Origin of the sequence: Nocardia vermiculata NBRC 100427 (assembly GCF_001613265.1) — a bacterium.
Taxonomy (GTDB): domain Bacteria; phylum Actinomycetota; class Actinomycetes; order Mycobacteriales; family Mycobacteriaceae; genus Nocardia; species Nocardia vermiculata.
This window is the reverse complement of sequence record NZ_BDCA01000013.1, coordinates 112,534-170,204: the sequence shown is the minus strand read 5'-3', so window position 1 is coordinate 170,204 and position 57,671 is coordinate 112,534. Positions and strand designations below refer to the sequence as shown.

General features: G+C 67.9%; 55 protein-coding genes (2 of these 55 only partly in view). 32 read left to right on the top strand and 23 right to left on the bottom strand.

Annotated elements, in window-relative coordinates; all coding sequences use genetic code 11:
• From NV2_RS15455 to NV2_RS15425, 6 genes are all read right to left on the bottom strand, one after another.
• Positions 1-820, bottom strand: partial view of an alpha/beta hydrolase gene (locus NV2_RS15455; RefSeq protein ID WP_067873872.1) — the 5' portion only. Its footprint begins 101 nt before the window's first position; 820 of the gene's 921 nt are visible here — the first part of the coding sequence; the start codon lies at positions 818-820; its stop codon lies beyond the left edge, outside the window.
• Positions 821-1,223: 403 nt separating this feature from the next.
• Positions 1,224-1,607, bottom strand: a complete 384-nt coding sequence (locus NV2_RS15445) for a hypothetical protein (protein WP_067873867.1) — start codon at positions 1,605-1,607, stop codon at positions 1,224-1,226.
• Position 1,608: 1 nt separating this feature from the next.
• Complete coding sequence (locus NV2_RS15440; protein WP_067873864.1) at positions 1,609-2,769, bottom strand: thiolase C-terminal domain-containing protein; 1,161 nt, start codon at positions 2,767-2,769, stop codon at positions 1,609-1,611.
• Positions 2,766-3,953 (bottom strand): OB-fold domain-containing protein, encoded by a 1,188-nt coding sequence (locus tag NV2_RS15435; protein WP_067873861.1) that lies wholly within the window; start codon positions 3,951-3,953, stop codon positions 2,766-2,768. The genes NV2_RS15440 and NV2_RS15435 overlap by 4 nt, the downstream gene beginning before the upstream one ends.
• 25 nt (positions 3,954-3,978) lie before the next feature.
• Positions 3,979-5,190, bottom strand: coding sequence for a CaiB/BaiF CoA transferase family protein (locus tag NV2_RS15430; RefSeq protein WP_067873859.1), 1,212 nt, complete (start codon positions 5,188-5,190; stop codon positions 3,979-3,981).
• On the bottom strand, positions 5,190-6,671 hold the full coding sequence (locus tag NV2_RS15425) for an aldehyde dehydrogenase family protein (RefSeq protein WP_067873856.1): 1,482 nt from the start codon (positions 6,669-6,671) through the stop codon (positions 5,190-5,192). Before NV2_RS15425 ends, NV2_RS15430 begins: the two co-directional genes overlap by 1 nt.
• 200 nt (positions 6,672-6,871) lie before the next feature.
• On the opposite strand from NV2_RS15425, the gene NV2_RS15420 reads away from it, so the two are divergent.
• The 11 genes from NV2_RS15420 (at position 6,872) to NV2_RS15365 (ending at position 16,766) form a co-directional block, all read left to right on the top strand.
• Entirely contained in the window at positions 6,872-7,678 is an 807-nt protein-coding gene (locus NV2_RS15420) for a TauD/TfdA dioxygenase family protein (RefSeq protein ID WP_067873853.1), read from the top strand.
• Complete coding sequence (locus NV2_RS15415; protein ID WP_067874050.1) at positions 7,675-8,379, top strand: SDR family NAD(P)-dependent oxidoreductase; 705 nt, start codon at positions 7,675-7,677, stop codon at positions 8,377-8,379. The genes NV2_RS15420 and NV2_RS15415 overlap by 4 nt, the downstream gene beginning before the upstream one ends.
• 52 nt (positions 8,380-8,431) lie before the next feature.
• Positions 8,432-9,292: a mycofactocin-coupled SDR family oxidoreductase gene (locus tag NV2_RS15410; protein WP_067873851.1), complete on the top strand. Its 861-nt coding sequence runs from the start codon at positions 8,432-8,434 to the stop codon at positions 9,290-9,292.
• Between the two features lie 11 nt (positions 9,293-9,303).
• Complete coding sequence (locus NV2_RS15405) at positions 9,304-9,495, top strand: ferredoxin (RefSeq protein ID WP_067873848.1); 192 nt, start codon at positions 9,304-9,306, stop codon at positions 9,493-9,495.
• 10 nt (positions 9,496-9,505) lie between these two features.
• Entirely contained in the window at positions 9,506-10,882 is a 1,377-nt protein-coding gene (locus tag NV2_RS15400) for a cytochrome P450 (protein ID WP_067873845.1), read from the top strand.
• An 85-nt stretch (positions 10,883-10,967) separates the two neighbouring features.
• Entirely contained in the window at positions 10,968-12,632 is a 1,665-nt protein-coding gene (locus tag NV2_RS15395) for a thiolase C-terminal domain-containing protein (protein WP_067874048.1), read from the top strand.
• Entirely contained in the window at positions 12,629-13,600 is a 972-nt protein-coding gene (locus NV2_RS15390) for an alpha/beta hydrolase (RefSeq protein ID WP_067873842.1), read from the top strand. The genes NV2_RS15395 and NV2_RS15390 overlap by 4 nt, the downstream gene beginning before the upstream one ends.
• A 7-nt stretch (positions 13,601-13,607) precedes the next feature.
• Positions 13,608-14,123 carry a DoxX family protein gene (locus NV2_RS15385; protein ID WP_067873839.1) on the top strand — a complete coding sequence of 172 codons (516 nt, stop codon included), beginning with the start codon at positions 13,608-13,610 and terminating at the stop codon, positions 14,121-14,123.
• A 29-nt stretch (positions 14,124-14,152) separates the two neighbouring features.
• Positions 14,153-14,971, top strand: a complete 819-nt coding sequence (locus NV2_RS15380) for an NAD(P)-dependent oxidoreductase (RefSeq protein WP_067874044.1) — start codon at positions 14,153-14,155, stop codon at positions 14,969-14,971.
• Positions 14,972-14,976: 5 nt separating this feature from the next.
• Positions 14,977-15,777 (top strand): NAD(P)-dependent oxidoreductase, encoded by an 801-nt coding sequence (locus NV2_RS15375; RefSeq protein WP_067874041.1) that lies wholly within the window; start codon positions 14,977-14,979, stop codon positions 15,775-15,777.
• A 230-nt stretch (positions 15,778-16,007) separates the two neighbouring features.
• A complete protein-coding gene (locus NV2_RS15365; protein WP_210749190.1) occupies positions 16,008-16,766 on the top strand; it encodes an SDR family NAD(P)-dependent oxidoreductase in 759 nt (252 codons plus the stop codon).
• A gap of 29 nt (positions 16,767-16,795) precedes the next feature.
• On the opposite strand, the gene NV2_RS15360 is transcribed toward NV2_RS15365, so the two are convergent.
• Positions 16,796-18,235 (bottom strand): MFS transporter, encoded by a 1,440-nt coding sequence (locus NV2_RS15360; protein ID WP_067873832.1) that lies wholly within the window; start codon positions 18,233-18,235, stop codon positions 16,796-16,798.
• 153 nt (positions 18,236-18,388) lie between these two features.
• Here NV2_RS15360 and NV2_RS15355 point away from each other — a divergent pair, with 153 nt between their 5' ends.
• Positions 18,389-18,913: a MarR family winged helix-turn-helix transcriptional regulator gene (locus NV2_RS15355; RefSeq protein WP_084474760.1), complete on the top strand. Its 525-nt coding sequence runs from the start codon at positions 18,389-18,391 to the stop codon at positions 18,911-18,913.
• A gap of 45 nt (positions 18,914-18,958) precedes the next feature.
• On the opposite strand, the gene NV2_RS15350 is transcribed toward NV2_RS15355, so the two are convergent.
• Positions 18,959-20,518, bottom strand: a complete 1,560-nt coding sequence (locus NV2_RS15350) for an acyl-CoA synthetase (protein ID WP_084474757.1) — start codon at positions 20,516-20,518, stop codon at positions 18,959-18,961.
• Between the two features lie 72 nt (positions 20,519-20,590).
• Here NV2_RS15350 and NV2_RS15345 point away from each other — a divergent pair, with 72 nt between their 5' ends.
• The gene (locus NV2_RS15345; RefSeq protein ID WP_218018988.1) at positions 20,591-21,496 is read left to right on the top strand and encodes an LLM class F420-dependent oxidoreductase; all 906 of its coding nucleotides are present in this window, start codon (positions 20,591-20,593) and stop codon (positions 21,494-21,496) included.
• The gene (locus NV2_RS15340; protein WP_067873829.1) at positions 21,493-22,389 is read left to right on the top strand and encodes an SDR family NAD(P)-dependent oxidoreductase; all 897 of its coding nucleotides are present in this window, start codon (positions 21,493-21,495) and stop codon (positions 22,387-22,389) included. Before NV2_RS15345 ends, NV2_RS15340 begins: the two co-directional genes overlap by 4 nt.
• A 36-nt stretch (positions 22,390-22,425) precedes the next feature.
• Here the strand turns inward: NV2_RS15340 and NV2_RS30855 are convergent, their stop codons facing one another.
• On the bottom strand, positions 22,426-22,584 hold the full coding sequence (locus NV2_RS30855; protein WP_373863568.1) for a DUF1059 domain-containing protein: 159 nt from the start codon (positions 22,582-22,584) through the stop codon (positions 22,426-22,428).
• A gap of 328 nt (positions 22,585-22,912) precedes the next feature.
• Between NV2_RS30855 and NV2_RS15335 the strand changes: the two genes are divergently transcribed.
• A complete protein-coding gene (locus tag NV2_RS15335; protein WP_067873825.1) occupies positions 22,913-23,710 on the top strand; it encodes an acyl-CoA thioesterase domain-containing protein in 798 nt (265 codons plus the stop codon).
• Positions 23,711-23,839: 129 nt separating this feature from the next.
• On the opposite strand, the gene NV2_RS15330 is transcribed toward NV2_RS15335, so the two are convergent.
• Positions 23,840-24,526, bottom strand: coding sequence for a TetR/AcrR family transcriptional regulator (locus NV2_RS15330; RefSeq protein WP_067873822.1), 687 nt, complete (start codon positions 24,524-24,526; stop codon positions 23,840-23,842).
• Positions 24,523-24,990, bottom strand: coding sequence for a VOC family protein (locus tag NV2_RS15325; RefSeq protein ID WP_067873820.1), 468 nt, complete (start codon positions 24,988-24,990; stop codon positions 24,523-24,525). Before NV2_RS15325 ends, NV2_RS15330 begins: the two co-directional genes overlap by 4 nt.
• 91 nt (positions 24,991-25,081) lie before the next feature.
• Between NV2_RS15325 and NV2_RS15320 the strand changes: the two genes are divergently transcribed.
• Genes NV2_RS15320 through NV2_RS15305 form a run of 4 tightly spaced genes read left to right on the top strand, consistent with a single transcriptional unit; the run spans position 25,082 to position 29,269 of the window.
• Positions 25,082-26,383 (top strand): acyl-CoA dehydrogenase family protein, encoded by a 1,302-nt coding sequence (locus NV2_RS15320; protein WP_067873817.1) that lies wholly within the window; start codon positions 25,082-25,084, stop codon positions 26,381-26,383.
• Between the two features lie 26 nt (positions 26,384-26,409).
• Positions 26,410-27,399 carry a phosphotransferase family protein gene (locus NV2_RS15315; protein ID WP_067874031.1) on the top strand — a complete coding sequence of 330 codons (990 nt, stop codon included), beginning with the start codon at positions 26,410-26,412 and terminating at the stop codon, positions 27,397-27,399.
• The gene (locus NV2_RS15310; RefSeq protein WP_067873814.1) at positions 27,396-28,208 is read left to right on the top strand and encodes an enoyl-CoA hydratase-related protein; all 813 of its coding nucleotides are present in this window, start codon (positions 27,396-27,398) and stop codon (positions 28,206-28,208) included. The genes NV2_RS15315 and NV2_RS15310 overlap by 4 nt, the downstream gene beginning before the upstream one ends.
• 32 nt (positions 28,209-28,240) lie before the next feature.
• The gene (locus tag NV2_RS15305) at positions 28,241-29,269 is read left to right on the top strand and encodes an NADPH:quinone oxidoreductase family protein (RefSeq protein ID WP_067874027.1); all 1,029 of its coding nucleotides are present in this window, start codon (positions 28,241-28,243) and stop codon (positions 29,267-29,269) included.
• 114 nt (positions 29,270-29,383) lie between these two features.
• Here the strand turns inward: NV2_RS15305 and NV2_RS15300 are convergent, their stop codons facing one another.
• Entirely contained in the window at positions 29,384-30,973 is a 1,590-nt protein-coding gene (locus tag NV2_RS15300; RefSeq protein WP_218018986.1) for an FAD-dependent monooxygenase, read from the bottom strand.
• Between the two features lie 50 nt (positions 30,974-31,023).
• Between NV2_RS15300 and NV2_RS15295 the strand changes: the two genes are divergently transcribed.
• Positions 31,024-31,563 carry a PadR family transcriptional regulator gene (locus NV2_RS15295; RefSeq protein WP_067873809.1) on the top strand — a complete coding sequence of 180 codons (540 nt, stop codon included), beginning with the start codon at positions 31,024-31,026 and terminating at the stop codon, positions 31,561-31,563.
• A 396-nt stretch (positions 31,564-31,959) separates the two neighbouring features.
• On the opposite strand, the gene NV2_RS15290 is transcribed toward NV2_RS15295, so the two are convergent.
• From NV2_RS15290 to NV2_RS15270, 5 genes are all read right to left on the bottom strand, one after another.
• The gene (locus NV2_RS15290; RefSeq protein WP_307613564.1) at positions 31,960-32,448 is read right to left on the bottom strand and encodes a hypothetical protein; all 489 of its coding nucleotides are present in this window, start codon (positions 32,446-32,448) and stop codon (positions 31,960-31,962) included.
• Positions 32,449-32,462: 14 nt separating this feature from the next.
• On the bottom strand, positions 32,463-33,086 hold the full coding sequence (locus NV2_RS15285; protein ID WP_067873803.1) for a TetR/AcrR family transcriptional regulator: 624 nt from the start codon (positions 33,084-33,086) through the stop codon (positions 32,463-32,465).
• A 142-nt stretch (positions 33,087-33,228) separates the two neighbouring features.
• A complete protein-coding gene (locus tag NV2_RS15280; RefSeq protein WP_067873801.1) occupies positions 33,229-34,014 on the bottom strand; it encodes an enoyl-CoA hydratase-related protein in 786 nt (261 codons plus the stop codon).
• Entirely contained in the window at positions 34,014-35,285 is a 1,272-nt protein-coding gene (locus NV2_RS15275) for an acetyl-CoA hydrolase/transferase family protein (RefSeq protein WP_067873797.1), read from the bottom strand. The genes NV2_RS15280 and NV2_RS15275 overlap by 1 nt, the downstream gene beginning before the upstream one ends.
• Positions 35,282-36,439 (bottom strand): CaiB/BaiF CoA transferase family protein, encoded by a 1,158-nt coding sequence (locus tag NV2_RS15270; RefSeq protein ID WP_067874024.1) that lies wholly within the window; start codon positions 36,437-36,439, stop codon positions 35,282-35,284. The genes NV2_RS15275 and NV2_RS15270 overlap by 4 nt, the downstream gene beginning before the upstream one ends.
• A 210-nt stretch (positions 36,440-36,649) precedes the next feature.
• On the opposite strand from NV2_RS15270, the gene NV2_RS15265 reads away from it, so the two are divergent.
• Both NV2_RS15265 and NV2_RS15260 read left to right on the top strand, forming a co-directional pair.
• Complete coding sequence (locus tag NV2_RS15265; protein WP_218018984.1) at positions 36,650-38,236, top strand: class I adenylate-forming enzyme family protein; 1,587 nt, start codon at positions 36,650-36,652, stop codon at positions 38,234-38,236.
• A gap of 32 nt (positions 38,237-38,268) precedes the next feature.
• Entirely contained in the window at positions 38,269-39,066 is a 798-nt protein-coding gene (locus NV2_RS15260; RefSeq protein WP_067874021.1) for an SDR family NAD(P)-dependent oxidoreductase, read from the top strand.
• Between the two features lie 63 nt (positions 39,067-39,129).
• Here the strand turns inward: NV2_RS15260 and NV2_RS15255 are convergent, their stop codons facing one another.
• From NV2_RS15255 to NV2_RS15230, 6 genes are all read right to left on the bottom strand, one after another.
• The gene (locus NV2_RS15255; protein ID WP_067874019.1) at positions 39,130-39,879 is read right to left on the bottom strand and encodes an aminoglycoside 3'-phosphotransferase; all 750 of its coding nucleotides are present in this window, start codon (positions 39,877-39,879) and stop codon (positions 39,130-39,132) included.
• A gap of 119 nt (positions 39,880-39,998) precedes the next feature.
• Positions 39,999-41,144, bottom strand: coding sequence for an acyl-CoA dehydrogenase family protein (locus NV2_RS15250; RefSeq protein WP_067873794.1), 1,146 nt, complete (start codon positions 41,142-41,144; stop codon positions 39,999-40,001).
• Entirely contained in the window at positions 41,141-42,331 is a 1,191-nt protein-coding gene (locus NV2_RS15245; RefSeq protein WP_067873791.1) for an acyl-CoA dehydrogenase family protein, read from the bottom strand. Before NV2_RS15245 ends, NV2_RS15250 begins: the two co-directional genes overlap by 4 nt.
• 3 nt (positions 42,332-42,334) lie before the next feature.
• Positions 42,335-43,153: an enoyl-CoA hydratase/isomerase family protein gene (locus NV2_RS15240; RefSeq protein WP_067873788.1), complete on the bottom strand. Its 819-nt coding sequence runs from the start codon at positions 43,151-43,153 to the stop codon at positions 42,335-42,337.
• 34 nt (positions 43,154-43,187) lie between these two features.
• Positions 43,188-44,150, bottom strand: a complete 963-nt coding sequence (locus tag NV2_RS15235) for an acyl-CoA dehydrogenase family protein (RefSeq protein ID WP_067873785.1) — start codon at positions 44,148-44,150, stop codon at positions 43,188-43,190.
• Complete coding sequence (locus tag NV2_RS15230) at positions 44,147-45,307, bottom strand: acyl-CoA dehydrogenase family protein (RefSeq protein WP_067873784.1); 1,161 nt, start codon at positions 45,305-45,307, stop codon at positions 44,147-44,149. The genes NV2_RS15235 and NV2_RS15230 overlap by 4 nt, the downstream gene beginning before the upstream one ends.
• Before the next feature lie 115 nt (positions 45,308-45,422).
• On the opposite strand from NV2_RS15230, the gene NV2_RS15225 reads away from it, so the two are divergent.
• The 10 genes from NV2_RS15225 to NV2_RS15180 form a co-directional block, all read left to right on the top strand.
• The gene (locus NV2_RS15225) at positions 45,423-46,232 is read left to right on the top strand and encodes a FadR/GntR family transcriptional regulator (RefSeq protein WP_067873782.1); all 810 of its coding nucleotides are present in this window, start codon (positions 45,423-45,425) and stop codon (positions 46,230-46,232) included.
• A 144-nt stretch (positions 46,233-46,376) separates the two neighbouring features.
• Positions 46,377-47,063 (top strand): DUF4389 domain-containing protein, encoded by a 687-nt coding sequence (locus NV2_RS15220; RefSeq protein ID WP_067873779.1) that lies wholly within the window; start codon positions 46,377-46,379, stop codon positions 47,061-47,063.
• Between the two features lie 571 nt (positions 47,064-47,634).
• Positions 47,635-49,230: an SMP-30/gluconolactonase/LRE family protein gene (locus tag NV2_RS15215; protein WP_067874017.1), complete on the top strand. Its 1,596-nt coding sequence runs from the start codon at positions 47,635-47,637 to the stop codon at positions 49,228-49,230.
• Positions 49,231-49,235: 5 nt separating this feature from the next.
• A complete protein-coding gene (locus NV2_RS15210) occupies positions 49,236-50,096 on the top strand; it encodes an SDR family NAD(P)-dependent oxidoreductase (protein WP_067874014.1) in 861 nt (286 codons plus the stop codon).
• A 19-nt stretch (positions 50,097-50,115) separates the two neighbouring features.
• Positions 50,116-51,489: an aromatic ring-hydroxylating oxygenase subunit alpha gene (locus tag NV2_RS15205; protein ID WP_067873777.1), complete on the top strand. Its 1,374-nt coding sequence runs from the start codon at positions 50,116-50,118 to the stop codon at positions 51,487-51,489.
• 27 nt (positions 51,490-51,516) lie between these two features.
• Positions 51,517-53,340, top strand: coding sequence for a flavin-containing monooxygenase (locus NV2_RS15200; protein ID WP_067873774.1), 1,824 nt, complete (start codon positions 51,517-51,519; stop codon positions 53,338-53,340).
• A 44-nt stretch (positions 53,341-53,384) separates the two neighbouring features.
• On the top strand, positions 53,385-54,311 hold the full coding sequence (locus NV2_RS15195; RefSeq protein ID WP_067874011.1) for an SDR family NAD(P)-dependent oxidoreductase: 927 nt from the start codon (positions 53,385-53,387) through the stop codon (positions 54,309-54,311).
• Positions 54,312-54,314: 3 nt separating this feature from the next.
• Positions 54,315-56,015, top strand: coding sequence for a thiamine pyrophosphate-binding protein (locus tag NV2_RS15190; RefSeq protein WP_067873771.1), 1,701 nt, complete (start codon positions 54,315-54,317; stop codon positions 56,013-56,015).
• Positions 56,016-56,070: 55 nt separating this feature from the next.
• On the top strand, positions 56,071-57,507 hold the full coding sequence (locus tag NV2_RS15185; RefSeq protein WP_067873768.1) for an aldehyde dehydrogenase family protein: 1,437 nt from the start codon (positions 56,071-56,073) through the stop codon (positions 57,505-57,507).
• Between the two features lie 17 nt (positions 57,508-57,524).
• Positions 57,525-57,671, top strand: partial view of a TauD/TfdA dioxygenase family protein gene (locus NV2_RS15180; RefSeq protein WP_067873765.1) — the 5' portion only. Its footprint extends 681 nt past the window's final position; the window shows 147 of its 828 coding nt (coding positions 1-147); the start codon lies at positions 57,525-57,527; its stop codon lies off the right edge, out of view.

Sequence of the window (57,671 nt, the reverse complement as noted above, 5' to 3'; positions counted from 1 at the left end):
CCGGCACCACATCCACCTCGACCTCCACCCCGGCGGCACGCAACCGGTCCGCATACGCGAGATCCTCGGCGTGGAACAGGTCGATCTCCCCCACCCCGATCCAGGTCGGTGGCTGACCGGTGAGATCGTCACGCCGGGCGGCCACCGCGAACTCGGGCGCCGGTGACGTGCCCGGTTCCGCACCGAGGTAGCTGCGCCAGCCGTGCCGGTTCTGCCGGTTGCTCCAGGCGAAATGCTTCACGCCGTCCAGATCGCTGCGGACCACCGTGCGATCGTCGAGCATCGGCGCACTCAACCACAGCGCCGACGGACGCGACCCACCGGAGGCCACCAGCCGTTGACTCAGGCAGGCCGCGAGTCCGCCGCCCGCGCTCTGACCGCCGAGCACCACCCGCGCCGGATCGGTGCCGAATCGAGCCGCGTTGCGCTGCAACCACATCCAGGCGATCCAGCAGTCGTCCAGCGGGATCGGGAACGGATGTTCGGGAGCGAGGCGATAATCGACCGAAACGACCGTGAGACCCAGCTTTCGCGCGGTGACGGCGCACAGCGTCTCGTCCTGGGCGGGACTGCCGAGCACATAACCACCACCATGGATCCACAGCAGCGCCGCATCGGTCGCCCCCGCGGTGGGACGATAGACGCGCAACGGGACCCGCCCGGCCGTGAGGCTTTCGATGCGCACCCCGTCCACGTCACGGGCCGGACGATGCGCGGCCCCCCATCTCAACAGCCGCAGCGCCCACCGGTGGCCGATCGGCAGGGGCGGCACCCAACGCAACGGTCCGCGCAGTTCCGGTGCCACGAGCGATATATCCATGACCGAACTCCTCTTCGTTCCGGTACCGCACACGCACCGATACCGAGTGCCCGCACGGTACCGTGCGGGCGCGTCGGGGACGGTCGGAATTGATCTTCCGTGCGCAGGCTGTCGTCACCTCATCGCCCGGTACGGACCGCCGCGACCGACGGCAGAACATCGATCAGTTCCCGGGTCCGATCCGGTGGTGCGGCCGACGTCCGCCAGGCGATATAGCCGTTGGGGGCGGATCGGTGTGGCCCCCGTGGGGCCGACACCGTAGACCTGACGGAATACGGTGGGGTCCTCGAAGGAGATACCGGCTCCCACATGCGCGAAACCCGCCGCACTCCGGGCAGTATTCGACCTGCTCGAACACGGTGTGCACGGCATCCGCTGAGCACGCCGCGCCTGTTCCTGCCTCTCAGTCCGGGCTGACGATGCGCACCGTCTGGGGCCGCAACCAGTGTGACCGGGCCGGGACGACCGCCAGCAGGCTCTTGCGCCGAGCCAGTGCCACCGCATGGCCGCCGGCGCCGAACGGGACGTGTTGCCAGGTCCAGTTGCAGCCGTGCGGGGCGAGCAGCATCGCGGTCTGGGCGAAGTCGGCGTGTTCGACCTGTTCGGCGTCGATGAAGATGCCGACCATGATCGAACTCACCATGGCCGGTGCCAAGGTGCCGTCACACACCACGTGGACGGTCCCGTCGCGGCCGACGTAGCGGGCGGCCCAATCCAGGACGGTGCGGCGCCGGGACGGGCGACCGGTGACCAGCGCGACGACCTCGGTATCCGATCGCGATGACATCTCAGGTGCCGGGCCCCTCCAGAATCGTCACCGCCGATACCGCCGTGGGTCCGCCGAGATTGTGCGCCAATCCGATTCGCGCTCGCTCGACCTGGTTGGCAGCGGTGCCGCGCAGCTGGGAGAACAATTCCACACACTGTGCCACACCGGTCGCGCCGGGCGGGTGTCCTTTGGATTTCAATCCGCCGCTCGGATTCACCGGTAGTGTCCCGCCGATCCCGGTCGTGCCCGCTTCCAGCAGCTTGTGTGCCTCGAAGCGGTCGGCGAAGCCGAGGTCCTCGTAGCTGATCAGTTCGATTCCGGTGAAGAAGTCGTGCACCTCGGCGACGTCGACGTCGGCCGGAGTCAGTCCGGCCATCCCGAAGGCACGCGCGGCTGCCCGGACCGTGGCCGGGAAGCTCGTCATATCCCGCTTGTGCTGGTGCATCACCGAATCCAGGCCCAGGCCCACACCCCGGATCCACACCGGACGATCGGTGTAGCGATCCACCACATCCTCGGCGGCCAGGATCAGGGCCGCGGCGCCGTCGCTCTGCGGTGCGCAATCGTAGACGCCGAACGGGTCGGCGACGATCGGCGCGTTCAGTGCCTGTTCGAGGGTGATCTCGAAACGCAGGCGTGCCTTCGGATTGGCGACACCGTGCCGATGGTTCTTGACGGCGATCATGGCCAGATGTTCCCGCCCGGCCGAGGATTCGTGCAGATAGCGGGCTACGTGCAGAGCGAATCCGGCGGGTGCGATCAGGCCCAGCGGGTAGTCCCAGGCCATATCACGCGCCATCGCCTCCCACTCCCAGACCATGTCCTTGGACGCGGATTCGCGCACCTTGTCCGCACCGATCACCAGCGCCACATCGCACGCACCCGAGGCGATCCCGTAGAGCGCGTTACGCACCGCGTCGTTTCCGGTGGCGCACGAGTTCTCGATCCGGGTCACGGGCAGATCGGGCAGGCCGAGCACATCGGCGAAGATGCCGGAGGGAAAACCGTCGGGGGTCCCCATGGCGCCGAACCAAGCCGCCTGCAGATCGGCCGTGGCGACTCCTTTGTCGACCGAACCGGCGCATTCGGCGAACGCCATCGGCAGCAGATCTTTGATGCCGAGGGCGAAATGCTCGGCGAACGGCGTCATCCCGGCGCCGACGACCGCGACTCTTCTCATGCTGTCTCCTGCTCGGGTTCGAACGCATACCCGTAGTCGGGCACCCCGGAGCGCATCGCCACCCGGCGCAACACCATGCGCCCGCGGTCGCCGATGCGGACGGTGCCCGGATCGGTCCCGGTGACCTTGACCAGCGCGCGAACCTCGACGCCGTCCAGTTCGACGATCGCCAGCGAGTAGGGCGTACGCAGGCCGGGCACCGGGACGTGCACGGTCACCTGCGTGTAGACGGTTCCGGTGCGCGGCAACGGGACCAGGGTGTAGTCGGTGGTGAGCCGGCCTGCCTCGTCCAAGCGGTAGCGCGGCGGAAAATCCAATTCCTCGCTACCCGGATGTACCCCCGCCTCCCAGCGCACCTTCGCTTCGAAGGCCCGTTCGTAAGCAGCCAGCGAAATCGGGATGTCCGCGCCCGGTACAGCGACACCGTCCGGTTCGGCCCGCACCTCCGGTTCCCGCCGGTACACCCGGACCGGACCGGCGGATACCGTCACCCCGGACAGGCTGGCCTGCTCGACCCCGACGAGCAGGCCGGTCTGCCCCCATTCGGCCAGTGCCGCAAGGGCGAACAGGCTCGACCCGGCACCGGTGGTCGGCAGTCGCGGTGGGTCGCCGAGACACAGGTGCGCGGCCTCACGATGATCGACCCCCGCCACCATCGCAGGGGTATCCACCCAGGCCACCGCCAGTGACGCCACCAGACCGCGTTCGTGCAGCAGCCGTGGGTCGCCGTAGTCGTGCACAGCACCGGTGGTGTTGCGGGTACGCACCGGCAGACTGCGCGCGACCCGGGCTGCGGTGCGCACCGCCAGCCCACGCTCGGCGACCAGGGCCGCCGCCGCACCGGCGGGATCCAGGTCGACACCGATGATCAGCGTGCGCGGACGCGCGGAACTCAATGCATCCAGTGTCGCCGGCGCACCGCCGAGACGTTCGATCACCTCGAGCTCGGGGTCCAGGCCGAGCCCCGCCAGCAGTACCGCGGCGTTACTGCTCTCCAGCAGCGGCAGATCCCGGCTCACCACCACGACACGTTCCACATAGGCGGTCGCCCGCGGGGCGCCCGACAAGGCGGCGCGACCGGCCTCCACGGCGAGAGTCACCGCATCCTCGTCGTCCCCGGGCAGTCTGCCGTCCGGGCCGCCCCAGCACGGCAGATAGGTTCCGATCGACGCCACGCTCGGCATGCCGGCGCCCTCCTCTCCGAGTACGTCAGGTGATAGCGCCGGCCGTTTTCAGCGCGATGATGCGATCCCAGTCCAGCCCGAGTTCGAGCAGCACCTCCTCGGTGTGCGCGGCGAATTCCGGGCCGGGCCGGGTGTCGGGGGCGGTCACATCGAACTGCACCGGATTGGCGACCATTTCCAGCTCACCGGCCTGCACCAGGTATTCGTTGGCACGGATCTGCGGATCCGACCCCACCTGCAGACTATCCTGCACCGGCGCCCACGGACCGGACAGCGTCGCCAGTTTCTCCGTCCATTCGGCGAGGCTGCGCTTACCGATGGCTTCGCGCAGGATCTGCACGCCCGCTTCGGTATTGGCCGCGATCGATTCCGTGGTGGCGAAGCGCGGATCGTCGGCCAGTTCCGGGCGGTCGATATGGCGCATCACGTCACCCCAGAACTTGGTGGGCTGCAACATCACCAGGGACAGATACCGGTCGTCGGAGGTCTTGTAGAGGCCCGACAGCGGATTCGTCAGCGCACCGTGTGACCCCGGCGCGGGCGCCAGCAGCGGCTCGTTCACATGTCCCGACAGCGCGATCGTGTGGCCCATCGACCACAGGCCGCTGCCCAGCAACGACACGTCGACCACCGAGGGGGTGCCGGTGCGTTCGCGTTTGAGCAGTGCCGCGGCGATACCGCCGGCCAGATTGGTACCGGAGATGGTGTCCCCGAAGGCCGGGCCCGGTGGGGAGATGAGGCCGTCCATCCCCTCGGGGGTGATGGTGGCCGCCACCGAACCACGGCACCAGAACGCGGTCATATCGAACCCGCCCTTGGTGGCCTCTTCGCCGCGCGGGCCCAGGGCACTACCGCGCGCGTAGACGATATCCGGATTCACTGCCCGGATGTCGTCGACGTCGATTCCGAATTTGGTGCGCGCCTGGGGCAGGAAACTGGTCAGGAAGACGTCGGCGGTCTTGGCCAGTTCGTGGATCACCTCGCGTCCCTGCTCGGTCGACATGTCCAGTCCGATACTGCGTTTGCCGCGGTTGGCATGCTCGATGTTGGGGTTGGGATCGCCTTCGACCTTGATGGGGCCGATCTGGCGCAGCCCGCGCTGCGGATCACCGGTGCGGGCATGCTCCACCTTCACCACGTCCGCCCCCCATTCGGCCAGCACCGCGCCGGCCGACGGCACGAAACCGTACATGGCGACCTCGAGTACCCGGATCCCGTCCAGGGGTTTGCTGCTCATCACGCCACCACCGCGCCGAAGGACTTCTGCTCGAGGAACTCCTCGATACCGGCCGTACCCATCTCGCGGCCGATGCCGGACTGCTTGTAGCCGCCGAAGGGCACGTCGGGGTGAAAGTAGTTGCCGCCGTTGATACTCATGGTGCCGGTGCGGATCCGCCGTGCCACCGCCAGCGCCCGGTCCTCGTCGGCGGAGAACACGCCGCCGGACAGCCCGTAGATGGAGTTGTTGGCGATCCGCACGGCGTCCTCGTCGTCGTCGAACGGGATCACCGCGAGCACGGGGCCGAAGACCTCCTCCTGCGCGATCTCGCTGTCGGGATCGACGCCGGCGAGCAGGGTCGGGGTGTAGAAGTACCCCGGATCGACCTTCTCGCCGCCGCACACCAGTTTCGCGCCCGCGTCCACGGCGCGCTGCACCAGGCCGTGCACCTTGTCACGCTGGCGCTGCGAGATCAGCGGGCCCATATAGTTCGCGGGATCTCCCGGGTCCCCGTAGCTGACCTTGCCCATGAAGCCGGCCACCTTCTCCACGATCTCGTCGTGACGGGCGCGCGGCACCAGCATGCGGGTGGTGATGGCGCAGCCCTGCCCGGCGTGGCTGCAGATGCTGAAGGCACCGAACATGGCGGCGGTGTCGACATCTCCGTCGTCGAGCACGACGGCCGCGGACTTGCCACCGAGTTCCAGGAACACCCGCTTGAGCGAATCGCCTGCGGCGGACATGATCTGGCGGCCCACGACGGTGGATCCGGTGAAGCTGACGACGTCCACATCACGGTGGGTGGTCATGGTCTTGCCGACCTCGACGTCCGAACCCGACAGGACGTTGACCACCCCGGCGGGGATGTCGGTGTGCTCGGCGATCACCTCACCGAGCGCCAGCGTCGCGAGCGGGGTGTCGGGCGCGCCCTTGAGAACCACCGTGCACCCGGCGGCCAGCGCCGGAGCCAGCTTCGCCAGCGCCAGCTGATGCGGGTAGTTGTAGGCGGCGATCGCCGCGACCACACCGGAGGCTTCGCGCTCCACCCAGCGCCGGTGCTTGCGGCCACGATCCTCGGCCTCGCCGAGATCCTCGGTGCGCGGGTAGGTCCGGGTGAGTCCCGCGAAATACTTCACGATCTCGAACGGCGTCTCGAGCTGATTGGCGTGAGTCATCATGCGGGTCGCACCGACCTCTGCGATGGTCAGCTCCCGAAGTTCTTCCACGTTGTCGCGCAGCGCGTTGTAGAACTGCTCCAGGCAGTGCGCCCGGAACTCGGTGTTCGTGGACCAGTCGGTGGTGTCGAAGGCCCGGCGCGCGGCCGCGATCGCGGCTTCGGTGTCGGCGACGCTCGCCTCCGGCGCGTATCCGTAGATCTCACCGGTGGCGGGGTTGAGCGAGGAGAAACTGCGCTCCCCCGCGACGAGTTCACCGTTGATCAGCATTCGTCTGGTGACGGCGCGCCCGTCGCCGGCCGTCGCGTTGCCCTGAGCTGGCATCCCGTCTCCTCGTTCTATGGAAATTCCATTCTCGATACCAGAGAATAATGTATCCGAGCAACGTAAACCCAAGCAATGGCAGAACTCGGCGCCACCTCCTCCGCGACCGGGACTTCCCGGCGCACGGACGCGAATCCTCGAAACCTTGCGGAGAAACACCAGCCGAGAGTATGGTTCTCACAATTGGAAGGGAGATTCTTGTGGTTGCGACGACAGCGCTGAACCCCACGATCGGAGTGGAGGTCACCGGAGTCGAGGATCTGCACGACGACACGGTGATCAGCCGGTGCACCGAGGCTCTGAAATGGCGCGGCGTCCTCGTCGTGCGCGGGCTGCATCTCGACGACGACGCCCAGCTGGCGTTCTGTCGGCGACTGGGCACCGTGCTGGCCCCCGGCGGGCGTGAAATCTTCACCATCACACTGAATCCCGAGAAGAACCGGGCTGCGAAATATCTCGAAGGCACCTTCTTCTGGCATATCGACGACACCACCAACGACGTGCCGGCCAAGGCCACGGTGCTCACCGCGCGGCACGTGGCGATGGAGGGCGGCGGCACCCAGTTCGCCAGCACGTACGCCGCCTACGAGGGACTGTCGGAGGCCGAACGCAAGCGCTACGACCAGTTGCGGGTGGTACACAGTTTCGAAGCCTCCCAGCGGCTGGTGCATCCCGAACCCACCGATGAACAGGTCGCGGACTGGCGGCACCTGCCGACCCACGAAACCTCGCTGGTGTGGCAGCGTGCGGACGGGCGCCGCTCCCTGGTCGTCGGCGCCACCGCCGATCACATCGTCGGCATGGATCCGAAGGAGAGCCGGCAGCTGCTCGACGAGCTGCTGGAATGGTCGACCCAGCCGCGTTTCTCCTACACCCACGACTGGTCGGTCGGCGATCTGGTGGTGTGGGACAACACCGGAATCCTGCACCGCGCCCTCCCCTACGACGCGAGCTCCGAACGCGAACTGCATCGCACGACCATCCAAGGGGCCGAACCGTGGGCGTGAAGACTGCACTGGTCACCGGCGGCGGCTCCGGGATCGGACTTGCCGTGGCGAATCGGCTGCGCGCCGACGGCTTTCACGTCGCAACCCTGGACCTGAAGCCCGGCGACGGCGAATACGACCACACCGCCGACGTCAGCGACCGCGCCCAGATCGACGCCGCACTCGGCGCGATCCGCGAGCAACTCGGACCGGTGACGGTGCTGGTCAACGCCGCCGGTGTCGAGGGGTACCGGCGCTTCGCCAACCTGAGCTTCGAGCAGTGGGAACACACGATCGCGGTGAACCTGCACGGTGTCTTCCACTGCATCCAGGCCGTGCTGCCGGATATGCGGGCCGCGCACTGGGGGCGGATCGTGAACATCTCCTCGTCCAGTACCCATTCCGGCCAGCCGTACATGTCGCACTACGTGTCGGCGAAATCGGCCGTAAACGGGCTCACCAAATCCCTCGCACTCGAACTGGGCCCCGAAGGCATCACCGTCAACGCCGTTCCACCGGGGTTCATCGATACCCCGATGCTGCGCAAGTCCGAACAGGCCGGGCGCCTCGGCGGCACCATCGACGACCACATCGCCCGCACGCCGGTCCGCCGCGTCGGCCGGCCCGAGGACATCGCCGCCGCGTGCGCCTTCCTCGCCTCCGAGGACGCCGGCTACATCACCGGCCAGATCCTGGGCGTGAACGGCGGCCGCAACACCTGAGCTCCACCGCGCAATGCGTTGGCAGACAACAGCACTATCGAAAGGAACACCAGTGGGACGCGTGGAAGGCAAAGTCGCCCTCGTCACCGGTGCCGCACGAGGGCAGGGCCGCAGTCATGCGGTCAAGTTGGCGTCCGAGGGCGCCGACATCATCGCGGTGGACATCTGCAAGGACATCGACACCATCGGTTACGCGATGGCCCGGCCGGAGGATCTCGAGGAGACCGCCCGGCTGATCGAGAAGACCGGGCGGCGAGTCGTCTCGTTACAGGCCGACGTTCGCGACGTCGCCGCCCTGCGCGATGCGGTCCAGCGTGGCATCGCCGAATTCGGCCATCTCGACGTCGTGGTGGCACAGGCCGGTGTTGCCGGGATGAAGGGCGAGCCGAAGTGGCAGGCCTGGATCGACGTGATGGACACCAACCTCATCGGCGTGATCAACACCGTGCACGCGGCACTGCCGCATCTGAAGGCCGGCGCCTCGGTCATCGCGACCGGCTCCACTGCGGCCTTGATGGATGCCTCCAAGGTCGACCAGCCCGGTAAGGACCCCGGCGGCGTCGCCTACATGGTCGCCAAGCGCGAACTGTCCATGTTCATTCACGAAATCGCCACGCACCTGGCAGCCGACAACATTCGCGCCAACGTCGTTCACCCGACCAACTGCAACACCGATATGTTGCAGAGCGAGCCGATGTACCGCTCGTTCCGTCCGGACCTCGAACACCCGACCCTGGCCGACGCCCAGCCCGGATTCCATGTGCAGCAGGCCATGCCGGTGCCGTGGATCGAACCGGAGGACACCAGCAACATGGTCTTGTTCCTGGCGTCGGACGAATCCCGTTATGTCACCGGCATGCAGATGCGGGTGGACGCCGGCGGCTACCTCAAGTGGTACGACTATCACGTCTAAGGGGAGACATCGTGAAGGTTCACGTAGATCCGGAGCGCTGCCAGGGCCACACCCTGTGCGCGATGGTCGCTCCGAAATCGTTCGAACTCAGTGACATCGACGGGCACTCCTCGGCGGTCAGCGAGGACGTTCCACCCGATCAGGAGGAACAGGTCCGCGAGGCCGCCCAGTCGTGCCCGGAACGAGCGATCACCATAACCTGAGAGGACCGCCGTGACCGCCGAAAATGTGACCGCAGCCGAGACGCCGGACGACGAGCGCAGACAGCCGCAGTACTCCTTCGACCGCTACGCGCCGGAATACCGCGACAACTTCCTGCCCATCACCCAGCACATGCAGCAGCAATGCCCGATCGCCTGGTCGGACACCTACGACGGGCACTGGGTGGCCGCCGGAAACCGCGAGGTGTTCGAACTCGCCCGCTGCCCGCACGTCTCCAACGATCACGATGTGACCGGGGACCGCAACGGCTACGAGGGCATCTCGATCCCCAAACCACCACGCGCCGCCGCGGTGCGGGGCGGATTCCTGGAGATGGACGAGCCCGAACATCGCGAGGCCCGTTCGGGGCTGAACCCGTACCTGTCCCCGGCGGCGGTCAACCGGTGGATCCCGTTCATCGACGAGGTGGTGCGCGCCGCACTCGACGAGAAGATCGAGTCGGGGCAGATCGATTTCGTCGACGATCTCGCCAATGTCGTTCCTGCGGTGTTGACGTTGGCGATGCTGGGCATCCCGATCAAGAAATGGACTCTCTACAACGAACCGGTGCATGCGGCGGTCTACACCCCGCCGGATTCACCGGATATCGAGCGGGTCACCGAGATGCACCGGGAAATGGGCCTGGATCTGCTCACCAATCTGATGGAGATCAAGGAGAATCCGCGCCCCGGGCTGATCAACGCGGTGGCCAATGCGACCCTGAACGGCGAGCCGATGCCGGACCTGGAGCGCCTCGGAATTCTCGGGCTCGTGATCGGCGGCGGTTTCGACACCACCACCGCACTGACCGCCCATGCCCTGGAATGGTTGTCGGAGAACCCCGATCAGCGCGAAACCCTCAGCAAGGAACGCGAAACGCTATTGGATTCCGCGACCGAGGAGTTCCTGCGGTTCTACGCTCCCGCGCCGGGAGACGGCCGGACCATCTCCGAGGACTGCGAGGTCGCGGGCAAGCAATTCGCCGAAGGTGAGCGGCTGTGGTTGTCGTGGGCGATGGCCAACCGGGACCCGGAGGTGTTCGACGACCCCAACGAGATCGTCATCGACCGGCATCGCAACCGGCACTACAGTTTCGGTCTCGGTGTACACCGCTGCATCGGCTCGAACGTGGCGCGCACGGTGTTCAAGCGCATGCTGCTCGCGGTGCTCGACCGGATGCCCGACTACCGCTGCGATCCGGGCAGCACGGTGCACTACGACACCATCGCCGTCATCCAGGGCATGCGACATCTGCCGGCCACCTTCACCCCGGGTGAGCGGCTCGGCGAAGGTCTGGATGCGACACTCGAGAAGCTGCAGGTGATCTGCGACGAGCAACGGCTGGCGGAGCCGGTGACCGCCCGTAAGGAACAGGCCGACATTCACTGAGCCGCACCATCGGTGGCGCGAGCGGGCCGATCCGCTCGCGCCACCGCTGCGCAGGCCGATGTCCCGCACACAACAGGAGGTCCGGGTGACCACCGCGCCGCAACGGCCGCTGCCCCAGCTCACCGCGCAGAACGAATTCTTCTGGACCGCAGGGGCCGACGGCCGCCTGCGCATTCAGCACTGCTGTGCCTGCGCGGAACTGATCCATCCACCGCAGCCGGTGTGCCGCTACTGCCGCGGCACCGAGATGGGGGTGCGGGAGGTCTCCGGGCACGCCATCCTGATCGGCTTCACCCGCAACGAGCGGTTCGGGCTGCCGGGATTGCCGCCGCCCTACGTCGTGGGCCAGGTCGCGCTGGTCGAGGATCCGCGGATCAGGTTGACCACCACGGTGGTCGGCGGCGCGCCGGACGACCTCGAACTCGGCATGCTCATGGAAGTCCGGTTCGAGCAGCACGACGACGTGTGGCTGCCGCTGTTCCAGCCGGTTGCCGAACAACCCGAGCCGGCGCCACTGCCGCGCGACGAGATCGAGCCCGGCCGCTACGCCGACCATGTCCGTCCCCGCGCCACCGCCACGAAATTCGAGGATCGGGTAGCGCTGACCGGTATCGGCATGTCCGATCTCGGCCGGCGTCTCATGGTGCCGCCACTGCAGCTCACGGTGCAGGCATGTGAACAGGCCGTCGCCGACGCCGGACTCACCATGGCCGATATCGACGGCCTGTCGACCTATCCCGGCGGCGGCAACCTCGGCGGTATGGGCGAGGGCGGCGTGACGGCTCTCGAATCGGCACTGGGACTGCACCCCACCTGGTACAACGGCGGCATGGAGACCTTCGGGCCGGGCGGCTCGGTGATCGCGGCGATGCTCGCGGTCGCCGGTGGGCTGGCCCGGCACGTGCTGTGTTTCCGGACCGTGTGGGAAGCGACCCACAACGAACTGGTCCGCTCCGGCTCCGTGACACCGCCGGGCGCCGGGCCGCGCACCACCAGCTGGCAGCTGCCCTTCGGCGCCGTATCGGCCGCACACACCCTGGCGCAGAACGCGCAGCGACACTTCCACCGTTACGGCACCACCCGCGAGACGCTCGGCTGGATCGCACTCAATCAACGCGCCAATGCCGAGCTGAACCCCACCGCGGTGTACCGGAGTCCGCTGACGATGGAGGACTACCTGTCGGCGCGGCCGGTGACCAGCCCGTTCGGGCTCTACGACTGCGACGTCCCCTGTGACGGTGCCGTCGCGGTGATCGTCTCGGCGGTCGAGACGGTGCCCGATCTGGCCACGCCACCGGTGTACGTGGAGGCGGTCGGCACGCAGATCCTCGAACGCCTGGACTGGGATCAGAGCACCCTCGCCCACGAACCGCAGGTACTGGGGCAGTCGGCCCATCTGTGGTCGCGCACCGACCTGCGGCCCGAGGACGTGGACGTCGCCGAACTCTACGACGGGTTCAGCTTCAACTGCCTGTCCTGGATCGAGGCGCTGGGCTTCTGCGGTATCGGGGAGAGCAAGGACTTCCTCGACGGTGGTAAGAACATTGCGCGAGACGGCATCCTCCCCCTCAACACCCACGGCGGGCAGCTGTCCCACGGACGCACCCACGGCATGGGCCTGCTGCACGAGGCGATCGTGCAACTACGCGGGAGGGGCGGCCCCCGCCAGGTGCCCGGCGCGCGGGTCGCGGTCACCAGTAGCGGTGGCCTGACCCCGAGCGGAGTGCTGCTGTTGCGGAGTGACCGATGACCGTGAGCACCCCCGATCCGCCCTGCCCGCCCGGCAGCGAATCACCCCACGGCACACCGGGCCCGGTGCAGACGGAGGTCGCCGGCATCGGGGTCTCCGGCCTGCTGGCGCGGGCCCGCAACCCCCGTGCGGTACTCGTCGCCATCCACGGCGGGGCGACCACCGCCACCTACTTCGACTGCCCCGGACACCCTGAACTGTCACTGCTGCGCACCGGAAGCGAGTTCGGTTTCACCGTGCTGGCACTGGATCGGCCCGGCTACGGCGCGTCGGCCCCGTTCGCCGACCGGCTGTGGGATCCGCAGGCACGGGTGGATCTGATGTATTCCGCCGTGGCCCGCCTGCTCCGGGACGAACCGCAGGGCGCAGGCACGGTCCTGATCGCCCATTCGGCAGGCTGTGAACTGGCGATGCGGATGGCCGCCGACGATCGGGGCGGTGCGCTGCTCGGGCTCGAACTCGCCGGCACCGGACGCGAATACAGCGCCGCGGCCCGGCAGCTGCTCTTCGAGGGACGCGAACCGGGCACCCGACCGCGTGGCCTCCACGAACTGCTGTGGCAACCGGCGGATCTGTATCCGCGCGATGTGGTCGGCGGTGCCGCACTGGCGGCGACCGGCCCCCGGCTCGAGGCGGCGACGGTCACCGACTGGGCCGAAACCGAATTTCCGGCACTGGCCGCGCGGATCCCGGTTCCGGTGCGTTTCACCGTCGCCGATCACGAGCGGGTGTGGCGCAGCGATCCCGAGGGATTGGAATATGCCGGTGCCGCGTTCACCCGGGCACCACGGGTGGTACTCAACAGGCAGCCGGGCAGCGGACACAATCTCAGTGTGGGATGCGCGGCACGCGCGTATCACCTCGGTGTGCTCGCGTTCACCGAGGAGTGCCTGCTCGCCGCCGGCGACGGCTTCCACGGCACGGCAAGACAATTCGACGGGGCCGAACTCACCCGGCCCGGAAGGTGAGGCGAATATGGACGTCTCCGATGTGGCACTGCTGCTGTTGCGCCTGGTGGTCGGCGTGACGATGATCGCGCACGGACTCAACCACTGGCGTGGTGGCGGGCGCATCGACGGCACCGCACGCTGGTTCTCCGGCCTGGGCCTGCGCAACGGAATCCTGCAGGCATGGTTCAGCGTGATCACCGAGATCGGCGCGGGTGTGCTGCTGGTACTGGGTCTGTTCACGCCGCTGGCGTGTGCGGCGATCATCTCGGTGATGCTGGTGGCCGGGCTGCTGGCGCACCGGAAGAACGGATTCTTCGTCTTCAAGGAGGGCTACGAGTACGTCCTGGTGCTCGCGGTCGCCGCACTGGCCACGGCGATGCTGGGTCCGGGATGGCTCTCGATCGATCACGCCGCCGATATCGAGGTCGTGGGCTGGGCCGGCGCCGCCGTCGCGGCCGGAGTGGCAATCGTCGCCACCGCCGGACTGCTGGCCACCTTCTACCGTCCGGCGCCGGCCCGGCAGCCGGAGCCCACGCCGTGAGTGTCACCGTCGACGGAAAGGTCGAAACCATGCGGGTCGGTTTCATCGGATTGGGCAGCCAGGGTGGTCCCATGGCGCAACGCATCATCGCCGCGGGGCACCCCACCACGTTGTGGGCGCGCCGGGCCGCCACCCTGGACCCCTTCGCCCGGTCCGGAGCGGCGACCGCCGAATCGCCGGCGGCGCTGGGAGCAGCCAGTGATCTGGCATGTGTCTGCGTTGTCGGCGACGACGACGTACGCGAGGTCCTCACCGGTGCGGACGGCGTGCTGGCCGGAATGGACTCCGGTGGGGTGGTCGCCGTGCACAGCACGATCCACCCCGACACCTGCCGCGAGCTGGCGAAGGTCGCGGCGGCACAGGGCGTCGCACTGATCGACGCACCGGTCAGCGGTGGCGGGCCGGCGGCCGAGGCGGGCCGGTTGCTGGTGATGGCCGGCGGCGATCCCGACGTGCTCGCCCGCTGCCGGCCGGTCTTCGACAGCTACGCCGATCCGGTGGTGCATCTCGGCGACGTGGGCGCCGGGCAGGTCACCAAGCTGCTCAACAATCTGCTGTTCACCGCGAATCTCGCGACGTCGATGACCACCTTCGCCCTCGGTACGGAGCTCGGTGTGGATCCCGCGCGGCTCGGCGAGGTGATCGGGCGCGGCTCGGCGAACAGTTTCGCGCTGGGGCGAGTTGTCGATGCGGGAATCAGTCTCGACCGGCTCGCCCAGTACGCGGGCGCACTGCTGCGCAAGGACGTCTCGCTGGTCGCGGGTCTGGCCGATGCGGCCGGGGCCGAACCCGGCGTCGTACTCACCGCCGCCGACGCGACACTCGCGCTGATGGATCAGCGGCGGTGATACCGATGCGGATCGGATTCGTCGGCGCGGGACGGATGGGACTGCCGATGGTCCGGCGGCTGGCCGGCGCCGGACATGACGTGCGGGCCACCGCCCGCCGCCCCGAGGTTCGTGCGGCGGTCACCACCGCCGGCGGTCACCCCGTCGGCACCCCGGGCGAAGCGGCCGCCGGCGCGCAGGTGGTCGTGGTGTGTGTGTTCTCCGACGACCAGGTGCGCGAGGTGTGCCTGGGCGGTGATCTGCTCGCGGCTATGAGCTCCGGGGCGATCCTGGCGGTACACACCACCGGTGACCCGCGCACCGCCGCGGCCGTCGACGTCCAGGCGCGGCGGCACGGCGTGCGGGTGGCCGATGCACCGGTCAGCGGTGGACCGCACGATATCGCTGCCGGAACGCTCACCGTGTTCGTCGGCGCCGACGACGACACCGCTGCCGCGCTGCACCCGGTGCTGTCGGCCTATGCCGATCCGCTATTGCACGTCGGTGGGCTCGGATCGGGGCAGCGGGTCAAGCTCGTGAACAATGCACTGTTCGCGGCGCAGGCGGGGCTGGTGGCGGCGGCCGTGGAACTGGCCGGGCAACTCGGGGTCCAGGAGTCGGCACTGCTGTCGGCGCTGCCACATGCCAGTTCGTCGGGCCGGGTGCTCACCAGCATCGCCGCCAAGAACTCGGTCGCCGAATTCGGCAATGCCGTCGGCGATTTCCTGCGAAAGGATGTCGCGGTGGTGCGCAGCCTCACCGCCGAGCTCGGCGGATCGCTGGGCGTCCTCGACGACGCCATCGCCGCCGCGCCGTTCAATCGCTGAGCCGTTCGGTCACCGACGCCTCCGTCGACGCCGGCGGCGCCGACCAGGCACTCCCCACCATTTCCTCCCCGGTCCCCTGCGGTCCGGCACCCCGTATTTCGTAGTACTCGTCAGTTCCCTCGACGCCGCCCTGCCACCGGCCTACACTCGCAACCGGACATCGATGTCCGGTTATGGCGGTGACATCGCCGGGTGCCGGTCCCCCACAGTGAGCCGAGGAGGGAATACCGTTGAGCGCCAACAGCTTCCACAACCGCGTGGCCATGATTACCGGGGCCGGCTCCGGAATCGGACGAGCGATGGCCATCGCCTTCGCCAAATGCGGCGCCATGGTGGTGGCCGCGGATGCCAGTGCCGACGGCGCTCAGGGTACCGCCGCCGAGATCGGCGCGGCGGCGATTCCGGTCGTTGTCGACATCTCCGACGAAATCGAGGTGGCCCGCGCAACCTGCACCGCGATCGACACCTTCGGGCGTATCGACGTCCTGTGCAACAACGCCGGCGTCATGGACGAGATGGCGCTACCGGCCGACACTCCCGTCACCACCTGGGAACGCACCGTCGCGGTGAATCTCACCGGCACCTTCCTGATGACCCGGGCGGTGCTGCCGCACATGCTGAACCAGGGCATCGGTTCGATCGTCAACACCGCCTCGGAGGCCGCTATCCGCGGCGGCGCGGCCGGAATCGCCTACACCGCCGCCAAACACGGGGTCGTGGGCATCACCCGCAACGTCGCCTGGAGCCATGCCGGCGACGGCATCCGGTGCAACGCGATTCTGCCCGGCCCCACGATCACCGGCACCGCCGAGCCCACTCCGGAGTGGGATCTCGGCGGTGTGACCCGGCTGCAGCCGGTGATGTCGCTGATGCGCGGTGTCGGTGAGCCGGAACAGATGGCCGAGGTCGCGGTCTTTCTCGCCTCCGACGCCGCCGCATTCATCAACGGCGCGGTCGTCCCGGTGGACGGCGGCTGGTCGGCCGGGTGACCCGCCTCCGTCTCCGGCTCACCCGGCGATCAGGCCCGCACGGCGACCGGCTCGACGATCTCGTCGACGGTGACCGGCGGCTGCGGGCGCCGGGCCGGAATGAACGAGGCGAATACCGCCGCGACCACGGCCACACCGCAACCGATCAGCAGACCCGTCTGGAATCCACCCTCGGTCGGGACGTCGACCCCGTGGAACGACATGGTCATCTGCGCCAGCACCATACCGATCACGGCGGACGAGGCCGAGGTGCCGACCGAACGCATCAGGGTGTTGAAACTGTTCGCCGACGCCGTTTCCGAGATCGGCACCGACGACATGATCAGCGCGGGCATCGCACCGTAGGCGAGGCCCACGCCACCGTTGATGACACAGGTCGCGGCCAGCAGGCCCCAGGTCGATCCCATCAGTCCGGTGGTCAGTGCGTAGCCCGCCGCAATCACCAGCGCACCCGAGATCAGCGTCACCTTGGGGCCGCGCGCAGCCGACAGCCGCGCACCGAGCGGGGAAATCAGCATCATCATCACACCACCGGGTGCCATCCACAGACCCATGGCCATCATCGACTGCCCGAGGCCGTAACCGGTCGCGGTGGGCAGCTGCAGAATCTGCGGCACGATCAGCGACGCGGAGTACATGGCGACACCGATGACCACGGAGGCGGCATTGGTGAACAGCACAGCGGGCCGGGCGGCGACCCGCAGGTCCACCAGCGGATCGTCGAGCCGCAGTTCCCACCAGCCCCAGGCCACCAGGATCACGATCGCGGCCGCGAACAGGCCGACGACGGTCGGGCTACCCCAACCCCAACTGCCCCCCTTGGACACCGCGAGCAGCAATGCGACCAGTCCCGCGCCGATTCCGAGGGCACCGACATAGTCGAAACCACCACGAGCGCGCACCGTCGATTCGGGCACCGCCAGGTAGACCGCGACCGCGATCAGGGCGCTCAGCACTGCCGCGCCCCAGAACAGCACCCGCCAGTCGGAGTATTCGGCGACCGCGGCCGCGATCGGAAGGCCCAGCGCGCCACCGATACCCAGTGACGCACTCAGCAGCGCGACGGCCGAACCCAGCTTCTCCGCCGGCAGCACATCGCGCATCACGCTGATACCGAGCGGAACGATGCCCACACCCATCCCCTGCAGACCGCGGCCGACGATCATCGGCAGCACCGAATCCGACAGCGCGCAGACGATCGAACCCACGATCAGCGGAATCGTCGACAGCAGCAGGATGCGGCGTTTGCCGAACAGGTCGCCGAGGCGCCCCGCGACCGGCGTCGCCACCGCGGCAACCAACAGCGTCGAGGTGATCACCCACGTGGCGTTGTCGGCGGTGGTGTGCAACATGGTGGGGAACTTCGCGATCAGCGGAATCACCAGGGTCTGCATGACCGACGCGATGATCCCGGCGAACGCCAGCACCGCAACGATCGTGCCCGACCGATCGGCGTCAGGCTTGCCCATGACTTGTCTCCTCTTGGCCAACAAGAATTTCGAAAAGAATTACACAACGATGTGCATTATGCACACGTAATGTATCATGCACATTAAGCAACTCGATATTCGAACGGCCTGTGATACGCGTCTCGGGACAGCGTCGGGGCGGAAGGAGACGGCATGGACAACCCCATACACCTGCTCGAATTCGAGTCCATGTTGCTCAGTCGCTACCAGATGCGACGCGGCCGGCCCGGACTCGAGCGCAGCGCCTATGTCGTACTGAACCGTCTGACGATGCAGGGACCGATGTCCATCGGCCAGCTCAGCGCCGCCTTCGGACTCGACACCTCCACCCTCAACCGGCAGACCGCCACCATGGTGCGCGCCGGCCTGGTGGAGCGCATCGCCGACCCGGACGGCGGAGTCGCCCGCAAGTTCCGCATCACCGCGGCGGGCACACAGCAACTCGAGCAGACCGTCGCTGCCACCGTCGCGAGCCTGAACCGCATCCTGCAGGAGTGGTCGGCCGAGGATGTGGAGAACTTCGCTAGGTACCTACGCCGGCTCAACACCGATATCGAACGCCTCGACGGACGCCCGTGGCCGCGCCCCGGAATCGCCGAAGTGGTCGCTCCGCAGGCCGGCGGCGGAGAGCCGGACACCGCTTCGAGGGGTGCCGGACGATCCGCGGCGCTGACATAGCGGCCCCGGCGATCCGACGGGCACCTGGAATCCACTCGCCGATGCTCAGATCAGGTGTTCACCACTTCGATAACGTTGCCGCAGCAGCCTTTTGTAGAGCTTTCCATTGGGATCGCGCGGTAGATCAACGGTGAAATCCACGGTGCGCGGGCATTTGTAATGCGCCAGTTCCGCGCGGCAGGCGGCAATCAGTGCGACGGCCAGCTCGGGCCCGGCGGCGGCCGGGTCCACCGGTTGCACCACCGCCTTCACCTGCTCGCCCATCTCCTCGTCGGGCACGCCGATCACGGCGACATCCAGAACCGCCGGATGGGCAGCGAGGACGTTCTCGGCCTCCTGCGGATAGATGTTCACACCACCGGAGACGATCATGTGCGATTGCCGGTCAGTCAGGTACAGATATCCCGCTGCGTCGACATGGCCGATATCACCGAGTGTGCGCCAGCCGTGGGGGCCGCTCACCGCCGCGGTGCGTTCGGGATCGTTGTGATATTCGAACGGACGCCCGCCCTCGAAGTACACGACACCGGTCTGCCCCGCCGCCACCTCGCGCCCGTCGTCTCCGACGATATGACACCGCTGCGCCGGACGACCCACCGAACCGGGATGCTCGAGCCATTCCCGTGCCGAGATGTAGGTGTTGCCGACATCCTCGGTGCCCGAGTAGTACTCGTTGACGATCGGCCCGAGCCAGTCGAGCATCTGACGCTTCACCGGGACCGGGCACGGTGCGGCCGAATGCACCACATCGATCAGGCTCGACACGTCGTGGCCGCGGCGCTGCTCCGCAGGTAAGCGCAGCAACCGCACGAACATCGTCGGCACCATCTGCGTGTGCGTGACCCGGTGTCGCTCGACCAGGCTCAGCCACAGCCGAGGATCGAAACGCTCCATGACCACGACCGTGGCACCGAGCCGCTGCCAGGACATCGCGAAGACCAGCGGTGCGGCGTGGTACAGCGGTGCGGGAGACAGATACACCGCATCCTCGCGCGCGCCGGCGACGAGCAGTCCGCGCGCGATCTGCACCGGCGCCGCCTCCGGATCTCCGAGCGCCGTCGCCGGCAAGGGTTTGCGCACCCCCTTCGGACGGCCGGTGGTTCCGCCGGAGTACAGCATTTCCCGGCCTTCACACTCACCCGGAAGTGGGTCCGCGGACTCGGCGGACTCGGCGGCGAGAATCTCGTCGTAGCACTCGAATCCGTCGAGCTCACCGTCGGCGCAGATCTGCACCGCCATCCGGTCCAGGTCCAGTCCGGCCACCACGTCATTCATCGCCGCGGTCGCGACCAGCGCCCGCGCACCACAGTCGTCGAGGATGTACTGCACCTCCGCCCGGCGCAGATGCCGGTTGATCGCGGTGTAGTACAGCCCGGACCGTTGTGCCGCCCAGGCGATTTCGAGGAACGAACGGGTGTTCTCCGCGAGGATGGCAAGGTGGTCACCGACGCCGAGTCCACGGCGGCGCAGGCCACGCGCGAAGGCCCGCGAGCGCTGTTCGAGCTGCTGGTAGGTGACTACCTCACCCGTGGCGCCCATGACGATGGCCGGCCGCTCGGGACACTGCTCGGCATACCGGCCCGGAGTCATCGGTGCCGTGTCCATCCGCGACCTCCCGGAGCCGTCTCGCCACATAAGAGCGACATTCGCAATTGCAGAGAATGGTACTCTCATACGGTGAGTCTGCGTTTCATATTCCACTATCCCGAGACCGGCGGACCCGACGGAGACGCCCTCGACGCGGGGCCACTGGCCGAGGTCGCGGAGACCGCCGAACGGTGCGGATTCCACGGCTTTTCACTGAGCGAACACCCGATTCCCGGGTCGGGGTGGTTGCATCACGGTGGCCATCAGACCCTCGATTCGCTGGTGGCACTCGGCTATATCGCCGCAGCGACCCAGCGGCTGCGGCTCCTGACCTACCTTGCGGTGGCACCCTACCGCAATCCGTTCCTGCTGGCCAAGGCCGCTGCGACAATCGACAAACTGTCCGGCGGACGATTGATCCTCGGTCTGGGCGCCGGCTACCAGAAGAGCGAATTCCACGCCCTGGGAGTCGATTTCGAGGCGCGCAACGTATTGCTCGAAGAGGCCCTCGAGGTGCTGCCGCTGCATTGGCGCGGTGAGCCGTTCAGCTACCGTGGCCGTCATTTCGATGCCCGCGAGGTGATCGCGCGGCCACGGCCGGTACAGGACCCGATCCCGATCTGGATCGGCGGCAACTCCGCGGCGAGCAGGCGCCGGGCCGCAACCCTCGCCCAGGGCTGGATGCCGATGTCGGGCGGAGCCGAATTGAGTGCCACGGCGCGCACGCCGGTGCTGGAATCGCGAGCACAGCTGGCCCGGCAGATCGCCGAGGTGCGCCACCGCGCCGAAGCCGCCGGACGTGCCGACAGTATCGACATCCTGCACTCCTACCACGACGCCGATCTCGCCGAGCCCCGTGCGGCCGACCGGCACCGGGAGGCATTCGCCGAGCTCGAGCAGGCCGGCGTCACCTGGATCGTGGTGTCGAGCCGTTCCGGCGACCCCCGCGCGACCACCGAGTTCCTGGAAACCTTCGGCACCACCTACCTGCGATGAGCACGCGGCAGAACGGATGGTTCGAGCAGCGGGCCGGGTTGGCGGGCACGGTGGCCGTCGTCACCGGCGGTGCGGGTGGCCTGGGTCGTGCGATCGTCACCGATCTGGCCGCCAACGGGGTCCGGCCGGCGATCATCGACATCGACACCGACGCGATCGCACGGATGCGGATGGAGCTGGACGACGCCGGCATCGACGCGGTGATCCGGCACGGTGATGTTCGCGATCCGGAGCAGCTGGCGGCACTGTTCGAGAGTGTCGATGCGCGGTGGGGACGCCTCGACATCCTGGTCAACGTCGTGGGTGGCACCTTCCGTGCCCCGTTCACCGAGACCCGCGCCAAGGGCTGGGACGCCCTGCTCCGCACGAACCTGACCCATGTGCTGCACGCCTGTTCACTGGCGGTACCGCGGATGCAGGCAGGCGGGCGCGGCGGCAGCATCGTCAACATCACCACGATCGAAGCGCACCGCGCGGCGCCGGGTTTCGCCGTGTACGCGGCGGCGAAGGCCGCGGTCGAACAGTTCGCCCGCACCCTGGCGGTCGAGTTGGCACCCGAGCAGATCCGGGTCAACAATGTGGCCCCGGATTACGTACCGACCCCGAATCTGAGCCGGCTCCCCCGCGGCGATGCGGCAATGACCGATCCGGCCGGAATCCGGGTCGCGATCCCGATGGGCCGCGCCGGGACACCGGAGGATATCTCGGGCTGCGTGGTCTTTCTCGCCTCGAACCTGGGGGCGTATCTCACCGGCACCACCCTGCATCCCGACGGCGGTACCGGCGCATCGGCGGGCTGGTTCAACTGGCCGGAGAGCGGCTGGGCGAACTACGCGCCGATGCGGTACCTGGCCGCCGGCGATCGAGACGATCAGCAGGCGGTCGGTGGATGAGCAGCGGGCCCGGCCTCGACGGACCCGCGGCGGGCCTCAGTAGGCGAGGAACAGAATCTCTTCGCGGGAGTAGTCGTGACCGGGGTGATTCTCGGCCAGATGCTTCTGCGTCTTCTCGACAAGGTCGTCCTCGTCGGTTCCGTTGATCTGTTCACCGCAGGGGCAGCCCAGTCTGGTCTTCAACGTCGTCTCCATCGGTGGTGCCGGGATTATCGTGCATCGCCAGCTTAAGCACATCGTGTGCCGCCCGTCACCTCGCGGCGGCGCCGGGGCCCGCCGGGACCGGACTCACGCCACCCCTCGGCAACCGCTCTGATCTCGGCGGACGGAATCGATGGAACGGGTGACAATTCACCCGCGAAGAATCCACCGGCCCCGTCACCGGGACACCCCTTCGTCACACCGGGACCTCGCTGCCCGAACGGCACTGTCGCCCGAACCCGCACCGAAGGTGACACCCGGAGACCACCGTCCGCATCCTTCCTATAACGTGTTCTAGATTGGACACGGAAAGACCGAGGCTATGGTGGCATTCTTCAGCCGCGAGGACGCGGGATTCGTAGCGGGCGACTTCGCGGTGAGCCGCTGGTCGGATCAGCAGGTCGCCGGACCGGCGGTCTGCGGCCTGCTGGCCCGCGAACTCGAAACACACAGTCCGGGAGCCGGGTTCATTCCCGCCCGGCTGACGGTCGACCTGTTCCGTCCGGTACTCACCGAGCCGATCACGGTACACAGCACGGTCGTGCGCACCGGCACCCGCGTCCGGGTCGCCGATGCGTGGATCACCCAGCACGACGAGGTGCGGGTGCGGGCCTCGGTGATGTACCTGGCCGCCGCCGAACAACCTCCCGGCCTGGTCTGGCAAGCCGACGCTCCGCTGCCGGTGCCCGAGGTCCGTCTCGACGCGCCGACCGGACAGCCGCCATTGTTCAAATGTGGTGAACAGGACTGGACCGGCGATTTCGCGGCGGCCCAGAACGGTGAGCGCAAGTCGATGTGGCAGAACCTCCCACCGCTGGTCGAGGGCGAACCGATCTCCGGGTTCCAGCGCGCCGCATTCCTGGGCGACACCACCAATCTGGTCTGCAACTGGGGTACCGAGGGCGTCGGCTTCATCAACAGCGACGTCACCCTCACCCTGACCCGGCTCCCACTCGGGCCGGAGGTGGGACTGCATGCCCAGGACCATATTTCGGCCGACGGCATCGCCGTGGGCACCGCCACCCTCTACGACCGCACCGGCCGCATCGGCACCAGCGTCGTCACCGGGCTCGCGAATGCGCGGCGGCAGGTCGACATGGCGGACACGGCACTGCCGTAGCCCGCGCGGTGGGTGGCGATATGGTCGCAGTGCATCGATCTCCCCGCGCCGCGGCGACCACAGCTGCCGGGGTCCGGACCACGTCCTCACATCTCCCGCACACAGAGCCCGGCCGGTGAGTTCGCGGCACTAGGACCGCGACGGCGCCGGGCGTGCGACGCGCAAGCACAATGCTGTCACGTGCTCGACATCGTCCGCAGTCGGTTCACGCTGCCGCCACAGCAGTTCCGCCAGGTGGCCGACCACCGCGTGCGCAGCGAGCGCGGCATCGACCTCCGGGTGCGCGCAGCCCAATTCCGTGAACGGCGCATGCAGCAGGGTGGCGAGGCGTACATCGGCTTCCGGCGGGCCGGTGACCAGTCCCAGCGCCAGGCCGCCCGCATTCCACAGCACCGCACGGGTGGTGGCCGCGACCTCCCCCGCGCCTTGCGACAGCACACCGTCAACCCATTCCCGCACCGCACCCTCAGGGTCGCATCGCTTGCTCATCCGATGCCCGAGATAGCTCAGCAGCCGGTGCGTTCCGTCTTCCAGCAGCGCCGCGACCAGGGCATCCTTGGAGGCGAAGTGGCGGTAGAACGCGTCGTTGGACAGCCCTGCGGCGGCCACGATATCGGCCACCCGCGGTCGCGAGGACGTGCCACAACGCCGCATCACCTCGAGGCCGGCGTCCAGGAGCCGGCGCACCTCCTCGGTGTAGACCTCGCCACGCCGTTGCAGCGCGCGTCGTGCGATACGCGCCGCCACATCCGCGTCGGCGGCGACGTCCCCTTCGTCGTTGCCCCGATCCGGATCCGTGCTGCCGTACCGGCTCATCGCGGCAACCCGTCAGCGGAAGGCGCCGCCCAGCAGCGGGACAGCCCGCTCTCCGCGGCGCGGGTGAGCAGTTCGATGCGAACCCCGGCCGATGCGGACAGGAAGGCGAACAGCGGCATACCGCCGGGTCCGGGACGCAGCGCCTCCACCTCGTAGCCCGACCGCTCCAGTTCCGCGATATCGGCCGCGACGTCGTCGGACCAGTAGCCGATATGGTGAATTCCACTGCCGGGCACCGGCTCCCACAACGTGCCCGCCACCTCGCGAATCACCTCCAGCCGCGGGACGGTGGTGGAGTAGACGCAGCGGATATCGACCCGCAACTCCCCCGCCGGCACCGACACCTGCAGCGGCCCACCGGTTTCGATCCCCCATTCGTATCCGAGCGTCGTACTCAGCGCGGCCGTGGTCGCCTCGAGATCCGCGGCGACGATGCCGAGATGGAACTGGTCGGCGGCTCTCATCCGCATCCTCCGTTCACAATCTGGTTACTCGGATTCAGAATGCTATTCTTCATCACAAGAATCATATTTCCATCGACTGGGAGGAGGCGCAATGGCCTGGGATTTCGAAACCGATCCGCAGTTCCAGCAGAAGCTGGACTGGGCCGACGCGTTCGTCCGTGACGAGGTCGAACCGCTCGACCTGATCTGGCCGCACCAGCAGTTCGTGCCACCGGATGCCACCCGCCGCAAGGTCGTGGACCCGCTCAAACACCAGGTGCGCGAGCAAGGGTTGTGGGCCACCCATCTGGGTCCCGACCTCGGAGGGCAGGGCTACGGTCAGCTGAAACTGGCGCTGCTCAACGAGATTCTGGGCCGCTCCTCGTGGGCACCGGTGATCTTCGGCTGTCAGGCGCCCGACACCGGCAATGCCGAGATCATCGCCCACTACGGCACCGAGGACCAGAAACGGCGCTACCTGCGCCCCCTGCTCGAGGGCGAATTGTTCTCCAGCTATTCGATGACCGAACCCCAGGCCGGCGCCGACCCGCGCCAGTTCACCACCTCGGCCGTGCGCGACGGGGACGATTGGATCGTCAACGGCCGCAAGTTCTTCTCCTCCAACGCCGCCACCGCCTCGTTCCTCATCGTCATGGTCGTCACCGACCCCGAGGTCAGCGCATACCAGGGCATGTCGATGTTCCTGATCCCGACCGACACCCCCGGTGTGCGGATCGAACGCAATGTCGGACTGTACGGGGAACCGCTCGACGGCGGGTCGCACGCGCTGATCCATTACGACAATGTGCGCGTACCGAATTCGGCACTACTGGGCGGCGCCGGGCAGGCATTCGCGATCGCGCAGACCCGCCTCGGTGGCGGACGCATCCATCATGCGATGCGGACCATCGGCCTGGCGCGCAGTGCACTGGACATGATGTGCGAGCGGGCGCTGAGTCGCGAGACCGCCGGCAGCCGCCTGTCGGACAAACAGTTCGTGCAGGGCTATATCGCCGACTCCTACGCCCAGCTGCAGCAGTTCCGGTTGTTCGTGCTCTACACCGCGTGGGAGATCGACAAGTACAACGACTATCGCAAGGTGCGCAAGGACATCGCGGCGGTCAAGGTCGTGATGCCGACCGTCCTGCACGACGTCGCCTGGCGCGCCATGCAGGTCCACGGCGCCCTCGGGGTCACCAACGAGATGCCGTTCTTCACCATGATCCACGGCGCGGGCGTGCTGGGCCTGGCCGACGGCCCCACCGAAGTACACAAGGGCACAGTCGCCAAGCAGGTGTTGCGCGACTACCAGCCCACCGACGATCTGTGGCCCACCGAATGGATCCCGCGCAAACTCGAGGCCGCGCGGGCGAAATTCGCCGACTACCTCGAACACGAAGTAGGTAACCTGTGATCGACACCGCCCGCCTCACCGCCTGGATGGATGCCCGCGAGCTGCCCGGCCGCGGCGCACCGGCCGAGGCCACCTTCCTGTCCGGCGGGACCCAGAACGAGATCTACCTGATCACCCGCGGCGAATACCGCTGTGTGCTGCGGATTCCACCTGCCGGGGCACCACCCGACCGCGACGCCGGAATCGAACGAGAGTGGCGGATCACCGCCGCACTCGACGGCACCGACGTCCCGCACACACCCGCCGTCGCGGTCTGCACCGACCATTCGGTGCTGGGACGCACTTTCTACCTGATGGGTTATATCGACGGCTGGTCACCGATGGACAGCAAACGCTGGCCGGCACCGTTCGACACCGACCTCACCGCCCGCGCCGGACTGGCCTATCAGCTCGCCGAGGGGATCGCGCTGCTGTCCCGAGTCGACTGGCGCGCCAGAGGCTTACAGGACCTGGGCCGCCCCGACGGCTTCCACGAACGTCAGGTCCAGCGCTGGACCGAATTCTTCGCCCGGCACCGCGGCCGCGATCTGGACGGTATGGACACCGCGACCACCTGGCTGCGTACCCACCGCCCGCTGGACTACATCCCCGGCATCATGCACGGCGACTACCAGTTCGCGAACGTGATGTACGAGCACGGCGCACCGGCGCGACTGGCGGCCCTGGTCGATTGGGAGATGGGTACGGTCGGCGATCCGAAACTGGATCTGGCGTGGATGGTGCAGAGCTGGCCCGAGGACACCTCGGCTCCCGAAGCCGCCGGCGCGAGCTATGTGGACCTGCGCGGGATGCCGGCACGCACCCGACTGCTCGAACACTATGCCGAGGTGTCCGGCCGACAGGTCGAGGATCTCGACTACTACCTGGTCCTGGCCAAATGGAAACTGGCGATCGTGCTGGAACGCGGATTCCAGCGCGCCGGCGACGACATCAAATTGCAGTCCTTCGGCCCGATCGTGCCGAGGCTGATGCGCGAGGCAGCCGACCTCGCCGCGAGCACGGAGTACAACCGATGAGCACCACCGCATCCGAGAGCGCCCCCGAATCCCCCGCCCTCATCGTCGAACGACGCGATGCGGTGCTGCTGATCCGGATCAACCGCCCCGCAGCCCGGAACGCCCTCAACAGTGCCGTGATCTACGGCATCGGCGAGGCACTGATCGCCGCCGAAGCCGATCCGCAAGTGCGGGCAATCGTGCTCACCGGCACCGGTGACAAGGCGTTCTCCGCCGGGATGGATCTGCGCGAATTCGCCGGCGGCTCGGCACCCTCGCAGGGGTCGCCGCAGCAGCGCACGGCCCTCGACGCGTTCAACCGGTTCACCGCCGGAAACACCAGCGTCCCGATCATCGGTGCCGCCAATGCCACCGCGGTCGGCGGCGGGCTCGAACTCCTGCTGGCCTGCGACATGATCGTCACCTCCGGCGCCGCGAAATTCGCCTTCCCCGAGGTGAAGCGAGGCATGTTCGCCGCCGGCGGCGGAACCGGTGTCGCGACCCGGATTCCACTGGGAATCGCCCTGGAGTTGCTGCTCACCGGGGAGCCCATCGACGCCGATCGCGCCTACCGGATCGGACTGGTCAATGCGGTGACCGAGCCGGAGCGGGTGCTCGACACCGCGCTCGCACTGGCCGCATCGGTGGCGGCGAACGCGCCACTGGGCCTGGCGGCATCCAAGGAACTGGCTCGCCTCGCCGTCACCGACGGCCCGGCCGCGGGCGACCGCCGCAAGCATTGGCAGGAAGTGGTTTTCGCCAGTGCGGATGCCGCCGAAGGGGCGCAGGCGTTCATCGAGCGACGTAACCCCGAATGGCAGGGACACTGACCATGGCGCGGGGACCGGAGGTTCCGCATTCGATGCGTGTGGCGGTGTGCCCGGAGTACGGAGCACCCGAGGTGGTCCGAGTCGAAGAGCGGGCCGTCCCGGAACCGGGGCCCGGCGAAGTTCGGGTGCGGGTGCATGCCGCTGCGGTCAACTACCCGGATGTGCTGCTGGTCGCGAATCGCTACCAGATCAGTGTGCCCACGCCTTTTGTGCCGGGCAGCGAATTCGCGGGCGTCGTCGCGGTGGGCGGCGGCAACAATCTCACTACCGGTCCTCGTAGCAACCTCACGGTCGGGCCCGCAAGCACCGATGCCGGCGGGACCGATAGTGGCAGCGTCGTGGTCGGCGACCGCGTGTGCGGCACCGGCTTACACGGCGCGTTCGCCGAACAGATCGTGGTGGCCGCGGACAAACTCACCCGCATCCCCGACCGCGTGGAATTCGCCGATGCCGCGGCGTTCGGCGTCACCTACCGCACGGCGTACCACTGCATTCGATCCGTCGCCCGGGTCGGCGCGGGCGCGGAGCTGATCGTGCTCGGCGCCGGCGGCGGCGTCGGATCGGCGGCGGTCGCACTGGGGACGCACCTCGGCTTGTCGGTCACCGCGGTGGCATCCTCACCGGACAAACTCGAGGTCGCCCGGACGCTGGGCGCGCGGCATCTGATCGACCATCGCGGCGGGGATCTGCGCGCCGCACTACGGCGCGCGCTTCCCGAGGGCGCTGATGCCGTGCTCGATCCGGTCGGTGGTGCGCTCAGCGAGCCCGCCTTACGCACGCTGCGCCGCGGCGGCCGATTCGTCACCATCGGCTACGCCTCCGGCACCGTGCCCGCCATCCCACTGAACCTGGTGCTCGTCAAAGGAATTCACGTACTCGGATTCCAGTTTCAGGACCTGGATCCCGCGGAGTTCCGGCGCAACGAGGCCGAACTGGCCGACCTCCTGGCCACCGGCCTACGCCCACACATCGGCGCCCGATTCTCACTCGAGGACTCCCCTGCCGCACTGCGACTCGTCGCCGACGGGCTCGCCGTCGGCAAGGTAGTCGTGGACCTGTGAACCGGTCCATGCTGCGCGCATATCGTTACGGAGCGCGAAAATCTACCTCCCCGGCGAAGAGCCATGACTCGAGGACTTCGGCCGAGGAAGCCATCCTACGCAGCACGGCGTCGGCTATAGGCGTGTCACTGGTGGTCGGATGTGAATCTGGTCGAAGTAGTTCTTCACTGTGTGCGGGTTCGGGTTGTGGTCGACGAGCCCGATGTATCCGTCGGGGCGGATCACGACGAGCGTGCCGTTGCGAGCGCCGTAACTTCGGCGAATCGCTCCGCTGGTATCGACATGAACAGAGCTGTCCGCGTGCGGCTTTCCCGCGACCGATGCGATGGCGTACGCGTGGACAAGGTCCGGCGCGGGCGGGGTATGTTGCCGATCAGTGAAGGTCAAGGCTGTGAAGTGCGGCCCGCGGAATAGGTCGAACAGGCGGACATCACCGGCAAGCAACCCGTCGGGTGCCGGGTCTCCGGCGCGCACGATGCTCCGCCTGGCACCGCGTTGCATGCTGAGCGGGCCGGCGCGGTAGGTAGGGTAGTCGGCGCGGTCGCGGTGCTGGGCACGGGTGAGCACGGGTTTGATGAACAACCGCAGAACCGGTCGCAGCAGCCGTGGGGGTGTGGCGACCGTGGTGAAACGCTGGTCACTGTCGGCGAGGACGGTCCGCGCGATCGGCAACCGTTCGGCCTCATAGCTGTCCAGGAGTGCGTCGTCGGCGCCGCGCAGGGTGAGGGCGAGTTTCCAGCCCAGGTTGTAGGCGTCCTGGATGCCGGTGTTCATCCCGTAGGCACCGAACGGGCTGTGCACGTGGGCGGCGTCACCGGCCAGGAATACGCGTCCGTCACGGTAGCGGTCGACCATGCGCAGGTTGTAGCGCCACACCGACAGCCACGACGGCTCACCCAAGCTTATGTCCGTCCTGCCGGTGCGTTGTATGACCAACTGTCGCAGGGCTTCCGATGTGGCCTCGAGTTCCGGCGCGCGTCCATCGGCGGGCAGGGAAGCCACCACCTGGCAGGTATCCGGGTTCGGGGTCGGCCGGATGACCAGCATTCCGTCGGCGGCCATCCATAGATGGACAGCATCCGGGTGCGACAACCCATCGACGCGAACATCGGCCAACAGAGCCCGCGCATCGTCATTGGTGGTTCCCTCGAACGGCAGCCCCAAATGGCGGCGGACACCGCTGCGCCCACCGTCGGCGCCCACCAGGTAGTCCGACCGGATGGTTTCGGTGCCGCCATCGCCTTGGAGCTGTGCCGTTACCCCGTCGCCGGTGTCGGTGAAGGCGACCAGGCGGGATCCGAATTCCACTTTTCCGCCCAGCTCGGCGAGACGGTCACGCAGGATCGCCTCGGTGCGCCATTGCGGCAGTGACAAGACGTTGGGATGCGGCCGCTGCGGCGTCGGGACGGCGGCCGGCACCCTCAGCTCGAACAGTAACGGTGCGCCCAGGTGGAAACGGATCGGCGTGTGGTCCAGAGATTCTCGGGCCACGCGCTCGGCGACACCGAGGTCGTCGAGCACATCGAGGGTGCGCGGTTTCAGCGCGAACCCCCGCGAACCCGATGGCGGCACGGACTGTTGCTCGACGATCCGGCAGTCGATGCCCCATCGGGCCAGTTCACACGCCAGCGTCAATCCGGTCGGTCCGGCTCCCACGATCAGCACTTGCGTGCGGTCCATATTGCGTCCTGTCCGGGTCACCATTTTGACACCTACGAATGTACCTGTCCGACTGTACATGTCATTATGGGGGCATGTCATTGCGGCACGCCCTGCTCGGGCTCCTGGAAGACGGACCGGCCAGCGGCTACGAGCTCACCCGACGGTTCGAACTCTCCCTGCAGAAATACGCCTGGACCGCCCAACAAAGCCACATCTACCCAGAACTGAACAAACTCGCCGTCGAAGAACTGATCACCGTCGTCGACGAGGGAGCACGCGGCCGCCGCACCTATGCGATTACCCCGGCCGGACGCGATGAGCTACGCGCATGGCTCATCTCCCCGATAAAACCGCGAGCCGTCCGCGACGAACTGATGTTGCGCATGTGCCTGCTGTCGGCGCTGGAAATCCCCGACGCACGAGCGCTGGTGCAGCAGTACGCTGAACAAGCACAGCGGGAACTGGCCGCGCTTCAGTCGATCACCGAAGCGGCCGATACCCAGGCGCACCCCCGCGGCCGCTTACGGTTCGGACGGCTCGCCGCCGATCTGGGTGTCCGCCAGTACACAGCAGTGCTGGAATGGGCCGAATGGGCACGCCGACAGCTCAACGAAGCCGAACCGCGAAGCTGACCCCGAGCCGTTCGAGGTGCCTGTGGCATGTCCGTGTGCCGCAGGCTGAGGTCCGTGCCAGGGGTCCGGCCACCGAGATCTGGCGTCGGCCGACGGTGAGCGCCGGCAATCCAGCTCGTGCCCGACCAACCGTGCCAGACCAACCTGAGATCCTGCTCGACAATCTCTTTCCCTGACACCGGCCGCAGGTCGGTAACCGCAATCCGATCGGCAGGCAGCCACGTGAACTCGAGGTGCGTCTCCTGGCCGACAGGGTCACCGACAACTTCGGTCTTTGGACGACACGGCACCGAGATTCACCGCTCAGAACGCTTGGTCAGCGCAGTCGGCGTGGATCAACCACGAGGCAAAGCGCCGACTCAACTCGCCGCCGGGGCACCCGTCCGCCCCAAACTTCTACCCGGCGACCGGCACCAGATCCACGGGCGGCGCCCAGACCGGGGCGCCGCTGCGGAAGGTCTCGAGTGGCGCCACCGTACCCACCGGCATCCCGGCCGCCGACAGTGCTTGTTTCTTGAAAGCCCGTGCCGCGACACTCAATCGGTGTTGCACGGTATCCACCCGGCGGTCCAGTTCGCTGGGACAGAAATCGCCGAGCACCGTCACCTCGGACTGACCCTGATCGAGAGTTTCGAGTACACCGCAGCGGATCCGGTCGTCGGTGTCGAACAGTTCACCGGCGAGCGCCACCGACTGCGGGTGCAGGGCGTGAGTGGCCGCCGACAGCGAGTCCTCGAGGTCCAGGACGGTGGCGCCGAGAATTTCCACGGCGCGGGCATGGGTGGGGTCGGCGACGATGACGATCACCTCCCAGCCGGACATGCCGCGGTCGAACAGCCAGCCGCCGGCGCAGCGGACCACTTCGGGAACGGTGGGGGCGACCACACCCAGGCGGTATCTCAACGGACGCCGCTGGGCGTCAGCTCGCGTTCGAGCGACCGAGCGTACTCCTGGAACACCTTGGTCAGTGGAATCGAGGGATCGAGCAGCCATGACGTTTCCATTCCATTGAGAAAAGCGACAATCTCCACAGCCTTGACGGCAGGGTCGATATCGGCGCGGTAGCGCCCGCAGCGCTGGCCGCGCCGGATGCTGTCGGCTACCTGGCCCGTCGCCGCGTGGTAGCGGTCGAACACGCGGTCGTGCAGCGGTGCGTCCGGTTCCAGGTTCTCGATCAGCAGGACCGCGTACGTTCCGATCAGATCGGGGGCGCGCCGGTACCGATCTGCCACCGCGGCAATCTGTTCGGTGAGATCACCGTCGCGGTCGGCGTGCATTTCGTCGTCGGTGTCGCGCGCTTCCAGCACCGCGTGCAACAACTGATCCTTCGATTCGAAGTGGTGCAGCAACCCGGCCGGGGTGACCCCGGCCTCGCGGGCGATCTGCGCGAGTGTGGTCGACCGCCACCCGTTGCGGGCGAGCATGCGCTGCGCCACGGCGAGAATGCGAAGTTTGCGCTCCTCCCCCTTGGCGAGCAGCGTGTCATAGGCCCGAACGTTGGCTGGCCGTCGTTGACCGGACACCGGTCTCCTTTGATCGAAGCAACCTACTGAACACACAGTAGGTCGTTTACCCATGCTGTGACAAGGGTCTCAGTTGTGCCGACTTTTGCCCCAGATCACATTTCGACCGATGCATCCATAACGCCCGGGAATCCCGCATTGTTCAGCGCCCCTTCCACACCGGCGGGCGGCGCGCGGCGAACGCTGCCGGGCCCTCCTGTGCGTCCTCGCTGCGGTAGCACCACTCGCTCGCGGCCCGCGCCGCCTGCAGCGCCGCCGACCGCCCCATCTCCGTGGCGAGCATAACCGTCTCCCGGGCCGCACGGACCGAAAGCGGTGCACCGCCGAGTATTTCGCGGGCCAGGTCCAGCGCACAATCGAGCAGGCGTTCGGGTTCGCTGACCCGGTTGACCAGACCGATCTCGTAGGCACGCCGGGCATCGATCGGGGCGCCGGTGAGCAGCAACTCCATCATGATGCGCTGCGGAATCATATGGATCAGCGGCGCCGCCCATGGTGAACTGCGGCCGACCTTCACCTCCGAGATCGCGAAGCGGGCGGTCGTGGCCGCCACGCACAGATCGCAGGCCTGCGCGATCATCCACCCACCGGCGTAGGCGGCGCCGTTCACCGCGGCGATGGTCGGTTTGGTCAACTCGATCGTGTCGTAGGGCAGGGCGTACATCTCGCGCGGCGGCACTCCCATCCCGGTAGCGACCATCTCCTTCAGATCGCCGCCCGCACAGAACGCCTTGTCCCCTGCCCCGGTCAGGATCGCTATCCGCAGTGTGTCATCGTGTTCGAACCGATCCCACGCCCACGCCAGGCCCGCCCGCACATCCGCGTCGAGGCAGTTGCGGGTGTCCGGGCGATTCAGCGTGATGATCGCGATGCCGTCGTCGCGAGCGTCGAACAGCACCGCGTCGGTGCCGGCGGGACGGTCGGTCATCAGAACCCTCGTTTCATGATCTCGGCCGCGGCCTGTTCCAGGTCCGCCCGGAAGTCGGGGTGGGCGATCGCGGTCAGGCGGCGGGCCCGCTCGCCCAGGGTGCATCCGGACAGTTCAGCCGCGCCGAATTCGGTGACGACGATGTCGACTTCGCTGCGCGCGGTGGTGACCGGGCCCGCGAGCGCCGCACTGATCCGGCTCACCGAACCGCCTTTGGCGGTGGCGGGCAATCCGATGATGGCGTGCCCGCCGCGCGAGCGGGTACCGCCGCGCACGAAGTCGACCTGCCCGCCGGTGCCGCCCAGATACGAGGAGCCGTGCTGTTCGGCGTTGACCTGCCCGGTGAGATCGACCTGGACCGCGGAATTGATCGTCACCAGATCGTCGAGTTGGGCCAGTACCGCCGGATCGTGGGTGTAGGTGGCGGGGAACATCCGCAGCGCGGGATTGTCGTCGGCGAAGTCGTAGAGCCGGCGGCTGCCGATGAGCGCTCCGGTCACCGAGATACCGGTGTCGATCTTCTTGCGCGCGTTGGTCACCGCGCCCGCCTCGACGAGATCGACCAGACCGTCGCCGACCATGCCCGAATGCACACCGAGGTCCTTGCGGTCGCCCAGCATGCGCAACAGCGCCTCGGGTACGGCGCCGACACCGACCTGCAGGACCGCGCCATCGCCGATGTAGGCCGCCGCGTGTGCGGCGATCGCCTCGTCCACCGGGCCGATGCGCGCCGGTGCGACCGTCACCGGGGGCCGCGACACCTCCACCGCGTAATCGATCTGCTCGTGCGCGATCGTCGCACCGCGGGTGCGGGGCACCTGATCGTTGATCTCGGCCACCACCACCCGCGCCGCGCACACTGCCTCCAAAACGTGATCGCTGATCAGCCCGAGGCTGTGCGCACCGTCGCGGTCGGCCGGCGCCACCTGCACGAATGCGCAATCGCAGCGCAGCGCACCGGATTCGATCATCGGGCCGACCCGGCCGACGTGGCAGCTGATCACCTCGAGGGCGTGGGCGGCGGCCAGTGAGCGCAGCGTGCCGATCGCGCCCATACTGCGCACCCGCACCCCCGCGGCGGCGTCCGGAGTGAAGGCGCCGGAGAAGCTGGTGGCGATGAACGCGGTCAGATCGCCGATATCTGCGGCCTGTTCCAGTAATGCTTCCACCAGCGTGGGCGGTTCACCGCAGGCCTGGCCGATCACCACCTGATCGCCGGGGCGCAGGAATTCACTCAGGTCCAGGCTCGCCGGATCACGGACGACGCTCATGCGTTCGCACCGCCCGCTTCACCGGCGCGCGCCAGGCGCGGCTCCGGCGTCAGGACCTCCCCGGTGTGTGCACCCAGGCGCGGCGCGGGCCCCGCCACCCGGCCGGGTGTGCGGGAGAACCAGGCCGGCGGGCCCGGGAAACGGACCGGGCCGTTGGGGGTGTCCACGGTTTCGAAGAACCCGACGGCGGCGAGATGTTCGTTGTCGAACAGCGCGGACAACGAGTTCACCGGTGCCGCGGGGATATCGAGTGAGCCGAGCAGCTCGAGCCACTGTGCGGTGGTGCGTTCCAGGAATGTCTCGGCGAGCAGCGCATAGACCTCGTCGATGCGGGCGGCCCGCTGGGCGAGGGTCGCGAATTCGTCGGTCGCCCAGGCGGGCCGCACCGCCCCGACGAAGGCGTTCCACTGTTTGTCGTTGTACACCAGCGCGGCGAGATGACCGTCCGCGGTGCGATAGGGCTTGCGGTCGGGGGTGAGTGCGCGCGGATATCCGGGCGGAGCGAGCGGCGGATCGAACAAGGTGCCGCCCGCGTGCTCGACCAGCATGAACGCCGCCATGGTTTCGAACATCGCCACCTCCACCTCCTGCCCCTCGCCGGTGCGCTCGCGGTGGAACAGCGCCATCATGGTGGCGTAGAGCGCGGTCAGCCCCGCCACCTTGTCGGCCATGATGGTGCCGACGTAGCCGGTGGTTCCGGTGAGTTGTTGCTGCACATACGGCAAGCCGCATTCGGCCTGCACCGTGTCGTCGTAGGCGGTGCGGTCGGCGTCGGGGCCGCGGCGGCCGTAGCCGTAGCAGTTGGTGTAGACGATCGAGGAGTTGATCGCGGCCACCGATTCGTAGTCGAACCCCAGGGCCGCGATGGCACGGCCGCGCATGGAGTGAATGAACACGTCCGCGGTACCGATCAGCTCACGCAACGCCGCGGTCCCCTGCTCGGAGCGCAGGTCCAGTACCACGCTGCGCTTGCCGCGGTTGACGTTGACGAAGACCCCACCCATCCCGGGCTCCGGGCCGACGGAGATGTAGCGGGTGTTGTCCCCGGCGGGCGGTTCGACTTTGATCACCTCCGCACCCATATCGGCCATGATCTGAGTGCAGTACGGCCCCATGACCATTGCGGTGAGGTCGACGACTCGCACACCGGACAGGGGGCCCGCGGCGGTGTTGGACGGCTGCATATCCGTGCCTCCTCATTCGACACTTCCGCACCGGCGGCGGCTGAATGCATGGTGGGCGCCGCGGCGGGCGCGCACCAGCGATCGACCCCCTCCTGCCGCGCGATCGGGCGAACAAGACTCGGGGGCAACGACTTCAGGCTATCTGATGAATCTTTACAAGGATAGTGATATCAAGGTTCGGTGGGCACTGTAAACAGCCGCGGGCCGGCTCCCGCCACGATCGCCACGATTCTGGAACCGGCCCTGGCCGCACGTCCCGGCGCACCGGCGGTCATCGCCGCCGCGGGCACCTGGTCCTATACCGAACTCGACGCGCAGGCCGACCGCGCCGCGGGCGCACTGTGGGCGCTCGGGGTACGGCCGGGCGACCGCGTCGCCGCCTGCCTGCCCAACGATCTGCCCATCGTGGCCGCCTTCCACGGGGCGCAGCGCATCGGCGCCGTCTGGGCCGGCATCGGCGAGGCGTCCGGCGCGGGCGAACAGCAGACATTGTGCGATCTGATCGAACCCACGGTCGTGCTGGCAGGCCCCCGGTTCGACGCGTCGACACCGACCGCGATCGATCCGCAGCACTGGGCGCGCCTGCTCGCCGACGCCGACGCCGCACCACGGGTCGACACCGACCCCGAGGCTCCCGCCGGTATCGGATTCACCAGCGGCACCTCCGGACATCCCAAGGCGGTGGTGCATTCGCAGCGCGGCATGCTGCTACCGGGCGCGGTCACTGTCGCAACCCGCGGCTGGGGTCCGGATCTGCGTCGCGGTGACAGCTTCGCGATGACGATCCTCAACATGATGGTGCTGTCCACGCTCACCACCGCGCAGGCGGGCGGTTGTGCCGTTGTCATGGACCGCCGCGACGCCGACGGCGTCGCGAAATGGATTGCCGCGCATCGGGTCACGGTGTGGAACGGGGCACCGGCACAGATCTACGATCTGGCGCGCAGCAGCGCCGATCTCGGTTCGTTGCGGGAGGTGTGGAGCGGCGGCAGCGATACCCCCGATACGCTGCGGACGGCCTTCGCCGACGCACACGGCGTGGTGCCGCGCGCCACCTACGGCCTGTCCGAGGCACCCACCGTGATCTCGATCGATCCGCCCGGATCACAGTGGTGGCCGGGCACCAGCGGCCGAGTGCTGCCGCAGTTCGATGTCGCCGCCTACGACGACGCCGGTCACCGGCTGCCCGCTGGAGAACCCGGCGAACTGCGGGTGGGTCCGGCCGAGTCCGGTGCCTGGGCAGGCCGGTGGTCACCGATGCTCGGTTACTGGTCCGACGGTGGAGTGCGCGCGCCCGATCCGGGCCCGCTGCCCACCGGGGATATCGGCACCGTGGACGACGCAGGTCGGTTGCGCGTGATCGACCGCAAGAAGCTGGTGATCATCCGCGGCGGCGCGAACGTGTATCCCCTGGAAGTGGAGCGGGTGATCGCCCGCCATCCCGACGTGGCCGCGGTCGGGGTGTGTGCGATACCCGACGACCGGCTCGGGCAGCGGGTCGTGGCAGTCGTCGAAAGTACCGGCGCGACGCTGGATTTCGCTGTATTGACCGAGTTGTGCCGGACGGAGCTCGCCGGCTACAAGGTGCCCGAGTCCTGGACCCAGGTCGATTCGCTACCGACGAACGCGATGGGCAAACTACAACGGACCGGCCTTACCGACCTGATCACCAACCGGCACAGCCGTGCGCAACCCCCCGTACCTGCACCCGACTCCGCCCAAGAAGAGGATCCGAGCCGGTCCCGCGACGAAAAGGATCTCGCGTGAGTGAACACCGATCCGCCGATCACCGGACCGACCTGCGCGCCGATGCGTCGTCTGCCGCGGCGGATCCAGCCCGGGGCGCCGAACTGTTCGATCTGCAGGGCCGCGTCGCGCTCGTGACGGGTGCCTCGTCCGGGCTCGGCGCCGCGGTCGCGCGGACACTGGCCGCACTGGGAGCACAGGTCGCCCTGGTGGCACGTCGCGCCGACCGGCTCAGCGAATTGGCCGGCGAGATCGACGGATTCGCCGTCGCGGGCGACCTGTCCGACCTCGACCGGATCAGCATGGTAGTGGACGCGGCAGCCACCGAGCTGGGGCCGCCGGAGATCCTGATCAACGCCGCGGGCTCGATGTTCACCGAGGAACGTGCCGAATCGGAACCGCTGGCGGCGATCCGCTCCACACTGGAACTGAACCTCGCCGCGCCACTACTGCTGTCGCAAGCGGTGTTCGACCACATGCGGGAGGTGGGCCGCGGCAGCATCGTCAACATTTCCTCGATCAGCGGCCGGGTCGGCATACCGGGGATCCCGCAGGCGTCCTACGCGGCAAGTAAAGCCGGATTGTCCGGCTTGACCGCGGAGTTGGCCGTCCAGTGGGCCCGGCACTCGATCCGCGTGAACACCGTCGCACCCGGCTTCTTCCGCAGCGAGATCACCGCGCCGCTGTACGAGAACGAACGCCCCCGCGAATACCTGCGCCGCAACACGCCCCTCCCCCGCCACGGCACACCCGAGGACGTGATCGGTGCGGTCGCCTGGCTGGCCGGCGACGCCGCGGCCTACGTCACCGGGCAGACCATCGTGGTGGACGGCGGCTGGACCGCCCGCTGACGCGCCCGTCCGAAGCGTACCTCCCCTTCCGGAAGGGCAAGTCGTCCACTGGATCTCGAACGTTCAGGTCGCGTTCCACAACCGCTGGTAGTACTCCATCCGTTCGTGGTCCACAGCGAGCCCGTAGGCCGCGACCAGCTGCTCCTCCCAACCGGGCCCGTAGTTCCATCGGGTGCTCATCGCGGCGACCGCGATATCGGCCCAGCGGTCGGCGACACCGAGGGAGCCGAAGTCGACGTGACCGGCCACGTCGCCGGTATCGGTGAGTACGGTGTTGGGGCAGCAGGCATCCCCGTGACAGACCACGAGCCGATCGACCGCGGGAGCCTCGTGCAGACCCCGGTCCACCACCATCCCCTCAGCGGTTGCGGCGGCGATGCGCGCCGGAGGATCCCAGCTCCAGGGGCACCTGTCGACCGGCAGCCGTTCGTGCAACTCGCGCAGCCCACGGCCCACGGCGCGCACCGCGACCTCGGGGCGCGCCAGCCAGCGCGGCGCGACAGCGCTGCTCCCCGGGATGGATCGGGTGACCAACCAGGCCGCATCCCGGGTCCGCCCGACGGCGAGTACCCGAGGCGAGGGTGTGTACGGGTTCGCCCACTCCAGCCTGCGGGCCTCACGGTCCAGCGATATCTCCGGGTGGGCCGGCTGCCACTTCACATAGCGGGCCCCGGGACCGTTCCCCAAGCGGTACGTCACGCCGCCGGCCTCGTTCAGCCACACGGGTTCTGCCACCTCACCAGCGGCGATGAATCCGGCGACCACCTCCGGCACAGGCATATCGGGAATCACGGACGTCACCCCATGAAGCATATCGGCGGTCATGCGGACTGCTGCAGCACCACCGCACCGAAGCAGAATCTGCCCCTACCGTCGCACCGCCACTCCGCTTTTCGCGCCTGCGGCATGGACGCGAACGGACCAGGATCCCGTCAGGGAAGAAAGTCCGGGTCGCGATAGCGCCGGGCTACTGCGGCACGGTGCTCGGCCGGTGACCCGTGCAAGGTGCGGTTGAGGGCGGCCCGTTCCAGGTAGCGGTGGACGCCGCTCTCCCAGGTGTATCCCATTCCGCCGTGCAACTGGATGGCCTTGCCGGCGATATCGACCGCGGCATCGCAGGTGTAGGACTTGGCATGCGCGATCGCGGACCAGGCCGCCGGATCGCCGCCCACGTCCGCCGCCACCGCCGCGTCGACCAGTTGCCCGGCCACGCGCAACCGCACCAGCATGTCGGCGCAGGCATGTTTGACCGCTTGGAACGAGCCGACCGGGCGACCGAACTGCTCGCGTGTCGATACATAGGAGACGGTCTCCGCCAGCGCCGCTTCAGCGAGACCGAGGCTGTCGATCGCGGTGCACAGCGCCTGGCGCCGGAGCAGCACCTCCACCGGATCGAATACCCCACTGCCCCATTCCCACACCGAGCCCGGGTCGACGACCCCGTCCGCGACGACGTCGCCGAACCCACGAGTGTCGTCCAGGCACGGCCGGGCGGTGACGGTGATTCCCGGAGTATCCGGCCGCACGACCATTAGCACGGTGGCATCGGGGTGCGCGGGATCGCGCGCAGGCAGTAGGAGTGTGGTCGCGGCGTCGGCATCGGCGAGGAATTCCGCCGTGCCGGTGATCCGGGTCCGGTCGCCGTTGCGTTCGAGTGTGAACGCAACCGCACCGATACGCTCGCCGCACCGCGCCTCTCGCGCAGCAGTCGATCCTGCACCGGGCAGCGCGACCACGGGAAGGGCGGTGCCCGCGACGATCCCGCGCAGTAAGTCGTCGCGGGCGGCACCGGCCGGACATGCGGTGAGCGCGTTCGCCGCCGCCGTCACCGAGGCGTACGGGCTGTGGGTGAGCGCGCGGCCCATCTCCCGCAGCACCACCGCTACTTCTGCGAAGGTCGCGCCGGCGCCGTCGAATTCGGTGGCGACGTCGAGGCCGGTCCAGCCCGAGCTCACAATTGGATCCCAGTCCTGAATGGTGCCCGGTGTGCTCGCCTTCAGTACGTGCCGCGCGACGGCATGCAAGTCCTCGTGCAGCTCGGCGAATTCGCCGACCGCTCGCGTCAGGTCCCTGGTCATCGTGGCACCACCGGTTCCCGTGGCAGTCCGAGTCCGCGTTCCCCGATGATGGTGCGCTGGATCTCGCTGGTGCCACCGGGGATGGTCCACTCCCACGAGCCCAGGAAGTCCAGCATCCACGCCCCCGATTCCCAGCCGCTGGACCGTGGCGTGTGCAACACCGTGTGAGCGTCCACTCCGGCGACCTCCGTCCCGAAATCCGTCAGTCGCTGCAGCAGTTCGCTGTAGACCAGTTTGACGATCGATGCATCGGCCGGCCCCGGCTGCTGCGCCGCGACCAGTTCGGCGCACAGCCCGCGCAGTCCGGTCAGTTCTGCCTCGAGCTGTGCCAGCCGGTCACACACCACCGGGTCGTCCAGGGCACTGCCGCCACCGGGCCGCGGCCGCGCGCACAGTCGCAGCAGGCGGCCGAATCCGCCGTGCGCCAGCCGTTCGGCCAGCTCCAGCATCGTCATCCCGCGTTCCGCACCCAGGGTCTGCTGGGCGACCTGCCAGCCCTTGTTCTCCGGGCCCACCAGGTTCTCTGCCGGTATCTCCACGTCGTCGAGGTAGATCTCGCAGAAGTGCGATTCGCCGCTCGCCTGCCGGATCGGTCGCACGCCGATTCCGGGTGATCGCATATCCATCAGGAAGTACGAAATCCCGTGCCGTTTCGGTGCGCCGGGATCGGTGCGGGCCAGCAGCAGGCACCAGTCCGCGAAGGCGGCACCGCTGGCCCACAGCTTGTGGCCGTTGACCACATAATGGTCACCGCGGCGGCGCGCCGAGGTGGTCAACGCCGCGAGATCGGATCCGGCGCCGGGTTCGGAGAAACCCTGGCACCAGATCTCACCGTCGAGGATCGCCGGGAGATGCCGCTGCCGTTGCTCGGCGGTTCCGGCGGCCAACAGTGTGGACGCGGCGTGGTGGAGCGAAACGAATGCCAGCACCAGTCGCGGCGCATCGTGGGCGGCGAGTTCGGAGTACAGCATCGCCTGGTGCTCCACCGGCATGCCGCCACCCCATTCGGCAGGCCAGTGCGGCACCGCGAAACCGGCCGCACGCAACGTCTGGAACCAGTCCTGCTGGAAGCGCACGAATTCCGCGTCGGTGGCTCCGGTCTGGGCCTGCCGCCAGTCCGCGGGAATGTTCGCAGCGCACCAGTCGCGCACCCGCGCGCGGAATTCGGGCTCCGGGTCCGAGACCATCGGCTACCTCCTGGCCGCTGCACGGCGCAGTGCGAGCAGCCGTTCGCGATGTTCGGGTGAGCACATGGTCACCGATTCGGCGGCGAACCCCGCCTGCACGGCACCACTCAACGCCTGTGACAGATACATGTTCGCGACGCGTTTGGTGGCCCGCAGCGCCGGGGCAGGCTGCGCGGCGAGCCGCTGGGCGAGCTGCAGTGCGTCGTCGGCGAGGTTGTCGGGTTCGGATATCGAAGTGGCCAGCCCCAATTCGACGGCAGTCGGGGCATCGATGCGATCACCGGTGTAGAGGTACACCCGTGAGCGCAGCAGCGGGGTGAGCAGTGGCCAGAACGCGGCGCCACCGTCGCCGGCGACCAGACCGACACTGACGTGCGGGTCGGCCAGATACGCCGAGCGCGACATCAGCACCACATCGGAGAGCACCGCCACGCTCGCGCCGAGCCCCATCGCCGGGCCGTTGACCGCGGCCACGACCGGCAGCGGGAAGCGCAGCATCTCCTCGATGATCTGCGCACCTTCGCGCAGGCTCTCCTCGCGCGCTACCGGGTCGTCGAGGAACGAGGTGATCCAGTCCAGGTCACCGCCGGCACTGAAGGCGCGGCCGGCTCCGGTCACGATCACCACCTTCGCCTCGGTGTCGGCGGCCAGCTGTCGCCAGACGTTGGCCAGCGCCCAGTGCAGCGGCTCGTTCACCGCGTTCAACTCCGTCGGCCGGTCGATCGTCACCGTCCGGATCGGCCCGGTTCCGGTAACCTTCAGCACGTCGGGCAGGTCGTAGCGTGGGTCCGTCGGACTCGAATTCTGTTCGATCACTGGCATTTACCGCACTTCCGCACTCGGTGCACCGTTGCACTCACTGCCATGACGCATCCACTGCCTCTCGGTCGTCGTCGAACAGTCCCGCCGGCCCCGTGGCGCCCAGGTGTGTGGTCAGCCGATCACTCGTGCCGGACCTCGCCCACGGCAGGCGCCGCAGCGGCAGGCTGTAGCGGGAGTGCCACGACAGCGTCGATTCGTCGCAGAAGCCGACCGCACCGTGTAACTGGTGGGCGGTCCGGAAGATCTTCTCGGCCGCCTCCAGCGCGGCGAGGCGGGCGGCGAGTGCATCACCGAGCGCATCGCCGCGCCCACACTGCACGCTCCACAGCGCGTACTTGGCGAGAATGTCGACCCCGCTGCGCTCGACCTCGGCGTCGGCCAGCTGGAACTGCACGCTCTGGAATTTCGCGAGCGGCTGCCCGAACTGGGTGCGCATCTGCACGTGGGAGCGGGTGAGTTCGACGGCACGGTCCAGCATCCCGAGCAGCGTCCAGCAGTTGAGCGTCAACGCCAGCGCGGCCTCATCGGTGCCGGCTTGCTCGCGTCCGCTCAGCCGCAGCGATGCGACGAAAGCCGTGCTGCGCGCGGGCTCCGCGGTGGGCAGCGCCCGCGCATGGAACCGCGCGCCCTCCAGTGTGACCGCCGACCAGCGCAGATCGACCTCGGCTACGGCCGCGCGCGGGTCGGATTCGGTGATCACGATCAGGCCGTCGGCATCACCGTCGACCGGCCGCGCCAGGCGTTCGGCCAGCGGGTAAGGCAGCGCCCAGTACCCTGCACTGCGGCACAGTGCCCCCGCGGCCTCGAGATCGTCGGCGTCGCGGCGCGGTGCCAGTTCCCACGCCCCGAGCTGGGCGAGCACCGGTTCGGAGCGTTCCGCGCGCCGGCCGGGTTCGGCCTCCGTGTCCTGGATCAGCCGATCTCCGCCCGCGGCCTCGAAGGCGCGAATCGCCTCGTGCCCGTAGTCGGCGGCTTCCTTGCTCAGCTCGATGTTCACGATGCCGCCAGCAGGGCGCGGGACAACAACAGTCGCTGCATTTCGATACTCCCGGATGCGATCGTCGCGGCCTGTGAATACCGCCAGTGATCGGCCACCGCGCGCCGGAACCACTGCCGCCGGGCCGGGACCGGTTCGAGGTCGGGGCCCAGCTGATCGACGAGTTCGCTCAGCACCTCGGCACTGTCCTGGTCGAGGGTGGTCACCGCGATGCGGTAGGCGGCGGCGTCACCGGGAGCCACCCGGTCCTCGCTCTGCAGCGCGACCACCCGGTAGGCGAGCAGCCGCGCGCGCCGGCAGTGCACGAGCATGCGTGCCCACCGGCCCCGGAGTTCGGCGGGCACGGTGTCCCACTGCGCACCCAGTACCCGCGGAGCGGCCTGCAGCAGGCGTTCACACCGGGCATAGCGGGCGATGCCGACTCGTTCGAAGGCCAGCACCTCCTGCACCACCTTCCAGCCCTCGCCGACCGCGCCCAGCACATCGGCCTCGGTGACGCGCAGATCGTCGAAGAACACCTCGTTGAGATGGTGCGGGCCCATCATGGCGCGAATCGGGCGCACCGTGATGCCGGGCGCGGACATCGGCACCAGGAAAATGGTGAGCCCCTGCTGTTTACGCTCCCCGGTGGAGGTGCGTGCCAGCAGGAAACACCATTGCGCCATGGTCGCGTACGAGGTCCAGATCTTCTGCCCGTTCACCAGCCAGCCGCGCTCGTCGCGGCGGGCGCTGGTGCGCAGCGAGGCCAGATCCGAACCGGCTTCGGGTTCGCTGAATCCCTGACACCAGATCACCTCGCCCCGGGCGATCGGCGGCAGGTGGGTGCGCTGCTGTTCCGGCGTCCCGTGCCGCATCAAGGTGGGGCCTACCCAGTTGACGCCCATGTACTGCGCGCCGCGTGGTTCGTGATGGGCCCACATCTCCTCGCGTACCACGGTCTGTTCCCATACCGAACCGCCGCGGCCGCCGAACTCGGTGGGCCATGCCGCGCACAGGAGACCGCGTTCGGCGAGCAGCGCGCAGAACCGCTGCGCGACCTCCAGATCGGCGGGATCGTCGGTGAACGCCCCCAGGAAATCGGCGGGGACGTGTTCGGCCACCAAGTGCCGCAAATCTTTTCGGAGTTCGGTGGCGACCTCCCCCATCGTGAAGTCCATCTTCCGACGGTACTTCAATCCTCACAAGGATAGCAATATTTGAATGGTAAGAAGGGACTGGTTAGAATTCGTCCATGAAGCACAGCCAGCCCACGCGGCGGCAAGGGATGTTCACGTGACGACCGCGCGCCGCGGGCGAATACCGCAGCGCCGCATCGCGGAAACGGTCGCCTCCGAGCTGCGCACCCGCATCCTGTCCGGCGACGACGATTACCGCCTGCCTACGCAGGACCAGCTGGTCAGGGAGTTCGGCGTCAGCTACCCCTCGATCCGGGAGTCGCTGCGCATCCTCGAGACCGAGGGTCTGGTGACGGTCCGGCGCGGCAACGTGGGCGGTGCCGAGGTGCACCGGCCCGACGAATCGTCGGCCGCCTACCACCTGGGCCTGGCATTGCAGGGCGCACGGGTCGGTCTGGGCGATCTGGCCCAGGCCCTGCAAATGCTGGAGCCGCTGTGCGCCGCCGAATGCGCTCGCCGACCGGACCGCGCCGAGGTGGTGGTGCCGGCACTCGAGGCCAATATCGCGGCCTGCGACGAGGTCGTGGGCGACGGTGTCGAATTCACCCGCACCGCACGCGAATTCCACGATCTGATCGTCGCCTTCACCCCGAACGCCACCGTGCGGTGCGTGGTGTCGAGCCTGGTGACACTGTGGTCGGCGCAGGAACAGGCGTGGGCCGAAACGCTGTCGCAGCGCGGTGAATACCCCTCGCAACCCCAAGCCCACGACGCCACCCGAGTACACGCGCGGCTGGTCACCGCCATCGCCGACGGCGACGACTCCGAGGCCGAGCGCCTGGCCCGCGCCCACCTGCGCGCCACCCAGCAGGTGGTCCTGGAACGGTATCCCTCCGGTTTCGTGAACGCCTCGTCCGACCTGGCGCGCCAGGCCATCGCCGCCGGGCCGCGCCTGCCCCGCCCGTAGCCGCCTGCCCGGTCCCACACCGACCGGGGCAGCCCGGCGACGCGCGCCGATCCGCCAATTACCCGCACGCACCGGACCGATACGCCACAATCGTGCCCACACGACGCGGCTCAGCGGTGAGCCGCCGCCGAGAGGAGCGCGGTTATGCAACCCGAGGCATCGCCCAATCCGGTTCGCGTGCGCGGTGATCTGGACCCCGCGCTGTCGCGGTGGCAGTGGATCGTGAAGTGGCTGCTCGCGATTCCGCATTACGTCGTGCTGTTCTTCCTGCACATCGCGCAGGCGGTGGTCACCGTCATCGCCTTCTTCGCGATCCTGATCACCGGACGTTATCCTCGTGCGCTGTTCGATTTCAGCGTCGGAGTGCTGCGCTGGACGTGGCGGGTGCAGTTCTACGCGTGGTCGGCGCTGGGCACCGACCGGTACCCGCCGTTCAGCCTGCGCAGCGACGACAACTACCCCGCCGACCTCGAGATCGACTATCCCGAGCGGCTGCACCGTGGACTGGTACTGATCAAGTGGTGGTTGCTCGCGATTCCGCATTACCTGATCGTGAGCGCACTGGTGGGGGCCTACTGGTCCTCCGACGACGGCCCCTCCACAGTGCCACTGTTGTTCGTCCTGACTCTGATCGCCGCGATCGCGCTGCTGTTCACCGGCCGCTACCCCGCCGGCCTGTTCGCATTCAACGTCGGCATCAACCGGTGGATTCTGCGGGTGCGGGCCTACACCAGCCTGCTGCGCGACGACTATCCTCCGTTCCGGCTGGACCAGGGGCCCCGCGAGCCCGAGATCGCCACTCGCCCACCGGGTCACGAAAGCTTCCACTGACCCCTCACCCACCCGGTCCGGCCGCGGCTCCGCCACGCCCCTTTCATGCACCGAGTACACCTCGCGCCGGGTAGGCAGGCACCCACCGCGAGCACTACCGGACCGGCCGGCAAGCCGGCCACCGCACAGACGGGAAGTCGGCACGAGTGCGTCAACTTCCCTGATGCGGTGATGTAGAGACCGATGCCGCCCACGGCACCGACAGGGCTGCCGACACCACATCGAGACTCCTTTCGACCACGGTTGCCACCTCGGGGCGGGGCACCATGACCTGCGCCGGCCCGATCACGAAATAGCTCGCACCGGCAGCGCTTCCACCACAGGAGTGCGTCGGCGCCCCGCCGGTACCCGGCCACAGACACTGGCGAGCCCCTCCCCGCAGATGATGGTCGATCGCTCGCGCATGTTATTCAATCCTTACAAAGATAACAACACTTGCACGTTAGCCAAGTGAGAATTACGCTCTCCACTTACGAGAAGGTGTCATACATCACCATCGTCTCGCGTGGGCGTGGGACCGGCACCGATTCGGCGATTTCAGCTCGTTTCCGATCGATACGGAGGCACCGCGGTGACCGCACCGGCGCGCTATTCGACCACCACCACCGCCCGTGCCGCCGACGGGTGGACCCTCACGCGGCTCACCCCGCCGAGCAGGTTGTTCGGGGCCAACGGCATTCGCACCGGCAGCGACGGACGGATCTATGTCGCCCAGGTCGCGGGCAGCCAGATCAGCGCCCTCGACCCCGACAGCGGCGCACTGGAGACGATCAGCGCAATGGGCAGCGACATCGTCGCGCCCGACGACATCGCCTTCTCCCCCGACGGCGAGCTCTACATCACCGAGTACTACGACGGCCGAGTCAGCATCCGCGACCGGCAGGGCGGCACCCGGCTGCTGCGCGACGACCTGCCCGGCGCCAACGGCATCACCTTCCACCGAGGCCGGCTGTTCGTCGACGAATGCCGGCCCGGCGGCCGACTGCTGGAACTGGATCCGGCGGGCGGCGCACCGAAGATCCTGCTGGACGGACTGCCGATGCCGAACGCGCTCGAAGTCGGTCCCGACGGCAAGCTCTACTACCCACTACTGGGCAGCAACGAGATCTGGCGCATCGACCCCGACGGTGGCGAACCCGAACGCGTCGCGGCCGATCTCGGCGGGCCCGATGCGGTGAAGTTCGACGCCGCCGGATATCTGGTCTCCACCCAGGTCGCCACCGGAGAAGTGCTGCGCATCGACCCACGTAGCGGCGAGCGCACGGTGCTGGCCACGGTCGCCCCCGGCCTGGACAACTTGACCTTCATCGGAAACCGGTTGTTCGTCTCCGGTTTCACCGGGGCGGTCACCGAGATCCTCCCCGGCGGTGAGACCCGCTCCACCCTCGCCGACGGCCTCACCTGGCCGCTGGACCTGACCGTCGCCGCCGACGGCACCCTCTACATCGCCGACGGCACCTTCCTGCTCGCGCTGCCACCCGGCGGTGAGCTACGCACAGCCGGAATGCTTTTCGACCCCGGCTATCCCGGATACATCCGAGGCATCACGGCGGTGGGTGACGGCGAATTCATCGTCACCGGCAACGGGTCGGTCGCGCGGTACCGGCCCGCCACCGACGAGCACGAGGTGCTGTTCGACCAGCTCGATCAGCTCTACGGCGTGGCGGTCTCCCCCGATGGCACCGTCGCTGCCGCCGATCGCGGCACCGGCACCGTCCACGCGGTACGTTCCGGTGGCACGCAGATCCTGGCGAGCGGACTCGACCGGCCGATGGGCGTGGCATTCGCGCCCGACGGCACCTGCCTGGTCACCGAAGCAGGGGCGGGACGGTTGACCTCGATCGACGGATCCACCACCGACACGGTCGCCGACGGCCTCGGTGAACCGCACGGAGTGCTGGTGCACGGCGGCGTGGCCTACCTGATCGACGTCGAGGCCAAAACGCTCGTCGGCGTGGACCTGAGCACTCGCTCCCGCGAGGTGATCGCGCGTGATCTGCCGGTCGGCGCACCGGTGGGCGTCGCGCCGAAACCACTCAAAGGGTTGCTGCCCTTCTCCGGGCCCCAGGGACCGTTCGCGGGCCTGGCCGCCGGACCAGACGGCACCCTCTATATTTCCGGCGACGCCGAGGGCAGCGTCCTCACGTTGCGTCGCGAAGGACGGTGAGCAGCATGGGAACCGAACCCGGCAGCAATGAATTCTTCGGCTTGGACGGACGCGTCGTCATCGTCTCCGGGGCCAGTGGAGGCGGAATCGGCACCGCGGTGACCCGTCGCATCGCGCAGGCCGGCGCCCGAGTGATCGCGGTGGGCCGCTCCCGCGAGAAACTGGACAACGATATCGTTCCCCTTGCCGAACAAGGACTTCCGATCACATCGGTGGCCGCCGATGCCGCCACCGACGCGGGCATCGCGACCGTGCTCGAGCATGCACGCGCGGCCGACGGTGAGCTGTACGGCCTGGTCAATATCGCCGGTGGCGCGGCACCGGGAACCTGGATGCCGGCGACCCGGGTGACTCGCGCCGACTGGCGGGCACTGCTCGAATGGAACCTCGAGTCGATGGTCTTCTTCAGCCAGGCCGTGGCCGCGGAGCTGAAGTCGCACGGCCGGCCCGGGTCCATCGTGTCCTTGTCGTCGATCAGTGGGATGAACACCGCGCCGTTCCATATCGCCTACGGCACCGCCAAGGCTGCCCTGGTGGCGGCCACCCGCACCATGGCCGCCGAACTGGCCCTCGACGGCATTCGGGTGAACGCGGTCGCCCCGGGTGTCACCGCGACACCGGCGTCGGGCACCTATGTCGGCGCCGACGCCGAGCGCGACCGCCGGGCCATCGCCATGGGCCGGCGCGCACGTCCCGAAGAACAGGCCGGACCGATCCTGTTCCTGTTGTCCGAGCTGTCGAGCTACATCACCGGCCAGACGGTGCTGGTCGACGGCGGACTGAATTTGAAATGGACCCATCTGGGTGCGGACAACACCTCGCTGTTCCTCGAGGACGACGGGTTCCGTGCCGCCATCACACGCTGAGACGCCGTCAGGAGAAGTCATGACCGAAACTGCCGACAGCACCGACACCGTTGCGCCGCAACCGTTGTCCACTCCCATGACGATCGGCGTGCAGGCGTACATCAGCCCGGACTACGCGCGCGCCGAAGGGGACAAACTCTGGGCCAAGGTGTGGCAGCAGGTGTGCCGGGTGGAGGAGCTCCCCCGGGTCGGCGACTTCCTCACCTACGAGATCGGTGTCGATTCGATCCTCGTCGTGCGCACCGCATCCGATACGCTGCGCGCCTACCACAACGTGTGTGCGCACCGCGGCCGGCGGCTGGTCGACACTCCGCCGGGTGCGCACGACGCGCACGGGCAACGCAAACAGTTCGTCTGCGGTTTCCACGGCTGGCGCTACGACCTCGAGGGACGCAACACCTTCGTGCCCGAGCGGGGCGACTGGCCGTGCGGTCTCACCGAGCACAACGACGGGCTGCCTCGGGTGTCGGTCGATACCTGGGGCGGCTGGGTCTGGATCAACCTCGACCCCGACTGCGGTCCACTGCGCGAGTATCTGGAACCCGCCGCCTCCCTGCTGGATCCGTTCCAGCTGGAGAACATGCGCTACCGGTGGCGGCGCTGGCTGACCTTCGACTGCAATTGGAAGGTCGCCTTCGAGGCATTCATGGAGACCTACCATGTGCCCTACACGCATCCGGAGTTCATGAATTTCGGGGCGTTCCTGGGTTGGGGCCGGGCGCAGGGGCTGCACAGCAACATCGGCTACGACGCCCCCAAGGGTATGGAGGAGAACCAGGGCAAACTGCGCATCGGCTCGGGCCCCGACGCCCGCCTGTCGACCGCACAGCTGCAGAACTTCACCTGGGAGAACGCCAATACCAACACCACCGAGACGATGGTGGAGGTGGCGAACCGGCTGGCCGACGAACTGCCCGCCGACACCCCGCCCGATCAGGTGATGCGCTACTGGCTCGACACCTGCCGCACCGAGGACGCCGAACGGGGCGTCATCTGGCCGACGGTGGATCCGGAGACCGTCGCGAAGGCCGGGACCGCCTGGCAGATCTTCCCCAACTTCCAGATCGGGCACGCACTCAACAACATGCTGTGCTATCGGTTCCGGCCGTTCGGCCACGACCCGGACAAGTGCATTTTCGAGGCCGCGGTCTTCGAATTGTTCCCGCCGGGCGAAGAACCGGAGACCGAATGGATCTACACACCCGTCGGTGACCCGGGCTGGCGGACGGTCCTGCCGCAGGATTTCGACAATATGGCCGCGGTGCAGCAGGGCATGAAATCGCGCGGATTTTCCGGTCCGAAGCCGAACCCCTACCGCGAGCGCACCATCGTCAATCTGCATCACAACCTGGCGCGCTACATGGGCACCGGCGAGCCCACCGTTCTGACCTGACACATTCACTCTCTCAAGGACTTCCGCATGAAACCGTGTGCTCCCACCCAGACCCCCGAGGTGGACAAGGAGGCGCTCCGGCAGAAATATCTGGCCGAGCGGGACAAGCGGCTGCGACCGGAGGGCCAGCAGCAGTACCTCGAGGCCGACAACGAGTTCGCCGAGTTCTACGAGGGCGATCCGCATCTGCCGGTACAACCTCGGGAGCCGATCGACGCCGACCTCGAGGTCGTGATCCTCGGCGGCGGATTCGCCGGACTCATCACCGCGCACCGGTTGCAGCAGGCCGGGGTGACCGACTTCCGGATCGTGGAGCTGGGCGGCGACTTCGGCGGGGTGTGGTATTGGAATCGCTATCCCGGAATCCAGATCGACTCCGACGCCTATTGTTATCTGCCGCTGCTCGAGGAGACCGGTTTCATCCCGAAGGAGAAGTTCTCCCACGGCGACGAATGCTACGAGCACGCACAGCGCATCGGGAAGCACTTCGGCTTCTACGACAAGGCGGTATTCCACACTTTGGTGCGGTCGCTGGAATGGGACTCCGACATCGCCCGCTGGCGTATCGCCACCAACCGCGGTGACGATATCCGCGCCCGGTATCTGATCATGTGCCAGGGTCCGTACAACCGGCCCAAATTGCCCGGCATCCCCGGGATCACCGAGTTCACCGGCCATACCTTCCACACCGCACGCTGGGACTACGACTACACCGGCGGCGATCTGCACGGCGGGCTCGATCGCATCGCGGACAAGCGAATCGCCGTGATCGGTACCGGTGCCAGTGGGGTGCAGGCGATTCCGCATCTGGCCCGCGGCGCCAAGCATGTGACGGTATTCCAGCGCACCCCGTCCTACATCTTCGAACGCGACAACCACCCCACCGATCCGGAGTGGGTGAAATCTCTGCAGCCCGGTTGGCGCAATGAACGGCAGCGCAATTTTCACAACGCGGCCTACGCCTTCTACTCTCCCGGTGAACCCGATCTGATCTGCGACGGCTGGACCGAGGTGGCCCGCAACCTGGCAGCCAAACTCGACGAGACCAACGGCTGGGCCGCCCTGGCCGATCCGGCGAAGTTTCTCGAGCTCAAGGAAATCGAGGACTACCGCGCGATGGAGCGGTTGCGTCACCGCGTCGCCGAGATCGTCACCGATCCGGAGACGGCCGAGAAACTCAAGCCGTACTACCGCAATCTGTGCAAACGCCCGGTGTTCAACGACGATTATCTGCCGACGTTCAACCGGGACAACGTCACTCTCGTCGATGTCTCCGACACCAAGGGCGTCGAGCGCATCACCGAGAAGGGCGTCATCGCCCACGGTGTCGAATACGAGGTGGACTGCATCGTGTTCGCCAGCGGTTTCGAGATCACCACCGCACTGGAACGCCAGTACGACATCGCCCCGTTCGCAGGGCGGGGCGGAAAGTCGTTGTACGAACACTGGGGCAACGGTTTTCGCACCCTGCACGGCATCATGGCGCACGGATTCCCGAACCATTTCGCCACCGGATTCATCCAGGGCGGTGTCACCGCGGCGACCACGCTGATGTACGAGCAGCAGGCCGACCACATCGCCTACATCATCGCGCAGGCCCAGCAGCGGGGCGCTACCCGGATCGAGCCCACCGCGGAAGCCGAAGCCGCCTGGGTGCAGACCATCCGGGACAACACCGTCGACAACAGCACCTTCGTCATGGAATGCACTCCCGGCTACTACAACAGCGAAGGTGAGCCCAACGGTCGTTCCTTCCTCGGCGATCCGTTCTGGGGTGGGTTCTATGTCCTCGAAGAGTTGCTGCAGGCCTGGCGCGATGCCGGTGACCTGGACGGGCTGACGGTGCATTAGCCCGTCATCCCGCGACCGGAATGCACCAGGTGAGAGGAAATGCGTTGCCCGAATTGAGATTCGACGATCGCGTTGCGGTGGTCACCGGCGCCGGGCGTGGCCTGGGCCGCTGCTATGCGTTATTGCTGGCCGAGCGCGGCGCCCGGGTCGTGGTCAACGATCCCGGCGGCAGCATGCGCGGCGAGAGCGCCGATTCCGGTGTCGCCGCGGCGGTGGTGGCCGAGATCGAGGCCGCCGGCGGCAGTGCTGTCGCATCAACCGATTCGGTCGCGACCCCCGAGGGGGGACGCGCGATCATCGACACCGCGCTCGAGCGATTCGGCCGCCTCGACATCCTGGTACACAATGCCGGCACCGTCCGCTATGGCTCGCTCACCGAACTGAGCTACGACGATTTCGAGGCCGTCGTCGACGTTCATCTGCGCGGCGCCTTCCACACCGTGCGCGCGGCGTTCCCGGTGATGAGCGCGGGCGGGTACGGGCGGGTGGTGCTGACCTCCTCGATCGGCGGTCTCTACGGCAACCGATCGGTGGCCAATTACGCGGTAGCCAAGGCCGGCATGATCGGCCTGTCCAATGTGGTGGCACTCGAGGGCGCCGACGTGGGGGTGCGGTCGAACATCATCGTGCCCTCGGCCGTCACCCGGATGGCCGCGGGCATCGACACCTCCGCCTACCCGGATATGCGACCGGAACTCGTGGCACCCGCGGTGGGATACCTCGCGCACGAATCCTGCGCACTCAGCGGCGAAATGCTGGTCGCGATCGCGGGCCGGATCGGCCGTGCCTATATCGCCGAAACCCCGGGCGTCTACCAGCCCTCGTGGACGGTCGACGAGGTCGCCGCCCGCATCGACGACATCCGCAATACCGACAACTCGTGGATCCTGCCGACGCGCAGCGCACACGCCGACCACATCGGCCGCAGCTTCGCGATGGCCACCCAGGCGTCGTCCACGGAAGGGAAGTGACTTGTGAAGGTTTACGAACGGATTCTGGAACTCTTCGAAGCCGAGGGCATCAACACGCTGTTCGGAATTCCGGACCCCAACTTCGTCCACCTGTTCCACCTCGCCGAAGAACGCGGCTGGAACGTCGTCGCGCCGCATCACGAGGAGTCGGCCGGCATGATGGCCGAGGGCGTCTCGCGGATGACCGGAAAACCTGCGGTGTGCATCGGCACGCTGGGACCGGGTCTGGCGAATCTGTCCGGCGCCATCATGTGTGCCAAGGTGGAGAACACGCCGGTGATCTTCCTCGGCGGTCAGCGCGCCCGGATCACCGAACAGCGGGTGCGGCGTGGTCGTATCCAGTTCGTGCAGCAGATGCCGCTGCTCGAGAACGCGGTGAAGTACAGCGCGAGTATCGAATACGCCGATCAGACCGACGAGATCATTCGTGAGGGACTGCGCAAAGCCGTCTCGGGAACGCCCGGCCCGGTCTATATCGAGTACCCGCAGCACGTGATCCTCGAAGAGCTCGACGTCCCCGCAGCCGTCCCGCCGCGTCGCTACCGCCTGGTCGGACAGACCGCCGGGCCCGATGCCGTGGCCGCCGCCGCAGCGGCCATTCGTTCGGCGACGCAACCGATTCTGCTGGTGGGCCACGGCGTGCACACCGCGCGGGCCGGGGAATCGGTGAAACAGCTGGCGGACCTGATGGCCGCACCGGTCATCCAGACCTCCGGCGGCACCTCCTACATCCCCGGACTCGAGGATCGCACCTTCCCCTACGGCTTCTCCCCCTCCGCGGTGGAGGCGGTGGTGCAGTCGGATCTGTGCCTGGCCATCGGTACCGAACTGGGTGAGCCGGTGCACTTCGGACGTGGCCGGCACTGGGTGGCCGGCGAAGAGAGCCGCACCTGGATCCTGGTCGAACAGGATCCGGCCGCGATCGGGGTCAACCGTCCGATCGATGTGCCGCTGGTCGGCGATCTCCGCGCGGTCGTACCGCAACTCGTCGACGCCCTGCGCGACACCCCGCGCACCGCGACACCGCAACTCGCACAGTGGATCGAACGCGATGCCGCGCGCCTGGCGGAACTGGCCGAGACGGCGCCCAGCGGAATGAGCCCGGTCCATCCGGCCCGGATGATCGTGGAGGCGACCAAGGCGTTCCCCGCAGACGGGATCATGGCCCGCGACGGCGGCGCCACCACGATCTTCGGCTGGACCTACTCGCAGGCCAAACCGCACGACGTGATGTGGAATCAGAACTTCGGGCATCTGGGCACCGGTCTGCCCTACGCCATCGGCGCCTCGGTGGCCGAGGGAGGTCACCGTCCGGTCATGCTCGTCACCGGTGATTCCTCGTTCCAGTTCCAGATAGCCGAACTCGAGACCGCGGTACGGCTGCAGCTGCCGCTGGTGTGCGTGGTGGGCGTCGACTACGCCTGGGGACTGGAAGTCGGGGTGTACAAACGCACCTTCGGGCACGGCTCCCGCGAGACGGGTGTGCACTGGGGCACCGGCACACGCCTGGACAAGGTCGCCGAGGGGTTCGGCTGCTACGGCGAATACGTCGAACGGGACGAGGACATCGCGCCGGCGATCAAGCGGGCCTATGCCAGCGGCAAACCCGGTGTCATCCACGTCGCGGTCGATCCGAAGGCCAACTCGGAGGAAATGCCCAGCTACGACGAGTTCCGCACCTGGTACGCCGAAGGCCAGCAGTAACCGCACGCGACAACTCCCGGCCCACACCACGATTCGACGAGAAGGACATCACCTCATGCGTGAATATCGGAAGTTCTACATCGGTGGGCAGTGGGTCGAACCGGCGACCTCGCAGACCTTCCCTGTGATCAACCCGGCCACCGAACAGGTCTGCGGTACGGTCGCCGCGGGATCGGCGGCCGATGTGGACCGTGCGGTCGCCGCGGCGCGGGCGGCCTTCGGGCCCTGGTCGGCGGGTTCGGTGCGTGAACGGCTGGACCTGTTGGCCGCCATCGCCGCCGAATACGAACGCCGCCGCGCAAATCTCGCCGCCGCGCTCACCGAGGAGATGGGTGCCCCCGCCGCGCTGGCGAATGGATTCCAGGTCGATCTGGGCGCGGGGCACCTGCAGACCGCCATCGCCGCGCTGGAAGAGTTCCGCTTCACCGAACAGCGCGGTCCCTCGCTGATCGCGAAGGAGCCGGTCGGGGTCTGCGGTCTGATCACGCCGTGGAACTGGCCGCTGAATCAGATTGCGGTCAAGGTTTTTCCGGCGCTGGCGACCGGCTGCACAGTGGTACTGAAGCCGTCGGAGCAGTCGCCGTTCACCGGACAGATCCTGGCCGAGATTCTCGACGCGGCAGGTACTCCGGACGGTGTGTTCAATCTCCTGCAGGGCGACGGACCCGGTGTCGGAGTGCCGCTGTCGAGCCACCCCGGCATCGATATGATCTCCTTCACCGGTTCCACCCGCGCCGGAGTGGATATCGCCCGCAACGCCGCCCCCACCGTCAAACGCGTCACTCAGGAACTCGGCGGCAAGAGCCCCAATATCGTGCTCGACGACGCGGATTTCGCCACCAACGTCGCCAAGGGGGTGGTGACGATGATGAACAATTCCGGGCAGACCTGTAGCGCCGGCACGCGCATGCTCGTGCCCGCCGCGCGGATGCCCGAAGCCGTAGCCGCGGCGCGCGAGGCCGCCGATCGGATCAGCGTCGGTGACCCCACCGGCGAGTTCGCCATGGGCCCGGTGGTTTCGGGCGCCCAGTTCGACAAGATCCAGGCGCTCATCCGCAAGGGCATCGACGAGGGCGCCACCCTCGTCACCGGCGGCACCGGCCGCCCCGACGGGCTCGAGGTCGGCTTCTACGTCAAACCCACGGTGTTCGCCGACGTCACCAACGATATGACGATCGCCCGCGAGGAGATCTTCGGTCCGGTGCTGACGATCCTGGGTTACACCGATATCGACCATGCCGTCGAGATCGCGAACGACACCGAGTACGGCCTAGCCGGATTCGTTGCCGGCACCGACCTCGAGCAGGCCCGTGCCGTGGCCCGCCGCATCCGCGCCGGCTCCGTCGCGATCAACGGCGGTTTCGATTTCGCGGCCCCGTTCGGCGGCTATCGCAAGAGCGGCAACGGCCGGGAATGGGGCGCGTCCGGATTCGAGGAATACCTCGAAACGAAGGCGATCCTGGGCTACGAACCCGCCGACGCGCCGCTGTAGAAGAGACAGGAGCCCCGATGCCCGCGATTACCACGACCCCCTTGTCCGATGCGGTCGGCGTGCAGGTCCACGACGTCGATCTCGACCGGCTGCGCAGCGACGACGAGCTGCCGGGCGCCTGCCTGACGGCGCTGGAGGAGCACGGCGTGCTGCTGTTTCCGCAG

Coding starts and splice junctions, on each gene's coding strand:
- NV2_RS15445 (WP_067873867.1), bottom strand. CDS start 1,607: ATGTCATCGCGATCGGATACCGAGGTCGTCGCGCTGGTCACCGGTCGC.
- NV2_RS15440 (WP_067873864.1), bottom strand. CDS start 2,769: ATGAGAAGAGTCGCGGTCGTCGGCGCCGGGATGACGCCGTTCGCCGAG.
- NV2_RS15435 (WP_067873861.1), bottom strand. CDS start 3,953: ATGCCGAGCGTGGCGTCGATCGGAACCTATCTGCCGTGCTGGGGCGGC.
- NV2_RS15430 (WP_067873859.1), bottom strand. CDS start 5,190: ATGAGCAGCAAACCCCTGGACGGGATCCGGGTACTCGAGGTCGCCATG.
- NV2_RS15425 (WP_067873856.1), bottom strand. CDS start 6,671: ATGCCAGCTCAGGGCAACGCGACGGCCGGCGACGGGCGCGCCGTCACC.
- NV2_RS15390 (WP_067873842.1), top strand. CDS start 12,629: ATGACCGTGAGCACCCCCGATCCGCCCTGCCCGCCCGGCAGCGAATCA.
- NV2_RS15385 (WP_067873839.1), top strand. CDS start 13,608: ATGGACGTCTCCGATGTGGCACTGCTGCTGTTGCGCCTGGTGGTCGGC.
- NV2_RS15380 (WP_067874044.1), top strand. CDS start 14,153: ATGCGGGTCGGTTTCATCGGATTGGGCAGCCAGGGTGGTCCCATGGCG.
- NV2_RS15375 (WP_067874041.1), top strand. CDS start 14,977: ATGCGGATCGGATTCGTCGGCGCGGGACGGATGGGACTGCCGATGGTC.
- NV2_RS15360 (WP_067873832.1), bottom strand. CDS start 18,235: ATGGGCAAGCCTGACGCCGATCGGTCGGGCACGATCGTTGCGGTGCTG.
- NV2_RS15355 (WP_084474760.1), top strand. CDS start 18,389: ATGGACAACCCCATACACCTGCTCGAATTCGAGTCCATGTTGCTCAGT.
- NV2_RS15350 (WP_084474757.1), bottom strand. CDS start 20,518: ATGGACACGGCACCGATGACTCCGGGCCGGTATGCCGAGCAGTGTCCC.
- NV2_RS15340 (WP_067873829.1), top strand. CDS start 21,493: ATGAGCACGCGGCAGAACGGATGGTTCGAGCAGCGGGCCGGGTTGGCG.
- NV2_RS30855 (WP_373863568.1), bottom strand. CDS start 22,584: ATGGAGACGACGTTGAAGACCAGACTGGGCTGCCCCTGCGGTGAACAG.
- NV2_RS15335 (WP_067873825.1), top strand. CDS start 22,913: ATGGTGGCATTCTTCAGCCGCGAGGACGCGGGATTCGTAGCGGGCGAC.
- NV2_RS15330 (WP_067873822.1), bottom strand. CDS start 24,526: ATGAGCCGGTACGGCAGCACGGATCCGGATCGGGGCAACGACGAAGGG.
- NV2_RS15325 (WP_067873820.1), bottom strand. CDS start 24,990: ATGAGAGCCGCCGACCAGTTCCATCTCGGCATCGTCGCCGCGGATCTC.
- NV2_RS15320 (WP_067873817.1), top strand. CDS start 25,082: ATGGCCTGGGATTTCGAAACCGATCCGCAGTTCCAGCAGAAGCTGGAC.
- NV2_RS15315 (WP_067874031.1), top strand. CDS start 26,410: ATGGATGCCCGCGAGCTGCCCGGCCGCGGCGCACCGGCCGAGGCCACC.
- NV2_RS15310 (WP_067873814.1), top strand. CDS start 27,396: ATGAGCACCACCGCATCCGAGAGCGCCCCCGAATCCCCCGCCCTCATC.
- NV2_RS15305 (WP_067874027.1), top strand. CDS start 28,241: ATGCGTGTGGCGGTGTGCCCGGAGTACGGAGCACCCGAGGTGGTCCGA.
- NV2_RS15300 (WP_218018986.1), bottom strand. CDS start 30,973: ATGGTGACCCGGACAGGACGCAATATGGACCGCACGCAAGTGCTGATC.
- NV2_RS15295 (WP_067873809.1), top strand. CDS start 31,024: ATGTCATTGCGGCACGCCCTGCTCGGGCTCCTGGAAGACGGACCGGCC.
- NV2_RS15280 (WP_067873801.1), bottom strand. CDS start 34,014: ATGACCGACCGTCCCGCCGGCACCGACGCGGTGCTGTTCGACGCTCGC.
- NV2_RS15275 (WP_067873797.1), bottom strand. CDS start 35,285: ATGAGCGTCGTCCGTGATCCGGCGAGCCTGGACCTGAGTGAATTCCTG.
- NV2_RS15255 (WP_067874019.1), bottom strand. CDS start 39,879: ATGCTTCATGGGGTGACGTCCGTGATTCCCGATATGCCTGTGCCGGAG.
- NV2_RS15250 (WP_067873794.1), bottom strand. CDS start 41,144: ATGACCAGGGACCTGACGCGAGCGGTCGGCGAATTCGCCGAGCTGCAC.
- NV2_RS15245 (WP_067873791.1), bottom strand. CDS start 42,331: ATGGTCTCGGACCCGGAGCCCGAATTCCGCGCGCGGGTGCGCGACTGG.
- NV2_RS15240 (WP_067873788.1), bottom strand. CDS start 43,153: ATGCCAGTGATCGAACAGAATTCGAGTCCGACGGACCCACGCTACGAC.
- NV2_RS15230 (WP_067873784.1), bottom strand. CDS start 45,307: ATGGACTTCACGATGGGGGAGGTCGCCACCGAACTCCGAAAAGATTTG.
- NV2_RS15220 (WP_067873779.1), top strand. CDS start 46,377: ATGCAACCCGAGGCATCGCCCAATCCGGTTCGCGTGCGCGGTGATCTG.
- NV2_RS15210 (WP_067874014.1), top strand. CDS start 49,236: ATGGGAACCGAACCCGGCAGCAATGAATTCTTCGGCTTGGACGGACGC.
- NV2_RS15205 (WP_067873777.1), top strand. CDS start 50,116: ATGACCGAAACTGCCGACAGCACCGACACCGTTGCGCCGCAACCGTTG.
- NV2_RS15200 (WP_067873774.1), top strand. CDS start 51,517: ATGAAACCGTGTGCTCCCACCCAGACCCCCGAGGTGGACAAGGAGGCG.
- NV2_RS15185 (WP_067873768.1), top strand. CDS start 56,071: ATGCGTGAATATCGGAAGTTCTACATCGGTGGGCAGTGGGTCGAACCG.